This is a genomic window from Streptomyces sp. NPDC051662 (assembly GCF_040681655.1).
Lineage (GTDB): Bacteria > Actinomycetota > Actinomycetes > Streptomycetales > Streptomycetaceae > Streptomyces.
The window spans coordinates 1-57,671 of the sequence record NZ_JBFAZD010000041.1 but is presented as its reverse complement, the minus strand read 5'-3'; the positions used below and the strand labels follow the sequence as shown (position 1 = coordinate 57,671).

The following is a 57,671-nucleotide window of genomic DNA, read 5'->3' as shown; positions in this document are numbered from 1 at the left end:
CGTACGCCGGTCTGCTGCTCGACTGGTCCTGTGCCGAGGAGGGCGAGGACCGCGAAGTGCGCAGCGGTCTGTTCCCCGACACCGAGACCTACGTCAGCGGCACCAAGACGATCGTCACCTACGAGATCGACGGCCGCTCCGGCAGCGCCGCGCTCGACGCCGGCCATCCGTCCTTCTCGATGGGGCAGTCGTGGTACGAGCGGTTCTGGGAGTTCTTCCGCCTGGGCGCCGAGCATCTGCTGGGCGGGATCGACCACATCCTGTTCCTGCTCGCGCTCATCGCCGGGTCACGGCGGCTGCGCGAGATCGTGCTCGCGGCCACCAGTTTCACCCTGGCGCACTCGGTGACGTTCATGCTCGCCGCCCTCGGTCTGGTCGATGTGCCGTCGAGGGTCGTGGAGCCCGTCATCGCGCTGTCGATCGCCGTGGTGGCCGGCTGGTACCTCTGGCGGATCGGGCGGCGCGGCGGCCACGCCACCGACCTCGACGTCGGCCTCGGCCTCGACGGGACGGCGGGGCGCGGTCACTTCGGCCTGGACCGCGCGGGCTGGACGCGGCTCGTGGTCGTGTTCTGCTTCGGCCTCGTGCACGGCCTGGGCTTCGCGGGCGCGCTGGGGATCGACGAGGCGTTCTCGTGGACCCTGCTGTGGTCGCTGCTGGTCTTCAACGTCGGTATCGAGGCGGTGCAGTTGGCGATCATCGCCGCGGTCTTCCCGCTGCTGACCGTACTGCGGCGCCGTGCGCCGACGGCCGGCCTCTGGGCGACCGGCGCGATCTCCGCGGGTGTGTGCGTCATGGGGCTGGTGTGGTTCACACAACGGCTGTTCGGGGTGTGAGACCGGCGCGTGTCCCCGAGAAAGTCCAATGTTCAACCTGGACGAGGGTCGCATTCGCATCCGGTTCACCAACGACCGGGAACTTATGGATTCCGAACACATCCACCAATGTGGGTAAAAGGAACGCAAAATAATGATACTCAGACCTTCTGCGCAGGCTTCCGGGCCTGCGCGACGCCGCGTGGCCACTGGCGCCGCGGCGGCGATCCTGGGCCTGGCCGTGGCCTTCGGCGGCGGCATGACGTCCCCCGCCGGCGCCGCTGAGCCCACCACGCTCACCGGCATCATCCTCGGTGTGGGCGCCAACGAGTCCCAGCGCACGGTGACCTGGTACTCCTCGGCCGACACCGCACAGAAGCTCCAGGTCGCCCCGACCGCGGAGCTCGTCGACGGCGGCTTCCCGGCCGGCGCCGCCACCTTCGACGCCATCGGCGGCGCGAACATCGCCACCAGCGGTGGCTTCAACCGCCACGCCACGATCACCGGCCTGAAGGAGCACACGCAGTACTCCTACCGCGTCGGCACCGAGGGCAACTGGTCCTCGGCGTACTCCTTCAAGACGCAGGACTTCGAGGGCGAGTACGACTTCCTGTTCTACGGCGACCCGCAGATCGGCTCGTCGGGCGATCTGGCGAAGGACCAGGCCGGCTGGCAGGACACCGTGGACGTCTCTCTCGCGGCCAACCCGAACGCCGAACTCCTGGTGTCGGGCGGTGACCAGGTCGAGAGCGCCAACAACGAGTCGCAGTGGAACTCCTTCCTGGCACCCGACAAGCTGCGCCAGTACCCGTGGGCCGCCACCATCGGCAACCACGACGTCGGCGGCAAGGCCTACGAGCAGCACTTCTCCACCCCGAACACGGACCGCTCGGGCCCGCTGTACTCCAACGGCAACCCGGCGTCCAACACCTCGGGCGGTGACTACTGGTATATCTACAAGGATGTGCTGTTCATCGACCTCAACAGCAACAGCTACTCCACCGCCCAGGGCGGTGGCGGCGACGCGGCACACCTCGCCTACGTGACCGACGTCATCAACAAGCACGGCGCCGAGGCCAAGTGGAAGGTGCTCACCTACCACCACGCGATCTACTCGCCGGCCGACCACGCCCAGGACTCCGACAACAAGGTCCGTCGCGTCGACTTCCCGACCACCTTCTCCAAGCTCGGTGTCGACCTGGTCCTCCAGGGCCACGACCACAGCTACTCCCGCAGCTACCTGATCAAGAACGGCGAGAAGGCGAACCCGGCCGAGCAGCCCGGCGCCTCCGACGTGTACGCCGGTCCCGGCGGTGTCCTCTACGTGACGGGGAACTCCGCCTCGGGCTCGAAGTACTACGACATCACCAAGCCGGACAACAGCGGCACGAGCGGTGCGGGCAACGGTGCGGACCCGCTGAACCCGGACAGCTACTGGTACAACTCGGTCCAGAACCAGGAGCACGTCCGCACCTACGTCAAGGTTCAGGTGCGCAACGACAAGCTCGTCGTCGAGAACGTGCGCAGCGGCACCTGCGCGGCTCCGAACGCCGCGGTGGAGCGGGGCAACTGGTGCAACAACACCGCTGAGGGCCAGCCGGTCGGCTCGCTCGTCGACAAGGTCACGGTCCACCCGTACCACGGCGACGGCCAGGACCTTCAGGTCAACGTGCCGAACGCCGCTCCGGGCGAGTTCGGCTGGACGATCGACGGCTACAACGGCCTGGTGGACCTCGGCACCGCCAAGGAGACCAGCGGCACCCACTTCGAGGCGAACGGCAAGATCAACCCGATCGTCGTCTCGGACAGCCGCCGTTCGCTCGCTCCCTGGTCGATCTCGGCCAACGTGAGCGACTTCAAGGACGCCACCAAGACGTTCTCCGGCTCCTACCTCGGCTGGACGCCGCGTGTGCTCGTGAACGGCGCGGGCTCCAAGGCGGGGACGAAGGTTGCCTCCGGCTACGACGACCAGGGCAAGGGTCTGTCGGTCTCGCGCGGCCTCGGTTCGGCCGAGCAGGGCCACGCACGGGGTACGGCCAAGCTGGGCGCCGATCTGGCGCTGAAGATCCCGGACAGCGTCGAGAAGGGTGGCTACCGCGCCACTCTCACGATCACCGCGCTGAGCAGCTGAGCAGCTGCCCCGTGCGGCTGATCCGAGCTGCTGATCCAAGCAGCTGATCTGACCCGTTCCACCGGCGGGGCAGGCGCCTTCGGGTGATCTGCCCCGCCTCCCGTGCCAGGAGAACCCCGACATGCTCACGCCCGTATCGCGCCGGAAGACCGGCGTCACCGCCCTCGTCCGTACCGTCGCCCGCCGTGCCGCCGCCCTGCCCCTGCTCATGGCCCTCGCGATCGCCGGCCTGTGTGCCGGGCCCGCTCAGGCGGCTGACGGCGACGTCACCTGGACGGTCAGGACGGCCGCGAACGGGTACGGCGACGACCGGTCCAGCTACAGCTACACCGTCAACCCCGGTGGCCAGGTCAAGGACGCCATGGTCGTCGCCAACCGCAGCAAGTCCCCGCTGGAACTCACGGTCTACGCCGCCGACGGCTTCACGACCGACACGGGCCAACTCGACCTGCTCACCCAGAACAAGAAGTCCGTCGGCATCGGCGCCTGGGCCCACGCCGGCCGCGGCAGTGTTGTGATCAAGCCAGGCAAGTCCGCCGAAGTCCCCTTCACGGTCAGCGTTCCGGGCAATGCCACACCCGGCGACTACGTGGGCGGCATACTCACCTCCCTGAAGCAGGCCGACGATGCCGAGGGCATCAACGTCGACCGGCGTCTCGGCATCAAGGTCAAACTGCGGGTCAGCGGCGAGCTCAAGCCGAAGCTCGCGATCGAGGACCTCCAGGTGGACTACTCGGGCTCGGCCAACCCGTTCGCCAAGGGCGACGCCACCGTCACCTACACGATCCACAACACGGGCAACGCCCTTCTGTCGTCCCGTCAGACGGTGTCGGTCTCGGGCCCGTTCGGTTGGCCCCGGACCGAAGCGGGGGATGTCGCCCCGCCGCCGGAGCTGCTTCCGGGCGAGAGCTGGAAGATGAAGGTGCCCGTTCACGACGTGGCACCCGGAGTCAGCCTGACCGCGACGGTGACCCTCACGCCCCTGCTCACCGACGCGTCGGGCTCCACCACCTCGCTCAAGCCCGTCGAGGCCACCGCGCACGGCTGGGCCGTCCCGTGGACGCTGTTGCTGCTGATCGTCGTACTGCTCGCGGCCGTCATCGGTACGTTCCTCCTCACCCGCCGCGCCCGCGCACGCCGCACGGCGCGTGAGGACGCCCGCGTACAGAACGCCGTCGAGCAGGCGCTCCGCGACAAGGAGGAGGGCCGGCAGAGCTGACCGGCGCTGGGCCGGGCCTCGGCGTCGCGCGAGGGTCAGGGCCGGTTCCGGCGAAGGCATCGTCGCGCCGCGCACGCACGTGAAAAGGGCGCCCCCCCCGGACAGGGGAGGCGCCCTTTCGTATGACGTGGCTGGATGAGGCCACGTCAGAAGGCCGTACGGGTTGTCAGGAGGCGGAGCCGGCCCTGCGGCGGCGGCCGACGTAGACCGCGACGGCGCCGAGGGCCAGCGCCGCGCCGGCCGCCCCGGCGAACCCCGGGAGGGCCGAGGGGGAACCGGTGCTGGCGAGGGAGCCGGTGCCGGCGGCGTCGCTGCCGGAGTTCACCGGGGTGGTGGAGGTGACGCCCTGCGCCTTGTTGTCCGGGGTTTCCGACGTGGTCTTGCCGGGCTTGGTCTCGTCGACCTTCTCGGGAACGCTGCCCGCGGCGAGGAGTTCGAACTCGTACTCGGTGGAGAGGTTGCCGCCACAGGACGCGTCGTCGTTGATGTAGTCACCGGAGACGAAGGCGAGGCCGACCCCGGCCGGGGCCTTCGCGTCGACCTTCAGGCGCAGCTTCACGTTCCCGTGGGCGCCGTCCTTCAGCGGACCGACGGAGCCGGTGCGGCTGCCCTCTCCCACGTTCTTCCAGGTCGGGGACGCGGTGGTCGACCACTGGAGGTGGAAGGCGTCGTCGATGACGTGGTAGCCGCTCTTGTCCGTCGCGTGGAAGTAGACGCGCGGGGAGACCTTGTCCAGCGCCTTGCCCGTGCCGTTGGTCACGCGGAGGGAGAAGTCGGTCGTCGAGCCCGCGACGATCTTGGACGGCAGGCCGGTGACGACCGTCCTGAGCTTGCTCTCGAAGACGCAGTCCGGCCCCTCGTCCCGGGCGTCGGCGAGCGCCTTGTCGGCGACCTTCTTCACCTTGAGGGCCGCTTTCATGGCTTCCTGGACCTTGGAGTACTCCCGAACGGCGGCGACGCGGGCGTCGTCGGAGACCCGGTAGGCCGTCGCGGCCTTCTCGTCGGCGGTGGCCTTGGCGTCCGCCGCGGAGAGGGCAGCGGTCTCGGCGTCGGCGACAGCCTGCTCCGCGGCTGCCTTCTCCGCGTCGGTGGCGGTCTCGGGCAGCGCGGCGAGTGCCGCCTTGGCGTCGACGAGCGCCTTGTCGGCGTTCGCCTTGGCGGTGGCGGCGTCGTCCGCCTCCTTCTCGGCGGCTTTCGCGGCGACCCTGAGGGGCGCGTCATCGGCGAGGGCGACTTCGAGGACGGCCCGCGCGGTCTTCTCCGCGGCAACGGCGTCGTCGTACGCCTTCTGTGCCTTCTCGGCGGCCTCCTCAAGTTCCTCGATGGAGGGCTTGTCCCGCTCGTCCTGCGACTGCGCCTGCGCCTGTGTCTGCGACGCGGCGGACGACGTGGCGTCGGCGAGCGCCGGAGTGACGGAGAGCAGGACGACGGGGGTGGTCACGGCGGCGACGACGGCCGTGGCGAGAATGCGGCGAATCTTCAACGGAGTCCTTCGCGGGTCCGAAAACCGGGTTCGGAAAGCAGGTTCAAGAAGCGGGTTCAAGAAGCGAGTCTGAGAAGCAGGTTTGAGAAGCAGGTTCGTAAAAGAGTTGAGGCAGCCGCTGCGGCAGCGTCCACGCAGGGCTTCGCCGGTGATCGTAAGACCGGAATCACGTATATCGGAAGCGTGTAAAGAACGTGACCGGTGGGGCACACCGCTCGCACACGGCGGGCAATCGCCTCATAAGGGGATAGTTGCCTTCCCCGTACGGGCCATTTTAGTGATCCATGTCATTTTATGGAGGCGCCCCTAGGGCCCAGAGACCCACCTCGGGGCCCGACTCGGCCTGTGCACCGCCTCGGAAGCGGAGAGAAGTGCCCTTCGGAGCCGTCAGGTTCGGGGTGTGACGACGGTGTCGGCTGTGCCGGGCCGGCCGTCCGACCCGGCACGGGTCGCTACGGCGAACAACCGGCGACCCTGAAGAGTTCGCAGGTCAACCCCCAAGTGAACAGCTGCCGGATCCGCCCCGACTGAGCCCTCAAGTGGGCCCGTGGACCCTGCGTATAGGCCCTGAAGCGTTCCTAGGCTGCTGCCGGTCGGGGGCAACGACGGCATGGGGTGGGGAGCACGGATGAAGGGCGGCCGTAGGTTTCGACGTCGGCATCGGCATCGGTACGAACGTGGTTGGAGCGACCGGCTGCGGCATGACCGGGGGCAGGGCGGGGCCGAGTACGCCGCGATGGTCGGGGTCGTCTCGCTCGTCATCGCGGCGATCGTCGGTCTGAGTGTGCCCGCCGACGAGGCGACCGGACTGAAGAGCGCGGTGTGCCGAATACTCCACCCGCTCAGCGGCGCCGAGGCCTGCTCCTCCGGCGACTACGCGGGCGACGGGAAGGGCGACGGAGGCGACGACGGGGGCGGAGGCGGCCCCGACGATCCCTTCGTACCCAACGGCGACCCGTTCGAGCCCGCACGGTGTCTGCTGTCCCAGGATCAGACCAAGGACACCGTCGTCATCCAGATCGTCTTCATCAAGATCAGCAGCTCGGAGACAGTCAAGCTCCAGCAGTGGTCCGACGGCACCGTCACCCTGGAACGGGTGAATGAGACCTCCGGCGGGGTCACGGCGAGCATCTCCGCGGGTATCCCCGGCCTGAAGGACTGGGGCGGCAGCGCCAAGTTGAGCGGCACCTTCCTGGCGGGCAGCGGCAGCGGCGGGCAGTGGCTCTTCAACGGGCACAAGAGCGACGATCCCCAGGCGGACCTGGCGGCCAACCTGAAGGACGCGCAGCAGTTCGCCGCGTATCTCAAGGCGAACGACGGCTGCAAATTCCAGAGCGGCTACAACCCCGGGGCGGCGATGGGAGCCTGCGCCCAGGACGCGGCCTCCAAGAAACCGGATCTCGAACCGGAGTTGGCGCCGGACGTCGACATCACCAAGACCTCCATCGAGGCGTCCGGTAACGCCAGCTTCGGCGGAAAGTTCAAGGGCAACGGCAAGGGCGGCAAGGACGCCGGAAAGAGCGACGGCCCCAAGGATCTCGGCAAGATCTCCGGCGAGGTGCTCAACGGCACGATGACCGAGGACGTCGTCGTCATGCGGTCCCACAGCGGTCCGAACGCCGGGAAGATCACCTTCATCTACACCTTCACCGTCAAGGGCTCGGCCGGCGCCGGCGGAGTCGCCACCGGCGAGCGGATGCAACAGGTCTCCGTCACCTACGACGCCGCGGCCTACGACCAGGAAGAAAAAGACGGCGCCTCGCACCACCCGGAGAAGCTGCTCATCACCACCAGCCAGGAAGCCGGGGACGGCACGGGCCTCAAGATAGAAGGAGGCGCCAACGCCGGTCCCGTGACGATCGACGTCGGTGGCGGCGGCGGATCCACGAAATCACAGATACACACCGAGTCGGCCGAAGTCATCCTCGACAACGACACCGACAGCACCACCGTCGAGGACTGGCTGCGCGGAAAGGGCAACCCCGCCAAGAACCCGCTGCCTTCCCCCTCCGACGCGGCCGAAGTACCCGACTCCGATGCCAGCGACCTCGAACGGCTCCTGCACGACAAGGGGAAGCTCAGCAGGCTCGACTACAACGCCAACACCGACTGGTGGAACGCCTCGCTCGGCATCGGCTTCGGTATCTCCGCCGGACAGATCTCCCTCGGCTTCAAGATCTTCGGCATCGAGATGACCCACGAGTCCAAGAACCAAACGATCACCGGCAATCCCACCTACGCCACCGGCCCCAAGAGCGGCGGCGCCCGGCCCTGGGTCGAATGGAAGAACTGCACTCAGACCAAGCCCATCCCCACGTAGACCGCCTCCGCGCCGAGCTCCCCCTTTGCACGGTGGGGTAGCTCGGCGCGGGCGCGGGGTTGGGCCGGTGTACGGGCGTCAGTTGGCGAACGGCACGGCGTCGGCCCGCTTGGCGTGCCAGTTAGTGGTGATGGGCTCGTCGACCAGAACGGTGCTGGGGAGCTTGAGGGAGACGGCGTTGGTCTCGTCGCCCGCGACAGCGATGATGAGCCGGCGGAACTCCTTGCCGTAGTCGGTGTTGGTGGACTTGGGGCTGATACCGGCGTAGGCGGCGGTGGAGCCGGAGAGCTTGATGGTGTCGGTGACGGCCTGCTCGGCGGGGGACGCCTGCGTGTCGGGGGCGGAGCCGAAGGCGGCGGAGGGGATGGTGCCCTCCAGGTAGCAGGTGATGCCGGGCTTGGCCTTGGCGGTGACGAGGTAGTAGCCGCCGGCCTGCGTCTCCTCGCGGACCTTGAAGGTCAGGTCGTTGGTTCCGCACGCCTGTCCCCACCCGTCCTTCTGAACGGCGTCGGCGGTGGATCCGCCGTTGTCGGCGAGGGCGGTGGCGGTGCCGGCGGCCGTGAGGGTCGCCGCGGCGATGGCGGTCAGGACGAGACGGGCGGTACGGGTGGCGAGGCGCGAAAGCATCGGGAGCTCCCTGTCGTGGAAGTGTGGTCGGCCAGCGGAACGCTTGGACGGCCACAGCTTGTGCCGCGATCCGTCCCGCCCGCCACAACAGGCCGTAACTACGGGACGCTGGAACGCTGGAACGGGCGCTGACCAGCACAGATATCAGCTGCCTGGGACGTGCGGCTGGGACACGGAAACGGTGGGGACACCACAAACGGCCGCCGGCGGATCGCCGGCGGCCGTGCGGGATTCTGTCGTGCGGGATTCTGTCGTGCGAGACGACCGTGCGGGACGATCGTGCGAGACGGCTGTGCGAGACGGCGCCGAGGAGCGCCGCGGAGGATCAGTCGCGCCCGAAGATCTTCCTGCTGGAGCCGAGGTGCAGGAAGACGGTCTCCCCCGTGGAGTTGTCGAGGCCGTCGTTGTCGGTCACGGCGTAGACCTCACCGTCACCGGCCACGGTCAGCCCCTCAAGCTTCTCCTGGGTCCAGCCATTCGTCGCGCGCAGATCGGGCAGCACATCGTGGGCGAGCTTCTTCGGCAGCACCGGCAGCTGACCCGACGGCGCCGCGGACTTCGGCAGGTCGACGGTGTAGACCCGCTTGATCTTGGCGGACGGGCCGTTCAGCTTGTCCCGCTCGATGACGGCGAGCTTGTCGCCGACCACGGTGATCTCGGAGAGGCCGATCCAGTCACCCGGGGTCGTGGTGGTGCCGAGCCGGTAGCCGTACCAGCTCCAGGTGCCGGCCGCGACGTCGTACCGGCCGAGCCGGACGACCCCGGCCGGGTCGGTCTTGACCTCACGCTGAAGCGTGGCCCAGACCACCTCGCGACCGTTGCGGTCGGTGGTCGCGGTGACTCCCTCGAAGCCCTGTCCCCCGAGCCCCGCGGCGAGATCCGCCGGCAGCGGAACGACCTGCTGGGTATACCCGGCGCTGTTGAGCCTGACCAGCTTGTTGCCCGCACCGGTCGCGCCTTCCACAGCGAGCCAGAAGCCGCCCTGCGGCCGGGCGTAGATGCCCTCCGCGTCGTAACCGACCGGCCGGCCGTCGGCCCCCTTGACGGTCAACGACCGGGTGATGACCGCCGGTTGCCGTGCCGCGTCGATGGTCAGAATCTCGGTCGTGGAGAACGCGGCGTCGGTGACGCTGTAGAGCTGGTGCGACTTCCCGGGTACGGCGGAGAGCGCGCCGAGCACGCCCCAGCCGATCGGCGCGCCGGTGGAGTCCGACGACGAGACGATGCTCGGGAACGCGGGGGCGCCCTTGCCCAGCCGGAAGACACTCACCGAGGAACGCACATTGACGGAGGCGTCGTCCTCTTCGCTGGAGACCGCGAGCAGACCGCGCGACGGGATCGGCAGCAGCCCCTCGGGGCCGTTGGTGGTGGCCAGCACCTGGCGGAAGACCGGGGCGGTCGGCCGGCTCAGGTCGTAGACGGCGACGAAGTTGCTCCGCTCCGAGCCGACGAAGGCATAGCGCACACCGTCGAACTCGGCGATCGCCAGGCCTTCCGGCTCGGTGCCCTTCTTCTCGGCCCGGCCCTCGTTGTGCAGCCCGTAGCGCACGGCGAGGGACTCGAAGCTGTTGCCCGCGTCCCAGACGACCTTGCCGGTCCGGCTGTCGAAGATCGACCAGCCCCGGGTGCCGCCGCGCCAGTCGCCCTCGTTGGCGGTCGCCAGATAGCGGTCGTCGATCCAGCCGACCGAGTCGGGCTCGCGCGGCACGTCAGTGATCGAGCCGGTCAGGTCGATCGCGCCGTCCTCGACGGTGTCGATGCCGTTGACCGACGCCGTACCGGCGCTGAAGGCCTTGGTGATCCTGCCCGTCGGCAGATCCAGTGTGACGATGCCGTTGTTCTCCTGCAGCGTCACCACGAGCTGGTTGCGGCGGTTGATGGAGACGTACTCCGGCTCCGGGTCGGTCGGCTCGGTGATCCCGGCGGCGACCAGGGCGGGCAGCGCCTTGCCGTTCGACTGGGTCAGCGGCACGGCACGGGTACGCCACTGCTTCGGCGAGTCACCCTTGAGGTCGACGATCCGCACGAAGCCGGCCGGCAGCTGGGGCAGGTCGCCCTCCTCACCGCCGGGCGGGGTCGCCTCCTCGTCGCGCTCGTTCTCGATCGCGACGGCGGCGTACCGCTTGTCCTTGCTGATCGCGATGGAGTCGGGCTGGCCGCCGAGGTCATGGCTCGCGACCCGTCGGCGGTCGCGCAGAGAGATGACATCGAGCCGACCGGACGGATGGGTGTAGTCGGCGCTGGTGTTCACCACCACCAGGACGTACTGGCCGACCACTGCCACCGAGGTCGGCTCGTCCTCGACGTTGCCGAGTTCGGCCAGCGACAGCGTTCCGAGCCCGCGCGGCTTGCCGGGGTCGCTGAGGTCGAGGAAGCCGATCCGGCGCGCCGCCGCGTCGGTGTGGACCAGGGTCCGGCCGTCCTCACTGGTCGCCGAGATCTCGGCGACGGTCGGGGAGGCCGGGTCCTCGCCGGCCGGCCGGTTCTGGAAGACCGGGTAGGTCGCGGTGCGGTCGAAGGCGACCGGCCGCCGCGACTCCTGGTGGGAATCCCGGTGCGACTCCTGGCGCGAATCCTGGTGTGCGCTCGCCGCGCCCGTCCCGACCAGCATGCCGGCGGCGACAGCTACGGCTATGAGCGCGGCGTAGGTTCTCTTAGGGGGCATCATCTCTCCGTTGCACGACAGTGATCGGGCAGGATCGTCCCACCTGCGGGCGAGCGTGGAACGGCATCCGGGTGAACAGCCAACGACGACCGGCCACGCCGCCGGTTCGGCGGGGCCGGGAAGGATCCTGTTCGCATCCGCGTTCCGCGAACGCGCTGTCTCACTGCCGGCTTGCCGTGTTGGTCCCGGTCCGTCCGGGGATCCGGGGCCCGCACCGCGTACCGGCCGGCTGTCGGCGAACAATCTTCGCGAGAGCAACACACAGACTTCGCACGGCCTCCCGCGGGTGCCGTTACGTTGTTGCCCGCTCGATCAAGAGTGCGAACTTGAACCGGCCGCCGGATTTCCTGGCGGCGCAGTCAGCACAGAAAGATCGCGGATGGACTACTGCTCCTCGTGCCGTCGGACCCTCAACGGGGCGCTGGTGTGCCCCGGGTGTGGCGCGTACGCACCGGACATCGCGCCTCCCGGCCACCGGCAGGGCGCCGCCGCACCCATGACCGTGACAGCGGCGGAGACATGGCGGACGCGGGAATTGGGGGTTTCGGCGGATCCGGCGGTTTCGGCGGATTCGGCGGATTCGGCGGATTCCTACGGAGCTCCTCACCCCGATGACGGGCCGGCGGCCCCCGATGCTCTCGGCGCCTCGCTCGCTCCCGGTGCCTCCGAGGACCCGACGGCGGACGCGACGGGCTCCGGGACGTCCTACGACTCCGAGCACGCCGCCCCCGCGACACAGGGCCGCGCCGCCCGGCGCCGCCAACTGGCGCGCTGGAAGAAGCAGCGGCGCCGGGCCGTGGTCGCGTCGACCGTCGCGCTCGTCGGGGGCGGTCTGACCCTCGCCGTGCTGCCGTCCCGGCCCTCGACCGGACACGACACCCAGGCCTCCGCGACACCGGAACCGAAGGCCACGGCCACGATCGGGACGGACGCCACCGAGACCGACTCGTCGTCCGTACGGCCGCGCACCCGCGATCCACGGGATTCCGGCGGCGCCGACTCGTCCGCGATCACCGCCCCACCGCGGCGGGCCACCACCGTGGTGGCCACGACCGCTACGAAGAACCCGCGGCCGACCGCCATCGCCGCCCGTCCGCCAGCGACGACGAGCACAAAGCCGCCGCGCACCACCGCCCCCGTGACGGCCGACGAACCGCCCGCCACGGCTCCCCCGGCCGCGGAGACGGCCACGCCGCCTCCTCCCCCGCCCCCGTCCACGCCCGCCGACAACTCCCAGGCGGACACGCCGCCTCCGGGCTCCGCGCCGACCACGACGCCACCGGACCGGCTCTGCCTGCTCGTCCTGTGCATCGGCTGACCGGCCGCGCCGGCTGACCGTACGCATGACCTGGGGGTCGCCCCCCCAGGGGGGTGGACCTTGCTCCACCCCCCTTTCGGGAGCAGGCCACATTCCCGTGGCATGCCTGACACGGACAAGCTGAGGACATGCCGGCGCACACGCGTCCGGCCCGTCCGGCCCGTCCGACCAGTCAGGTCGGTCAGTCAGTCCTGGAGGAGCTCCCGCATGTCCGACAACACCCTTGCCCCGGCTTCCGCTCCCGCCCGCCGCGGTGGCCCCCGGCGCAATGACCCCCGGCGCAGGGCGACCGCCCTGATCGCCCTCACGCTGGTCGCCGGACTGGGTCTGCCCGCCGCGTACAGCGCGGCCTACGCCGACGAGAGCACGGGGGCCGGGACGACGGTCGCGCGGCAGGACACACTGAAGGACACGCGGAAGGGCGTCCAGCGGATAGCCGACGGACTCGTGGCCGACGGCAAGCGTCCCGCCGCGCTCATCAGTACCCGGGAACGGGACGGCCGTACGCGTACGTACACCGCCGGCGTCGGCGACCTGGCGACCGGCGCTCCGGTCCCGGCCGACGGGCAGGTGCGTATCGCCAGTAACACCAAGACCTTCACCGCGGTCGTGGTGCTGCAACTCGTCGGCGAGGGAAAGATCGACCTCGACGCGCCGGTCGAGACCTATCTGCCGGACCTCCTGCGCGGCGAGGGCGTCGACGGCCGTCGGATCACCGTACGGCAGCTTCTCCAGCACACCAGCGGGCTGCCCGAGTACACCCAGATCGTGGCCGAGAACTACGGGGAGTTCCAGCACCGTTACGCCGAACCGCGCGAGCTGCTCGACCTCGCCCTCGAAGGCAAGGCGTCATTCCCCCCGGGCACCAAGTGGGAGTACAGCAACACGAATTACATCGTCGCGGGGCTCCTCGTCCAGAAGATCACCGGCCGTCCGCTCGCCGAGCAGATCAACAAGCGGGTCGTCGAACGGATCGGGCTCCGGCACACCTACTTCCCGGCGGCCGGTGACATGACGATCCGCGAGAAGCACCCCAAGGGCTACTACGCCGACAAGCCCGGCGCCCCGCTGCGCGACGTCACGGAACAGGACCCCTCCTGGGGCTGGGCGGCCGGGGCCATGATCTCCACCAACAGCGATGTCAACCGCTTCTTCACGGCCCTGCTCGACGGCCGTCTGCTCAAGCCGGCCCAGCTCAAGGAGATGCGCACCACCGTCCCGGCCGAAGGCGATCCAGTCCCCGGCACCCGCTACGGACTCGGCCTGATGAGCAGGCCACTGTCCTGCGGCGGCCTCTCCTGGGGCCACGGCGGCGACATCCCCGGCTACGAGACCCGCGGCGGCGTCACGGAGTCGGGCCGGTCGGTCAACATCGCCGTCACCGTCCTCCCCACGGACCTGGCCGGGGCGATGGAGATGGACAAGGCGGTGGACACGGCACTGTGCCGCTGAGCCCCCTCGGGGTGGCGCGAGCCGCCGCGGCCCCTCGGGCTCACTCGTCTAGCGCCCCGCGCCGCCGGGCGCGGGCGCGGAGCGCGTAGGTGACCAGGGCGCGGACCGGGGCCGGTGGGCGGCGTACCGTCAGGGCCGTGCGTAGCGGCCGGTCCAGGAGTGACGCGGCGACCGCCGGGGCCAGTGGGGCCAGCGGGGCCGGGAGTCGGGCCGCCAGTAGGCCCTTGCTGGTGGCGGCCCAGAGCTCGCGGCCCGCCTCCGTGGGGGCGAAGTGACGGGTCTCGTAGTCGCGCATCCAGCTCTCCACGGCGGCCAGGTCGCCGACCGGGTCGCCGCCGGGGAGCGGGGACTCCGGCAGGCCGAGGGCGTCCGCGAGGGCCAGGTGGAAGGCGTACGCCCCGTCCCGTTCCGCTTCGGTGGCGGGCCGGTGGCCATGGGCGTCGATGAACCGCAGCGGGCATACGGTGAAGCAGGCCAGTACGTAGTGCATCAGCTCGGGCGTGATGCCGGGGCGGTCATGGACCCGGCGCAGCCCCTCGACGACCCGCCGGCCCTCCGCGCTGTCCAGTCCCTGTCCGATCAGCGTGAACATGGCCACGCCGGTCGCCTTGGCCCGGCCGCGCGGCTCGTTCGTCATCCGGCCGGTGGCGGCCAGTACGTGGGCGATGTCCGGGATGCCGAAGGTGCGGACGAAGCCGAGGGTGAGTCCGACCCGGGACTCCTCCGGCATCGTCTCCAGGACGAGTCGCGCGTAGGCGCGGTACGCGCCGCGTGTGCCGGCGGTCATTCGGCCGCGGTGGCGACGGCAAGCGCCTCGCCGGTCAGGGGGGCGTACAGATAGCGGGCGACCCGTACCAAGTGCGCGCGCTCCTCGGCCGGTTCCGCGTCCAGGCCGGGCAGGGGGGCCTGTTCCTCGCGCGGGCGCGGCGGGGTCCCGGCGTTCAGCGCCTCGCCGGCGAAGCGCAGCGCGGCGGCGACGATCAGCGCCGCCCGGTCGCCGTCGTCGAGGCGGGCCCGCTCGGCGACGCCGGTGGCCGCGGTGATCACCGCCGGATCGACCCACGGCCGCAGCGTCAACTCCCCGTCGCGTATCTCCAGTCCACGCCTCGCGGTACGCCACTCCAGGTCCCGGAACGCCAGCCGCTCGGTCCAGGCCGACGGGGGCGCTTCCAGGGCCAGCCGCCGGTCCGCGCGGTACACCAGATCCCACAGCGGGCGCAGGGCCTGGTAGTCGTGGCGCCGGCGCGTCCAGGCGGCGACGGCCGGTCCGGCGAACCCGGCGGTGATCAGTACGGCTCCGAGCGCGGCGAACGCGGGGCCCACGGCGGTGCTCAGCCACTCCACGCCCTCGACCTCCGCGAAGGCCGCACCGATCGCGATGAGCTTGCACACCACATAGCCGCAGGCCACGACCCCGCCGACGGCGATCAGCCGGATGCCCCGGCGCAGCCACCCGTGCGGCAGCCCGGAGGCGTGCCCTGAGCACACCCGGCTGATGTCGATCAGCGCGAAGCCGAACAGCGCCTGGTAGATGACGAGGAACACCGCGATCCGCGGACTCGTCGCGAAGGTGGTGTCGAATGTGAGGGGCGTCTCCGGGCTGACCGCTCCCCCCGTGAAGAACAGGACGATCATCACCGGGACCAGCACCGCGAACACCGCGAGCCGCCGGCGCACCCAGCGCCAGGTGTCGGCGGTCGCCCCGTCCCACACCCGTGAGTTGGTGCGCTCCTTCGGCGGGGTCCACATCCGTGCCAGCACCACGGCGGCGGCGGAGAAGCCCGTGATGCCGAGATAGACGAGCAGAGTCGCCAGGTTGCCCCGCCCCGTGAGACGGTCGATCAGCCGGTAGAGCACCGGGGACGCCACCACGAACGCGGTCGCCGGGGCCGCGATGGTCACGGCGACGACAAGCAGACCGTGGGACGGATCCCGCCGCCACGCCCGGAACTTCAGTACGGCCACGACCCAGGCGACCGTGCCGATACCGAGGTAGACCGCGTTGAACGGCGCCTCGGACATGCCGGACGCGCCACCCTCAGACATGCTGTCCCTTGCGATGCTCCAGCGCGGGGGCGAGCTGGGACGTCGTCCCGGCGCCGGGCGCCAGCACGAGAATGCGCGTCAACTCGGCCCCCAGGATCTCCGCTTCCTCTTCCGCGGCACCATCGTAGTGCGAGCGGCCGAGGACCAGCCGGATCATGTCGGCGTCGATCGTGGGCAGTTCCACATGGGCCGGGTCCTCGTCGGCCGCCGGGGCCTCGGCCAGATGCCCGCAGAGGAGATGCGCGAGTTCATGGCAGATGATGTGGGCCTGATGCAGATGCGAGGTCTCCTGCTCGAAGTAGATCACGTCGGATTCCGCGCGGCGTTCGACGAACCCCGACGGCTCGTCCACCCGCATCCGCCGCGGAACGAGCCGTACGGGACGTCCTGACCGGTCGGCGACGGCGGCGCACAACTCCTCGACCGTGCTCAGCCGCGGCAGATCCAGCTCTCTGACCATGGCCCGCATCCGGCGGCGGGTACGTCCAAGATCTCGCACGATCTCCCCATCAGCCAGCCGCCAGTGCCCCAATGGCGTCTGCTGGTATTCGGTCACGCGTCGGGGCGGCCGTCGGGGCGGCCGTCGGGCAGTCCGACCGCCTTCCGTAGTTGTTCCACAACAGTGAGGGCCGCGTCCTGCATTTCCGGGGGCAGGCCGGCCGCCCGCATCGCGATACGTTCCACCCGGGCGTCGCGCAGCGCCTCGATCTTCCGCAGGTCCCGCTCGACGGCCTGGGCGGTGGCGGAGTCGCTGAAGTAGTCCAGCGGGATGCCGAAGAACCTGGCGATCTTCACCGCGTTCTCCAGGCTGGGCTTCTGCGTGCCCTTGCGGAGGTTGCCGATATAGGTGCCGCTCAGACCGGTCCCCTCGGCGATCTCCGAGTCGCGCCAGGGGCGGCCCAGATCCTTCGGGTAGATCACCGAGATGACACGCCGGAAGCGGGCCGCGAAGTCCAGAGGTTCCGCCGGCTCGGCACTGTTCCCGCTGTCCCCACTGTTGCCGGCGTCGTCAGTGTCGCCAGATCGCAGAGCCGACGCTTCTGAGCGTGGAGAATCGGTGGCCATGTGCCGGATCATAGAACTCTTCGGCCATCGGCGGGGATCACACCGTCGTACCGATTTACACGATCGTTGCGAATAAGCGGGTCAAAAGGCGCACCGTGTAGGGAATCACCGTCGACCAACCGCCATGTAATCAACAATAGTTGACTTCTGCTCGGCGCAGGTAGCAGGATCGACGACGCTGGCGCGTGCACGTCACGAGAGTCCCCACAGCGGGGCCTGGCACCGCGAGCGCTGGGCACCGCTGCCCCACGGGGGTGGGCAACAGTGCCCGGAGCCAGGTGCCAGGGCCTGTCCTGAGGCCCTCATGGCGCGCTCGCCACGGCTGTGGCCGGGCGAGGGCGGCCATGAGGGCCTGGGGAGCCGGACTGTGCGCGTCAGACCGCTGTACGGGCCGTGCGCCTGCGGGCCACGACCAACAGCGCGGCGCCCGCCGCGAGTACGCCCGCGCCCGCCAGGGCGATCGCCGGCGTACCGCCGCCACCGGTCTGGGCCAGGACGCCGGTGCCACCGCCCGTGGTGCCCGCGGCGCCTGTCGTGCCCGCGGTGGTGTGCGGCTGTGCGGTCGCGGTGGCCGTGGTCTGCGGCACGGGCTGGTTGCCGCCGGAACCGCCCGCCGAACCGCCGTCGTCGCCGCCGCCGTCCGTCACCCGCACGGTGAAGAACGCCTTGTTGTTCGCCTTGTTGGTGTCGAACGTCAACTCCGCGCCCCACTCGGACATATGGCGTACGACACCGCGGGTCGTCTCCGGCGCGTCCGCGCCGACCTTCAACACGAACGGCAGCGTCGCGACCTTGCCCACAGGGAACGGCGAGCCGATCCAGCAGAGGTAGGCGGGAGCATCGGGATCGGGGTCGACCGTGCCGTCACCCTTCCAGAGGCGGCAGCGCTCCGGCATCTTCACCACTGTCGTGCCCTTGGGGATCTCGACCAGCAGCGAGATCTGACCGTCGGTGGTGATGAGGTCGACGGAGGCGGGGCCGTCGTTGCGGATCTTCGCCGCCAGGGTGACGGTGTCGCCGGGATCGGCGGTGACGGTGTCCCCGGTGACATCGAGATCGGCGGTGTTGACCACGTTGACGATCCATCGCGACCGGTCCGTCAGGGACCCGCCGGGCGGAGCGCTGCCGTCCGGAACGAGCCCGAGCACGGGCCCGGAGCCGTCGCCGCTCTTCGCGTTCGTCGGCACGGAGGCGCCGAGGGGCGTCACTTGGTAGTCAAGGAACTCGAAGAGCGCCGTCTTCTTGACGTCAAAACCCACCGGCGTGGACAGCCGGTACCGCTTGCCCGGTTCAACGGGCGTACCGATCCGGCACACCGCCTCGGGCAGCTGCCGCCCGTTGCCCGACGGAGGGTCGGTGGTGCCGTACACACAGTTCGAGAACCGCTGGGCGAAGCCGAGTTCGTGCGAGGTGCCGAGCCGCAGTTCCACGCCCTGGGCCGTCAGCGACCCGGTGTTGGCGACGGTGATCGGGGCGTCGAGCGTGCTGCCGGGCACGGCGGTGTCCGTGTCGGGGAACCGGCTCACGACCAGCGCCACCGCGCCGACGGTGACCTTCACGGTGGTGCCGATGACGGTCGCGTTGGAGGACGTCGCGTAGACCCGGGCGGTGCCCGTCGTACCGAGCGCGGCGCCCGGCTTGGCCCTCATCTCGATGAGCCCGCCCTCGAAACCGTCCGGAGCGATGTCCCCGACAGGCCGCGCGCACACGTCGCCGGGACAGCCGGAGCCGAGGATATCGGTGAAGGCGGAGATACCGGACACGTCGATCTTGACGACCACGTCCTTGGCGGTGCCGCCATCGGGGTCGCCCGGGACGCCCCAACTGATCTGCGGCGGATCGCTCTCGGCGGGCTGCGGCAGACCGACCTCGTTCTGGGCGACATGGAACTTCAGGACGGGACGGTCCGCCTGGGCGACGGTCCCCGAGCGGTCCGACTGGGTGGCGGTCTTCGGACCGTCCGTCCCGGCGGCGGGCGTCGACGAACGCGACGGGTCCGCCTGGGCGGGGGTACCGACGAGCGCGGCCCCGAGGAGAACGACCGCGACGGCGGCCCGGGTGGCGGACCATCGGCGTCGGCTGGGTAGTGACATCTCACGGTTACCTTTCCGTTTACCGGACGTTGGCATCCAGATGTCCTGTGCGACAGGTGGGGTCCGTGAATGGTTGTGCGGAGGCAAACGCTCCGTTCATCGCGGGCGAGATCGGTGGCCCGATCCCCCCGGAACCTCAGATCGTCATGGCCTCCTGTATCCAGCGGTTGACCCGGTACGGCAGCCACCACTCCACCTCGCCCACCGCGAGGACGAGACGCTCCTCGCGGAAATCGGCGAGCGCGTCCGCCGGCACGGAGGCCGCGGGGGCGCCGTACGCCAGGTGCTCGATCGCCTCCTGGTAGTGCGGCTCGTCCACGGTGAATCGGCGGAGATCCCCCCAGCGGCGGTCGCGGATCTGGACGAAGCCCGGCCCCTGCCGCCAGAGGCACTTGCCGAGGTAGTGGCCGTTGCGCCAGGTCCGCAGCGCGTCGTCCGCCGCCGCCGGGTCCACCCCCTCGATCCGCCGCGGCGGCTGGAGATGGCTCAGGAGCCGGCCGATCTCCTCGGCGGCCGTCGGACCCCGGTCCGGATCAGGGCGCAGATCCCACTCGACCAGGACGGCACGGGCCGTCAGATCTCTGACAAGGCTGAGGGTACGTACGGCACGGGCCGCCCCCTCCGGCGTTCCGGTGTCCGTGAGATCCACGGCGCCGGACAGCCGGACGCGGCGCGCGCCCAGGTCCCACAGCCGGTCGCACTCCTCGGGAACGGGGCCGGTCAGCGCGATGTCGCCGAGGAACATCCCCGGCAGCGCGCAGGCGACGGGGTCGTAGTCACGCCAGACGGTGACGGACGGGGTGAGGGGGAGGGCGAGGGTGGAACCGGAGCTGGAGCTGGAACTCATCGGACTGGCCTCCTGGTGTGCCTGAACGAAGGGACGGATCAGACAACTGCTCAGACAACGGTCATATGCGGCTCGGCGGCTGCGGAGGCGGAAGCGGAGGCGGATACCGGGTCGGGTACGGGCGCCCCCGTTTCGGCCGCGTCCCCCTCCACCCGAGCCGCGTGCCTGTGCCGCATGAAGTCCAGCCGCAGCAGGTCCTCGTTCACCGCCGAAGGCGCGATATGCACGTACTGCCCGTTGTCGGTGAAGACCAGCCCGAGCTCCACCCAGCGATCGAGCAGTTCCCGCACCTCGTCCTCCTGGAGCGCCCCGCCCGGCACCCGGCCCGCCGCCTTGCGGGCGAGGGCCGACGGCGCGTGCGGCTGGTCCAGCAGCCGGAACGCGGCGATCTCGTACGGGTCGGTCAGCTCCATCGCCCGCCACTGGAACGCCCGGCGCTTGCTGACCAGGACGATACGGTCGCCCAGATCGGCCTGGGTGAGGCGCGCGTCGGCGTGGTGCTTGCGCCACGCGGCGAGCGCGGCGTTGAGCGCGGTGACCGTGGGTTTGCCGATGCCGCGCTCCGGCGCCTCGAAGACATAGGCGAGACCGTAGAGCTCCTCCTCCGGCAGGTCGTAGGTGAAGCGGTAGTGCGCCTCGGGACGCAGCCCGGAGAAGCCCAGTTCGGGCCGGTTGAAGTAGGGGCTGAACCGCTCGATGGCGATACGGGCGGAGAGGTCGACCGGCGGATTGAGGTGTTCCAGCGCCGGTAGCTGCGCGATGACCGGGTCGTAGTCCTCCGCGCTCTCCCCGGGGAAACCGTGCAGATAGTTCCAGGACACCGACAGGCCGGTCTCCGCGCCGTCGCGGAGCATACGTACGTTCTGGCAGCCGCTGACGCCCTTGTCCATCAGATCCAGCACTCGGCTGTTCAGGCTCTCGATCCCCGGCTGTACGTAGATCAGGCCCGCGTCGGAGAGCGTACGGAGCTGGGTGCGGCGCATATTGGCCTTGATCTCGATATGCAGCCGCAGGTCGTATCCGCTCTCGATGATCCGGGGCAGAACGGTGGAGAGGTAGCCCATGTCGAGGATGTTGTCGACCACGTACATGTCCAGCACACGGTGGCGGCGGGCGAGATCCATGATCTCGTCGTAGAAGGTGTCCGGGCTCTTGCTGCGGAACTGCATGAAGGAACCGTTGAGTCCGCAGAACGTGCAGTGGTGCTTCTCGCCCCACCAGCAGCCTCTGGCGCCCTCGACCACGAGTTTGGGCTCGACCCAGTTACGGGCCACGGAGGCGCCGAGGCGTTCGAAGTAGCCGCTGTAGTCGGGCGGCAGGATGGTCGCGGGCGGCAGCGGGCTGGTGGCCATGGGGTTGGCGGTGCTGACGCCGTCCGGGTCACGGTGGCACAGCCCTGCGACGGTGGAGAGGTCCGGGCGTTTCCCGTGTGCCTCGTGCTTCTCGCCGAGCGCGGCCAGCAGCCGCGGGAACGCGGCCTCGCCCTCGCCCCGTATCACGTAGTCCACGAACGGGAAGTTGCGATGGACCGTCGCGCCCTGCTCGCCGTCGCAGTTGGCGCCGCCGATGACGGTGACGATGTGCGGCGCCAGCAGCTTGACCTGACGGGCGGCCGCGAGCGCGGCGGTGTTCTGCTGGAAGGTGGAGGTGAAGCCGACGACATCGGGGGCCTCGTCGACGATCCGCCGGGCGATCTCCGACACGAATTCCGGTACTAACTGGTGTAGTTCACGGGTCATCCGCATCCGGGACGCGCCGAGCTTCCCCTTCATCGCGGCGGCGAACTCGTCGTCCCGCCAGGCGGGATCGTCGTACAGCGCGGAGGAGAAGACCCAGTCGCCGCAGCCCATGAAATAGGAGGCCAGGGCGTAGTACTCGTAGTCCTCGGCGGTGAACTCCATGCGCCGGGTGATCCAGTCGGTGAATTCGAGATTGGCGTGCAGGACTTCGGCACTGCCGTCCGGCACGTGCTCGTCCACACTCCGCTTGAGGATTCCCAGGGCCAGTGACGGAAGGTCGATGGGCGACCAGGGCATGTTGACCAGCAGTACGCGCATGTCGGTGCTCCTCGTGGGACGTACGGAGGTAGGTCGGTACGGGCAAACCGACCGCGGTCGTGCCCGGTCGTGGGCGGGACGACCGGCCGGCCCGGCATCGGTGGCCGCCGGGCCGGCCGGCGCGGATCAGGTCAGTCCTCTTCCGCGTCTTCCGCGTTGCGGAACGGAATGGTGACCGTGACGCCGACGCTCGGCTTCCGGTTCTCCTCGTCACCCTCAAGCGGGTCGTTGTGGATGATGTCCTTCTGCATGGGCGGTTCTCCTCTCGGTGTGTTCGGCGGTACCTGTCCCGGCCGCCGCCGCGGTACGGGCGCGGCCGGGATCCCCCCTCCGGTCGGCGGGGGGCGTCTTGGGGTCGCGGTACGGTCCGTGCGGCGCCCGCGGCGCCGGGGGCACGTGCGGTCCGCGCAGCTCGCGGTCGAGGAAGACCACGGCACGGCGCAGTACGGCGACGTGGTCACCGCCCTCGTATCCGTCGTGCCCGCTGTCGAGCCACATCGACTCGTGGCGCGCTCCGGCGGCGCGGAGGGCGGCGAGGTAGCCGCGTACCTGGCCGGGCGGGCACTTGGCGTCCCGGGTGGCGGCCACCACCAGCAGCGGCGCCCGTACGCGCGACGCGTACTGGATCGGCGAGCTGCGGGCGTACGCCTCGGGCACCTCGTCGGGTGTGCCCCCGTACAGGCGCTCGTCCAGGGCGCGCAGCGCGGAGGTGGTGGTGCGGTAGGCGGCGACGCCGTCGGCGACGGGCTTGACGGCGACGCCCGCCTGCCACAGTCCGGGGTGGGTACCGACGGCCAGCAGGGCGAGATAGCCGCCCCACGAGGTGCCCCAGAGTCCGACTGCGTCGGGGCGCGCCAGACCGCGGCCGATCAGATCGGCGCGGACCGCGACCAGGTCCTCGACCTGGGTGAGCCCCACGCCCGCGCCGAACGCCCGGCGCCAGCGCGGTCCGTAGCCGGTGGAGCCCCGGTAGTTGACGCGCGCGACGGCGAAGCCCGAGGCCACGAGCGAGTGCACGACGCCGTCGTAGGCGTCGCGGTCGTGGTCGGCGGGACCGCCGTGTACGAGGAAGACGACGGGCGGCGGCGTGCCCCGGCCCTCCGGGAGGCCAGGGCCCTCGGGAAGGCCAGGGCCCTCGGAGAGGCCAGGGCCCTCCGGCAGGCTGAGCCATGTGTGCACGGGACCGTCCGGGGTCGGTGTCCACAGGTCGCGGTGGTCACCCGGTACGCGCCCCGGCACGGTGCCGAGGGCCGGCAGCGCGGTACCGGCGGTGGAGTGCATACGCGGCGGATGCGCCGTATCCGTCCACAGGTAGTGCACATCGCCGCCGGCGCGCGGCGCCGCGTCCAGCAGGCTGCCGGGCGGCGTCGGCACGCGCGTGAGGGTGGCGGTGTCGAGCGCGGCCCGGTGCAGGGTGCTGCGGCCGTGGTGGTCCTCCCGGATCAGCACGAAGCGCCCCTCGCTCTCGCCCGCGCCCCCGCCCGCGCCCGCGGTCCCGCCCTCGCCCGCGCCCGCGCCCGCGGTCCCGGGATACCAGCGGGCGGTGATCTCACTGTCGAACGCACACCACCGGTACGTACGAATCCCGGTCTCCGGGCGCCAACTCGCCAGCAGATAGCGGTCGTCGTCCTCACGTACCAGCAGCAGTTCATCGCGTTCCGCGGTGGGCGCGAAGCCGAGCGACCAGAGTCTGCCGTGTTCCGCGGAGCCGGAGAGCACGGCGCGCGGTGTGCCATCCGCCGCGAGGACGGTCACGGCGTGCGCGGAATCGGCGGGGCCGCTGATCGCCAGCAGACCGGCCGTGGCGTTGATCCCGGACAGGGTGGCGTGCCGGTCGACGCGCGTCACCTCGCGTGCGGAACCGCCGCGTCGGCCCAGCCGGACGGTGGTCGTACGCCCGTCCCCCAGCCCCATGGCGACCGTCCCGTCGTCACTCACGGCCAGGCCGCGCGGGGTCCCCGGGGGCACGCCGGTCAGCCCGGGGAGGTCGGGTCCGCCGCGGAAGGGCTGGAACCGCCAACGGCCCACGCCGTGCGCGTCCTCGTCGAACCACCACACGTTCGCGTCCCGGTCGATCGTCCCGTGCAGGGTGCCCCGCGGCCGATCGGTGACCTGGCGGGCACGGCCGGTCGCGGCGTCCCACGCGAACACCTCGCACCGGCCGTCCGCGTCGGCGGTGAAGGCCATGAGCGCGGGATCGGCGGCGCAGACCTCGGGCAGGGCGGCGAGATAGACCTGATAGCGGGAGCCGGTCACGCGCCTCGCCCCCTCGTCGGTACGTCGCTCGCCGACACGTCTCCGGTGGGTACGTCGCTCGCAGACACGTCTCCCGTGGGTACGTCGCTCGCCGGTACGTCTCCCGTGGGTACGTCGCTCGCAGATACGTCTCTCGCCGGTACGTCGTCGCTCGCCGACACGCCCCGCGCCAGTACGCGCTTGGCGCCGAACGTCGTGTGGAGCGCCAGGACTGCCAGCACCCCGGCACACACGAGAGCGGGTACGGCGGCCCCCGCGTGGGCCGTCAGCAGCCCGGCCAGTGCGGGCGCCATGGCGGCGGCTCCGCCGGCGGCGGTGGCGAGCACGGAGCCGGCGCGCGCCTGGAGTTCGGGCGGTGTCCCGTGGATGGCGCGGGCCTGGAGGATCACGGTGGCGAGCGGCATGATCAGGCAGAACCCGCCGAACAGCGCACCGTACGTCCACGGTTCCCCGGCCGTCGCGAGCGCGGCGGCGAGCGGGATCATGAGCCAGGACACCGCCACGACCGCCCGTGAGGGGCTGAGCCGGCGCACGAGCCGGGGCGCGGCGAGCGAACCGGCGAGTCCGGCGGCGCCGGACAGTGCCAGGACCAGACCCATGGGCGTGCCGCCGTGGCCGCTCTCCTGCAAGGTGAAGACGGCGTCGTAGTACAGCGCGGCCAGTACGCCGTTGACGGCGGTGGTCCACACAAGTACCAGCCGCAGCAGGGGCGTTGACCTGACGAGCCGGAATCCGGCGCTCGCCTCGGCGGCCATCCCCGACCATCTGCCCCGTACGGAGCGACGCGCGGAAGGACTCCCCGGGGAATGCCCGGAGCGAGGCGCCGTGCCGTCCGCCCTGAGGTTCGAGCGCATGGCCCGGACGCATACGGCGGTGACGGCGTACGAGACGGCGTCCAGCACGAAGGGCAGCGCGCGGGAAGCCTGGTACAGCATGCCGCCCAGGGCGGGTCCGGCGACCAGGGCGCCCCGGTCGCCCGCCTCCAGCCCGGCCACGACACGCGGCAGGTTCTCGGGCGCGGAGATCAGGGCCACCGTGCCGCGGGCCGCCGCCTCGTAGCAGGCGGTGGCGGTACGTTCCACGAGCACGGCGACGAGCAGATGGACCAGCGAAGGCCGTCCTTCGGCGACGGCCAGGGCCACGGCCACGGAGCCCATCGCGAGCGCCGAGACCACCGCCGACCAGAACATCACCGGCTTTCGCGCGCCCCGGTCGGCCGGTACGGCGACGAGCGGGCCGAGCACCAGCCCGGTCGCCGTGGACACCCCCGCGACCAGCCCCACCACCGCGGGCGAGTAGCCGAGCCCGAGAAGCAGCAGCGGCAGGACGACGCCGGACGCCTGGCTGCCGAGGGAGTCAGCGGCGTTCGCACACCAGAAGAGCCGGACATCACGGGCCGTGGACCCGGTGTCCTTGGCGTGCGCGGTGTCCTTGTTCTGGACCGGAGTTACGCCCCGGACGCGCGAGCCGCCCGTTTCGGGGACAGAAGATCCCACGCGCAGCCCTCCCCGTTTCCGCCGTCGTCAGACTCGAAGTCACCTGCGAAGTAGCGCCGTACTCGACAAAGAAGCGCATAGAGAGATGCGCGGAAAACGTGCAGGAATTGAAACGCTCGGGAGCTTAACCAGGCCCCGATGTGAAGAACAAGGACGCCCGAACGAGGGCGGGTTCGATTTCGCACAGCCGCCTCGGGGGTGCGCCGGGACCTCCGTACAGCAGCATCGGGACGGTCGGTTCTTACCGCGCCCGGCGCCCGCGATCACCGCGTCCGGCGTAGCGGATTCGGATCGCGACGGCACGGCGCCCGGAGTTCCGGCTTCGCTTTGGCATTCGCGGTGCCGGAGGAATCGTCCGCACGGGTGGAGGCCCGTACAGATCGTCGACCGGATCACCCACGGCTGGACCGGACATAAGCCGGAATTCGCCGCTCCGCGCGGGGTACGGCGTCTGAACAGCGCGGGGATCGAGCCGGGAAGGCATCACACGGCCCGGACCACATGGCGCGGGGCGCCGCCCGGCCACGGCCGTCGGACACCACCCCGCACTGCCGTCACCCCGGCCACCGACGGCGCACGGAGCCTTCCCGGTGGTGAAGGCAGCCACCCCCCGTCAACGCGTCGCACGACGCGTATGAGCGCGTCGCGGCCGTACGGAAAGGCGCCCGGCGGACGCCCGCCGGCCCTCGCGATTCCGGAATCCCACCCCCCGGATCGAGGCCGGCCCGCGATACGCGCTCAACTTATTGGCCGGAAACGAACGCGATGCCCTGCGCGCGGCGTACGACCACGGCGCGACGCCTCGATCCTGCGAACCCCGGCATCGACCATGGATCGACGGATGGGGACGAAGGCGTCGACGGCGATGCTCGCCACCGTCACCGGCGGTGTCCTGTCGGGTCGTGCTCCAGCGCGATGGACGCGAACTCGCTGATCAGCGGGTCGCGTCGGCCGCTCGCCCAGGCCAGGCAGACCTGGTTGGGTGCGATGTCGGAGATCTCGACGTGGGTGACATCGGGGCGGGTGTAGTACGTCGCGGTCGACAGGGGCAGGACGACCACACCGCGTCCGGCCGCTACGTTCTCCAGCTTCTCCTCGACCGTCCGGATGGGCGGTGGTGTCGCTCGCCGACCCTCGGAGGGGGGCGCGCTGGAGAGTTCCGTGGCGATGTCGCGCCATTCGGGTACGGCGTCGGGGTCCTGCAACAGGTGCTCGCCCGCGAGGTCGTTGACGCTCAGGACGCCCTTGTCCGCGTAGGGGTGGTCCGCGGGGAGCACCGCCACCCGCGGCTCCGTCAGCAGGTTCCGCGTCCGCAGCCCGCGCCGGTCCAGCGGCATCCGTACGTAGCCGACGTCGACCCGGCCGTCGTGGATCACCTCGGTCTGATCGTCCCAGCCGGTTCTGACCACCTCGATCGAGAGATCCGGATGGCGGCGGGAGAGTTCCCGTACGGCGCCCGTGACGATCAGTCCGGGCATGAACCCGATCGCGAACGTCTCCGTACCCCCGGCCGCGCGGGCCAGTCGGCGGCGTACGGCCTCCGCCGCCGCCAGCAGCGGCACGGCGTCGGCCAGGAGCCGCCGGCCCGCGGAGGTCAGTTCGGTGGCGCGCTTGTCGCGTACCAGGAGCTGGACCTTCAGTTCGCTCTCCAGCGCCTTGATCTGCCGGGAGAGGACCGGCTGCGCGATGTGCAGCCTTTCGGCGGCCCGTCCGAAGTGCAGCTCTTCCGCCACCGCGACGAAGTACCGCAGCTTACGGAGGTCGAGATCGAGCGCCACGGGCTGCTCCTTCCGCGTCGTGCTCGGGGCCGTCGGTGTTCCGGGCGGCCGTAGGTGGTCAGCGGGTGGCCGGACGTGGTCAGCGGGCGGCCGGACCCTGGTCAGGCCGGGCGGCGGCCAGCTCCGTCAGCGGGTCCAGCCGTACGGGGTTCCAGCCCAGCTGCCCGCGTGCTCGGGCGCCCGTGAACTGCTGGTCCAGTGCGAAGGCCTCGGCGATCGGCCCCATCTCCTTCGTCGCCTCGTCAATGGTCAGCCGCCGGATCGCGCCCGGCCGCCCCATGGCCCGGCTGAGTGCCTCGGAGATCTGGAGCGCGGTGGGGTTCTGGTCGCTGACGCCCGCGTAGACGGATCCGGCGGGGGCCGCCAGCGCGAGCACGTACAGCTCGGCGAGGTCCTCGACATGCACCAGCGACCAGTGGTTGGAACCGTCCCCGACGACCGGGACAGCGCCCGCTTCCCGCCCGGGAGCCGCGTAGAACGTCTCGATCAGCCCGCCCGAGCGGCCGTACACCGGGCCCGGCATCACCACCACGGGCCGCTCGCCCGTGGCCGCCCGCGCGAGGACGCGCTTCTCGTTCTCCAGGCGCCAGGCCGTCAGCCTCGGCGGGTTCAGCGGCGCGTCCTCGTCGACGACCCCGGCGGTGTCGCCGTAGATCCATACCCCGCCGGTGTGCACATACGGGCGGGCTCCCGCGCCGTCCTGCATCGCCTCGGCGGCGGCGCGGTCGACCTCGGCGACGTCCGTACCGGCGTACTGGGCCAGATGCAGAACACCGTCCGCGGCGCGCGCCGCCTCGCGGAGCACGGCCACATCGGTCAGCTCGCCACGGACGGCGCTCGCGCCGAGACCGGTCACGACCCGGTCGGAGGCATCGCTGCGGACCAGCGCCGCGACCTCGATACCCCGCCGGACCAGCGCCTCGATGGTCGCCCGGCCTACGTAGCCGGAACCTCCCGTCATGAAGACCTTCATGATCGTTCCCTTCGTCGCCGGTGAGCTTCCTCGGTGATGGATTCGGTACTACCGACTCTGCTCGCGACGGGGACCGGCGGTCCAACACCTGATCCGCTTTCTGTCATACCCGGTGGATATAAGGGCAGGTCAGGTGGCTGCTGGTGGAGTGGGCCGATCGAGTGAACGGGTGAAGGAGTGAACGGGAGATCCGTAAGGTACGGGTGGACTCCTCACGTCAGTCCGCGCAGTAGGTGTCCCGCGCCGGTCGCCGTCCCGAGGTGAGGAACTCGGTGACCGTACGGTCGCCGCAGGCGTTGCCATTGCCCAGATAGACACTGTGCCCGCCGTGGTCGACCGTCACGAGCCTGGCGCGGTCGCCGAGGGCCTCGCGCATCTTCAGCGCGCCGGAGTACGGGGTGGACGGGTCCCGGAGGTTCTGGATCATCAGGATGTTGGAGGGGCCCTCGGCGGTGATGCGGGTGGGCTTCTCCGCCGGCGCGTCCTTCCAGAAGGAGCAGGCGAAGGCGTTCGCCGGCATCCCGGCCGTGAGCGGGTACCGGACGCGGTCGGCGGCCACGGCGCGCTCGTACGCGGGGACGGAACCCGGCCAGCGCACGTCGTTGCAGATGACCGCGGCCGTCACCGCCGCGTCCTCGTCCCGAAGCGGCTGCGCCAGGTCGGCGGGCAGGACCGGCTTTCCGGCCGGGTCGATGGCCGCCCGGACGATCCGCGCCAGTTGGGGAAAGGAAGCGTCGCTGTACAGGGCGTTCTGGAGCGCCTGCCGCAGTCGGTTGCCGGTCAGCGGGGTGCCCGGTGTGGTCGACTCCTTCGGTTCGCGGTCCAGCTTCGCCGCGAGCGCCAGGAACAACGGCCGTACGTCCTCGGCCCGTTCGGCCAGCCGAAGCCCCGGCTCTTCTTCCTCGCGGGCCGGATCCGCCGCCCAGGCCGCGAAGTCGGGGAACCGGTCGTCCGCGCCCACCGCCATGTTCGCCGCCCAGCCCCGCGCGACCCGGGCCGGGTCCGGGTCGCCGCTGCTGTCCAGCACCCAACGGTCCGTGTGCCGCGGGTACTTCTGTGCGTACACGGCGCCGACGTACGTCCCGTACGAGACACCCCAGGCGGACAGCTTCTCCTCGCCCAGCGCCTGTCGGAGGCGGTCGATGTCGCGCACCTCGTTCGCCGTGGTGAGGCTGCGCAGCACGGCGCCGCCGTTACGGGCACAGGCGTCGGCGATACGGCGGCTGCGGGCGACGCTCTCGGTGATATCACCGCCCGGCCCCGGCCAGGGACGCAGGTTCACCAGGTCCCGGTCCGCCGCGTCGAGGTCGCAGCTCGCCTTCGTACTGCTGCCGACCCCGCGCGGGTCGAAGCTGACGAGGTCGTACGCGCCGGCCATCTCCTTCCGCAGCGCGTCCCCCTTCTGCGCGAGCCGCAGCACCCCGGACCCACCGGGCCCGCCGGGGATGTACAGCAGCGCCCCGCGCCGCGCCTCGGGCCGCTCGCTGCGGATGCGGGACACGGCGAGGGTGAGCTGAGGGCCGTAGGGGTCGTCGTAGTCGAGCGGTACGGGCAGCTCGGCGCACTCCTGCGCGTGCGCGACGGGGGCGGGTTCGGTGGTCGGGGCGGGTTTGGCGGTCGGGGCCTGCTCGGCGGTCGGGGCCTGCTCGGCGCAGGGCCGCCAGTTGAGAGCGGGTACGCCGGTGGACGCTCGGGCGTGGACCTCCGGGGTGACGACGGCGGTCAGGGTCGTGGCGACGCCTGCGGCCGAGAGGGCGAGAACGAGGGCTCTGCGGGTGTAAGTCGTCATTCCACAAGGGTGGTTGAGCCGGGGTCCGCTGCCCATGCGGCAGGCATGACAACGCGGCTGGGGGTAGCCCCCGGACGGTACGACCAGAAACGCGACCGAGTCCGCGTCCACGACCGACCGCGACCGCAACCGACCGCGACCGCGTCCGCGTCCCGGTGCGAGTCAGCTGTCGGGGGCGGGCTGCCGAGGGGACGACTCCGCCTGCTCGGCTGTCCAGCTGCTGAGGAGCTGGAGGGACTGGTGGGTGGGTGAGCCGGGTTCGACGTTGTAGACGCACAGGGTCTGGTCACTGTCACCGGGCGGCTGGAGGGATTCGTACGAGAAGTAGAGGTCCCCGACCAGGGGATGGTGGTAGTGCTTCGCGCCGTGCGTACGGCGCAGGACGCGGTGGTCGTTCCACCAGGTGGTGAACTCCGGCGAGTGCACGGTGAGTTCACCGACGAGGTCGGCGAGCAGCCGGTCATGGGGGTAGCGGCCGGCTTCGAGACGGAGCGTGGCGACGGTTTCGGCGGCGATGCGCTCCCAGTCGCCGGTGCGTTCGCGGGCGAGGGGGTCCAGGAGGTAGTAGCGGGCGAGGTTGCGCTGCCGGACCGGCAGGGCGTCGAAATCGGTGAGGACGGCGCGCGCGAGACGGTTGGCGGCCAGCACGTCGGTGCGCCGGCCGAGGACGAAGGCGGGCACATGCTCCAGGGTCTGGAGCATCAGATACAGGCCGGGCCGTACGCGCTGCGGACGGGCGGGGGTACGCCGGGCGGCCGTGGGGCGGGCGAGGAGGTCGGTGAGGTGTTCACGCTCGGACGCGTCGAGCCGGAGGGCCTCGCAGAGCGCCTCGACGACCTCGGGTGAGGGATTGGTGGCGCGGCCCTGCTCCAGGCGCGTGTAGTACTCGGTGCTCACCCCGGCCAGCCGGGCGGCCTCCTCACGACGCAGACCCGGCACACGCCGCCCACGGGTGTCGCCGGTCAGCCCGGCCTGACCGGGGGTGACCCGGGCGCGCCGGCTGCGCAGGAAGTCGGCGATCTCGCGGCTTCGGTCCATGAACCCAGTGTGACCAGTCGGTGGGCGGGACGGGGCCGCTGTGGGTGGCCCTGCCGGTACCTGCCTTCGCAGGGCGCGCTACCGGGCTGCCGGAAAGGCGGTGCGGTGGTGTCCTGGAAGAGGAGAGGGCAATGGCCCGGAGAGTCCGCCGGCCCTCTGACCTCCCCGTTCCGTTCGATCCTGTCTGTTTCTGTCCGTTCCCGTTCCCGTTCCCGTTCCCACTCCCTGTTCTTGTTCCCCCTCACTCCTGAAAGGTGGCGCTCCATGTCCACCGAAACTAGGTTCACAGAACGCTCCGCCAAGCCCCTGAACGGTCGTATCGCGGTCATCACCGGTGCCTCCAGCGGCATCGGCGAGGCCTCCGCCGAGCACCTGGCCGCCCTGGGCGCCACCGTCGCGGTCCTGGCACGCCGTGCCGACCGTCTGGACGAACTGGTCGCCCGGATCGACAAGGACGGCGGCACGGCGCTGGCGATCGCCGTCGATGTGACCGACACCGCCGCGGTCCAGTCGGCCGCCGACCGGATCGAGGCCGAGTTGGGTGGCGCGGACCTGCTGTTCAACAACGCCGGCGTCATGCTTCCCGCCCCGATCGAGGAACGGCGTACCGATCAGTGGCAACAGCAGATCGACCTCAACATCACGGGTCTGATGAACGTCATCGGCGCGTTCGTCCCCCAGCTGGTGAAGGCCGCCGGCGAACGCGGTGTGGCCGACCTGATCAACACCGCCTCCATCGCGGCCCAGAACATCTTCCCCAATTTCGCCGTCTACTCGGGCACCAAGGCGTACGTCACCCACCTGTCCCGGCACCTACGGGTCGAACTCGGCCCGAAGAACGTCCGGGTCGCCGCGATCGAGCCCGGCATCGTCGGCACCGAACTACAGGACCACGTCACTGACGACGGCGCCCTGGACTGGCTGGCGGGCTCCAAGGAGACCATGGACTGGCTGACGGCACAGGACATCGCGCGGACCATCGGTTTCATCGCGACGCAGCCGCCCCGGGTCAACCTGCAACAGGTCACCATCATGCCCACCGGCCAGACCAGCTGACCTGCCCGTACCGAGGCTGACCTGCCCGTATGGGGGCCGGGCGCGCGCGGCGGACGCTTCGGGCGATCACCAGCGCACGGGGAGTGTACGCAGCCCCCGCAGCAGACTGGGTCGCCACTCGGGGGCGGCGGACGCGGCGTCGAGTGCGAGGTCGTCGAGTGCGAGGTCCGGGAAGCGCTCCAGCAGCGCGGGCAGCGCGACGGAGGCTTCGAGCCTGGCGAGCGGTGCGCCGAGACAGTGGTGGATGCCGTGACTGAAGGCGAGCTGAGCGCGGTTCGCGGCGGGATCACGGCGGATATCGAAGCGCTCGGGGTCCGCGAAACGCGCGGGATCGCGGTTGGCGGCGGCGAGGGAGAGAACGACGCGCTCGCCCCGCGGTATCGGCGTACCCGCCAGCGTGACGGGCTCGGCGGTGTAGCGGTACGCGGCGATCTGCGCCGGCGGCTCGTAACGCAGCGTCTCCTCGATCGCACCCTCCATCAGCCCAGGATCGGCACGCAGCGCGGCGAGTTGATCCGGGTGCCTGAGCAGCAGATGGACGGCGCTTGAGATGAGATTGACGGTCGTCTCATGCCCAGCGACAAGCAGCAGGAACGCCATGCCGAGGAGTTCATCGGGCGCGAGACGGTCGCCGTCCGGGTTGTCGGAGTCATGAGCCCGGACGAGGGCGTGCAGAAGGTCGGCGTCCTCCCCGGGGGCGAGACGGCGCTTCTCCTCGATGAGCCCGGTGAGATATTCGGTCATCGCGGCGGCACCGGCCATCGCGGCCTCGGCGTCGGTGACGGCGACGATCGCGCTCGACCAGCGGTGAAAGTCCTCGCGGTCGGCGGCGGGGACGCCGAGGAGTTCGCAGATGACGGTGATGGGCAGCGGAAAGGCGTACGCGTCGACAAGATCGCCCCCGCCGGCCGGCGCCATGACATCGAGAAGGTCGGCGGCAATGCGCTGAACACGCGGCCCCAGCTCCGCGATACGTCGGGCGGTGAACTGCCGTGAGACGAGCGCGCGGAGCCGGGTGTGATCGGGCGGGTCGACCTGGAGCATGTTGCGACCGATCGCGTAACCGCCGTCGCTGTCGAACTCGGAGGAATGCCGGATGTCATTGCACAACCGCGAGTCGCCGAGCCCGGCCCGAACGGCGTCGTACCCGAGCACCAGCCAGACCCCTTCACCCCCGGGCATCCGTACGCGACGGACGGGTCCTTCGGCGCGGAGGGCCTGATAGGCGGGGTAGGGATCGGCGAAGAAGTCGGGGGCGGCGGAGGCGAGTTCGGTGAGGTGGTCTGCACGCATGGTGACTCCCTGGACTAAGCGGGGACCCTTCCCCGCTTCCGCGCCCGAGCGTACCAAGAACCGGGGACAGCTCCACGCTTTGGGGTCGCCACCGCTGACTCGCCCGAGTCAACGCACCTTGATCCCCGCGGGCGCGGGGCTGGCCCTGCGGAAGTTCCGAGACGTCACCCAGGAGTGGCGCACCGAAGCTTGAGCAGAACGTTCGACAGTCGGCCCGAACCAACCCTCTCCGCGCGCTCGCACGCGCCTTCGACGTGCAGCTTGAGCCCGTTCCTCCGCTGAGTGCACCGGGGGTTACCCCTACCTGGAGCGGGCGGATGGCAGGATCGCCCTGGGCGACCGCATCCGGAAATGCTGGGCTCGGCATATGCCGCTGGTTTCCCAACGTTTCCGGAGGAGTTGGCTCGTGCGTGAGCAGACATGGCAATGGTTCCGTTCTTCCGGACGGCAGCGGAGTGGTCGACGCAGAGCCGTGATGGCCGCGGCTGCGGTGGCCGTGAGCGTCGTAACGTTGGGTGTCCTGGCGCCGCCCGCGGCGTTCGCTGCCGCCAGGCCGGACACCGTCCAGCAGGGCCTGAACGCATTGGTGCGCGCGGATGGCCTGCCCGCCGCGCTGGCGAGCGTCAAGGACCGGGAGGGCCGCGCCCGTACGTACACCGCAGGGGTGGGCGACCTGGCCACCGGGGCGAAGGTGCCCGACGACGGGCAGGTGCGGATCGGCAGCAACACCAAGACGTTCACCGCGGTGGTCGTGCTGCAACTGGTCGCTGAAGGGAAGATCGGCCTCAATGCCACGGTCGACACCTATCTGCCGGGCCTCGTCCGCGGACAGGACATCGACGGCCGCCGCATCACCGTGCGTCAGCTCCTCCAGCACACCAGCGGACTACCCGAGTACGAAGACCTCGTCGTCGACGGCATCCTTCAGCACCGGTACTTCGAACCTCGCGACCTTCTGGATATCGCGTTTCAGCGCAAGGCCGACTTCTCCCCCGGAACGAAATGGGCGTACAGCAACACGAACTACGTAGTGGCCGGCCTGATCGTCCAGAAGGTCACCGGCCGGCCCCTCGCCGAGGAGATGGACCGGCGCGTCATCAAGCGCATCGGGCTGCGCCACACGTACTTCCCCGCTCCCGGTGACATGACCATTCGGGAACCCCATCCCCAGGGCTACCACAGGGATTCAGCAGGCGCGCCTCCGCGCGACGTCACGGAGATTGACGCCTCCGCGGGCTGGGCGGCGGGGCAGATGATCTCCACCAACTCCGACCTCAACCGGTTCTTCACCGCGCTCCTGGCCGGCCGCCTCCTCCCGGCGGCCCAGCTCAGGCAGATGCGCACCACGGTCCCCATCGGGGACACCGGCGCCGGCTACGGACTGGGGCTCATGAGCAGGCCACTGTCGTGCGGCGGTGTCTACTGGGGCCACGGCGGCGACATCCCGGGATACGAGACCCGGGGCGGAGCCACCGACGACGGCCGCGCCGCGGGTGTCGCGGTGACCAGCATCCCGACCGACGGGGCGGCCACGAAGCATCTCGAAAGTGTCGTGGACGAGGCTCTGTGCCGCTGAACCGGGCGTCCTAGGAGAGTGGTTGGCGTACGGCAGCAACAGTCACGGTGCCGTGGAGAACATACGCGCTCGGCAGATCTCCAACAGGGCGATCGGCCCGGGGACGTCTGCACGATTGCCGTCGGCGGCGCGGGCGCCTCACCTCCCCGGCCGCCCGCCGCGCTTCGGCTCGCCTCAGGGAGCCGCGCCCGCGCGGACGGCAGGGCAACTACGGTGGTGCATGCACGTCAAGTTGACGGAGACGCCGACTCCGATACGCCGAGGAGGAGATGGGGTGCCGCCCCGGCAACGAACGAGGAGCCGTCTCGCCAGCGCAGAAGCGAGAGAACACCTATATGCCGGAGTTCGCAGAAGTAAGCAAAAACGGCCACTCAGCAGGGTAAAAGCCCAGGTCGACCCCTGTGGTCCCCGCACACGCGGGGTTGGTCCCTTCTCCGGCGTCCACTGGCCCTCGACAGCACCGTGGTCCCCGCACACGCGGGGTTGGTCCCTACCGACCGCACGGGCTCGGGAGGCGATAATCGTGGTCCCCGCACACGCGGGGTTGGTCCCTCGTCGCTGATCTGTGCAAGCGGTCGAGCAAGGCGGTCCCCGCACACGCGGGGTTGGTCCCGGCCTTGCCATGCGGTGGGTGAAGGACTACGAGTGGTCTCCGCACACGCGGGGTTGGTCCCTATCAGTTACAGGCCGACGCGCTGTCTCAGGCGTGGTCCCCGCGCATGCGGGGATGGATCCAAGGCAGCGGCGGAGGTAGTGAAGCCGGAAGTACCGCTCCCCGCACCCGCGGGGTTGGTTCCTGGCTCGCCGCGCTGGTCGTCCAACTGGCGCCGTGGTCCCCGCACACGCAGGGTTGGTCCCCGGGCGTCGAGGGTGTCGGGGTGCCACAGGTCGTGGTCTGCGCACGCGCGGGGTTGATCCCCCGAACGTTCTGAGCCGGACGCCGTACGGTCAGTGATCCCCGCGCACGCGGGGTTGGTCCAAGCTCGCCGAACTCCTCGGCTGAGACCATGAGTGGTCCCCACACACGTGGGGTTGGTCCCGGCGTGATAATCCACCACACGGTTACCAAGGGGTAGTCCCTGCACACGCGGGGGTGGTGTTCCCTGCGCGACATGTGGGGGTTCCGGATGGATCGGGTGGTCCCCGCACACGCGGGGTTGGTCCCAGCTCCCACAAGACGACGCCGATCATGCTCATGTGGTCCCCGCATACGCGGGGTTGGTCCCTACGGAGAGTTCCTGGCCTATGAGTCCGAGGCGTGGTCCCCCGCGCACGCGGGGTTGGTCCCGGCTCGACCCGCGGGGGCCGTGCCGTGATTCGGTGGTCCCTGCGCACGCGGGGTTGGTCCCAGCTTCACCTCGCGGAGCGTGCGCAGCTCGGCGTGATCCCCGCACACGCGGGGCCGGTCTCCCTCACAGACCAACTGGGCGAGGCAAGGCCGGATGATCCCCCCGAGACGCGGCTCGACCGGCGGCAAACGCCCGCCCACCCCCTCTGCCCGTCGCCGGACCAAAGGCAGGTAACCCAGCGAGACGCAGGTCACGTTCGGCCATGTCACATCGTGCCGAGTCCCGCCCGTCAGGTCGGTGTAGGCATCGACAACGACGGAGGAGTTCACCATGAGCGCCCGTTTGAACATGTTCGACAGCCCGATCGCCGGCAAGGTCTGGAAGCACATCATCTCGGCCGGCAAAGCGCTCGCCGATTCGTCACTCCCTGCCGCCACGCAGGAGCTGGTGAAGATCCGCGCGAGTCAGATCAATGGGTGCAGTGGCTGCCTCGACATGCACACCAAGGAAGCCGCCGCCGCGGGTGAGACCTCGGTGCGCCTCAATCTGATCGCGGCGTGGCGGGAGGCCACCGTCTTCACCGAGGCCGAGCGCGCGGCGTTGGAGTTGACGGAGCAGGGCACCCGTCTTGCCGACGCGGGCGGTGGAGTCACCGATGCGGCCTGGGCGAATGCCGCCAAGCATCACGATGAGGAGCAGCTCGCCGCTCTGGTGTCGCTCATCGCCGTCATCAACGCGTTCAACCGCGGGAACGTCATCATCCAGCAGCCCGCCGGCGACTACCGGCCCGGCCAGGCCGGATAACGACGGCTACCCGGCCCGCCGCCCGCGCCCCCGCACCCCGCACCCCGCGCCCCGCGCCCGCCCCAGGCCCGCAGGCCCCCTGGCCCCCGGTCCGGGAAGCCCCGGACCAGGAGCCAGGGACCGAGGACCGGCGGCTTCTACTCCCACTCCACCGTGAGCGTCGCCCCCGCCCCCGACCTGAGGAAGACATACGCCGTCGCCGCGGGCGCGGAAGCCAGGCGTAGGCGGGCCTGTGTGATGCCCGTCGGATTGACCGTCGTGAAGGCGGTGGACGACTTCGCTCCCGTGGTGAAGGCGCCGATCTCCGCAGCCTCGGCGGTCGTGGCGGCGGCCGACCAGTCGTCGGCGGCCGTCGCGCAGGTCGCGCCGAAGCAGCCGGTTCTGATGTCGACGACCAGGCGGTTGCCCGCCGCCCACGGGTCACCGGCGCCGCTCGCGCGCGTCACCGTCACGAACGCCCGCTTTACGCGCGCCCCGTCCGGGACGGACGAGGTGTCGAAGGAGAACAGGGCCCGGTTGTGGAGCCCGTCCGTGCCGCGGCCGACCGCGACCCCCAGGCTTCCTTCGAGCGTGCCGACGGCCGCGCCGGTTCCGGTGGCGGATGCCTTTACGTAGCCGTCGTCCGCGGCCAGGCTCGGCAGTACGACGGTGCCCGCACCGGGTTCCGGCCCAGGGCCGGGGCCCGGGGATCCGTCGCCCGCCAGGTCCCAGAACAGGCCGATCCGGTACGAGGCACACAGCCCGACGTCGAGGATGTACGCGCCCGCCGTGCCGCACTGCTCGGCGCCGGTACCCGGGTCGACCGGCTGGCCGTGGCCCATGCCGGTCAGCGAGTACGTCTCCACCACATCCCGTCCGGCGCCGTCGCGGTACACAGCGTGTGGATAACCGGCCACGGTGTCAGTGACGTCGGGCGTCGCGTCCGTACCGTGGACCGCGGTCCACTGCTCCACCGTCTCCGTCAGATTGGCCGGGACGACTGTCGTGTCCGTCGTCCCCTGCCAGACCGAGACCGTGGGCCGGGGTCCCGCGTAACCGGGGTACGCGGCACGGACCTTGTCGGCCCAGGCCGACGGCGACAGGTTGGTCCCTGGGTTCATGCAGCCGTACGCGCCGATCACGCTCGTCGCGCACGCGTACGGCAGTCCGGCCACCGGTGCTCCGGCGGCGAAGACGTCCGGGTAGGCGGCGAGCATGACGTTGGTCATCGCGGCCCCGGCGGACAGCCCCGTCGCGTAGACCCGGGCGGCGTCGCTGCCCAGATCGCTCTTCATCCGGTCGGTCATCTGCTTGACCGACAGCGCCTCGCCCGCGCCGCGCGCGATGTCACCGGATTCGAACCAGTTGAAGCAGGAGTTGAGGTTGTTGGCCGACTGCTGCTGGGGCAGCAGCAGCGCGAAGCCCCACTGGTCCGCCCACTTCGTCCAGCCGGTCTCCGTGTCGTACGCCGCCGCCGACTGCGTACAGCCGTGAATCGCCACGACGAGGGGCCGGCCGGCGGGCAGGCCGTCCGGGACGTAGCGGAACATCCGCAGATTGCCGGGGTTCGTACCGAAGCCCGTCACTTCGGTGAGCGCCGCCGCCGGTGCCTCGGCCCGGCCCTCGCCCCCCGACTCCGCCCCCGCATCGACCCGGCCCTCGACCCGCGCATCGACCCGTCCCTCAACCCCCGACTCCGCCCGCGCCTCGGAAACAAACCCCGAGCCGCCCACACCGAGCAGCGCGACCAGCAGCGCGACCAGCGCGGCGGGCAGCACGGCGAGCGGCGTCCCCGCCGTGGTCAGCCGTCGCGCCGGGCTCCTCGGCGGCGTGCCTCGTTTCGCCCCGCCCCGCAGGGCGGTTCGCTTCGTCCAGATGCTGTCCCACATCGCGGCTCCCCTCGTGTCCGTCTCCCTTGACGGTGTACGGACACTAGGGGCGCGCCCGGGCCGCGCAGGACGGCCCGGACCGCCATCAATCCCGTGGAGACGTGGGCTCCGGCCATATGGACAACGCCTGAGCGGAACCCGCCGTCGCCCGTCCCGGCCCCAGTCCCGGCCCCAGCTCCGGCCGCCGCCGGATCCCGAACTCCCGCCGCAGAGCCGAAAGCGCCGCGAGATAGCCGGACATGCCATGGACACTGGGCCCCGGCGGCGTCGACGCCGAGCAGAGATAGACCCCCGGCAGCGGGGTCCGATAGGGGTCGAGCCGTGGGGTGGGGCGCAGCAGCGACTGTTTGAGGGTCATCGCCCCGGCGCCGATGTCCCCGCCCACGTAGTTCGGGTTGTACGCCTCGTACGCCGCCGCCGGGATCCCGCGCTGGGCGACGATGGTGTCCGTGAACCCCGGCGCGTACTGCTCGATGCGCGCCCGCACCCTCTCCAGCGGATCGGTGTCATCGCCGTTCGGTACATGCGCGTACGCCCATACCGGCCGCTTGCCGGGCCTGGCGCGCCCCGGGTCGGTGGCCGCCGGGTCGACCAGCAGGACGAAGGGTTCGGACGTGGCGATGCCCCTGGCCGTCAGGGTCTCCTGGCGGAACATCTCCGCCTGCGTGCCGGCCAGATGGACCGTACCGGCCCTGCCGACCTCCGGGTTGGCCCACGGGATCGGTTCCGACACCAGGAAGTCGGCCTTCGCCGCCCCCGGCCCGTAGCGGAACGCGTCGAGCCGGCGCCGGTACCGCGCGGGCAGCCGGTCACCGGCGATCGCGGTGAAGCCTTTGGGGCTGGTGTCCAGGAACACCACCTTCGCATCGCCGAGTTCGCGCAGGTCCTTGATGGGGCGGCCGGTGTGGAACGTACCGCCGTGCGCGGTGATGTCGGCCGCCAGCGCCTCCGCGATACGGGCGCTCCCGCCGCGCGGCACCGGCCAGCCGGTGCCGTGCGCGAGATGGCCGAGCAGCAGGGCGACCCCGGCGGCGGCGAGGGTGGGCAGTCTGCCGATGGAGTGCGCGGCGACGCCCGTGAGCAGGGACTTCGCCCGCTCGCCCGCGAACCGCCCCGCGGCGAGCGGGGTTCCGTGCGCCAGCGCCCTGGTGGGCAGGAGCAGCGGGGCCAGCAGATCGCGCGGCAGCCCGCGCCCGCCGGAGAGGATCAGATCGACGATGCCCTCGCTATGGGTGAGCAGTGGCGCCATGAGCCGGCGCCAGCGCCGTCCGTCGGGGCCGAGGTGTTCGCAGGTGGCGTCGAGGTCGCGGTGGGCGAGCCCGGCGTCGCCGGCGTCGAGGGGGTGCGCGTAGCTGATCTCGGGGTGGAGGAGTTCGACCCCGCGCGCACCGAGGTCGAACTCGCGGAAGAAGCGCGAGGCCGCGGCCATCGGATGCACGGCGGAGCAGATGTCATGGACGACGTCGTCGTCGAAGAGGGGCTCGGTACGCAGCCCTCCGCCGATGGTGTCCCTGGCCTCGTAGAGCTCGACGGTGAGGCCGGCCCTCGCGAGCGTGACGGCGGCGGCCAGACCGTTGGGCCCGGTCCCGACGACGACGGCGTCCGCGGTCATGCGACAACCTCCCGGAGTATTCCCGCGCCCACGGCTGTCACGCCGCGACCTCCTGATGCCTGGACAGCCGCTGGTACAGATCATCCGTCGTGGTCAGTTCCGTATGCGTGCCGGTCGCCCGGACACCGCCCCGGTCGAGCACGATGATCTGCTCCGCCTGCGCGATCGTCGAGATCCGGTGGGCGATCGCGATCACCGCGCACGTCCCCGAGATGGCGGTGATGGTGTCCCGCAGCGCGTCCTCCGCCTCGCTGTCCAGATTGGCGGTGGCCTCGTCGAGCAGCACGATGTGCGGCCGTTGCAGCAACGTACGCGCGATCGCCAGCCGCTGCTTCTGTCCGCCGGACAATCCGGCGCCGCGCTCGCCGAGTTCGGTCTCCAGGCCCTCGGGCAGAGCCCTGACCACCTCGCCGAGATGGGCCATGCGCAGCGCGTCCGCGATGTCCGTCTCACTCGCGTCGGGCGTGGCGTAGGTGAGGTTCTCGCGGATGGTGCCCCGCATCAGGCTGTGGTCCTGCTCGACATAGCCGATCTGGCCGCGGATCTGCTCAAGCGGCATGGTCGCCGTATCCGTACCGCCCATCCGGACCGTGCCCGAGTCGGGCCCGTAGAAGCGTTCGATCAGCTGGAAGATGGTGGTCTTGCCCGCTCCCGAGGGGCCGACGATCGCGGTGAGGCCCTTGTCGGGGACGGTGAAGGACACCTCGTCGAGGACGGGTTCCTCGCTGCCGGGGTACGTGAACGAGACGTGGTCGAAGGCGATCGCGTGGCCCCGGGTGGCGACGTGCGCGGCGTCGGGGTCGAGTTCCTCCTGCTCGATGCCGGCCAGTTCGCCGATCCGGTCCAGGGCCGCGCGGCCCTGCTGGAACTGGGCGATCGACATGAACAGCATCACCAGCGGCGACACCAGATAGAAGAGGTACATGATGAACGAGGTCAGGTCCGCGGGCGGCATCGCGCCGGTCGCCACCCGGGCCATCCCCCAGGCGATGACCGCGGTCAGGGCGACCTGCGTACCGACGTTCATGGCGGGCGTGAGCATCGCGGACAGCGCCGAGACGCGGACCCCGGAGCGGCGCGCCTTCCGCGCGAAGCCGGTGATGCGCTCGGTCTCGCGGTTCTCGGCGCGGGACGCCTTGACGGTGCTCATCGCGCCGAGCACCCGCATCAGCGCGGAGCCGAAGTCACTGGTGTCCTCGCGGTTGATGACCGCCACCTTCCGCACCCGGCGGGCCAGCAGCAGCGACACGACGCTGGCGAGCCCCAGGCACAGCAGGGTCACGGCGAGGAGCAGCGGATCGATCCAGATCATCAGACCGATGCCGCCCAGGACCATGAATCCGCTGGTGACGATCTGCGCGAGGGCCTGCGCCATGCAGATGCGCGCCAGCGAGGTGTCGGTGACCATACGGGTGAAGACGTCGCCCTGTTCCCAGCGCGCGAACGCGGCGGTACGGGAGCGCAGCAGCCGCGCGGTCAGCACATGGCGGATGTCGAAGACGATGTTCTCGCCCGCCCGGCCGATCGCGTAGGCGTGGGTGGCGGCGAGTGCCGCGTCCGCCACGAACAGCGCCGCCGCCAGCAGGATCGGTACGGTCAGTGAGCGGTCACCGCCGACGGCCTTGATCATCTCGCCGATGGCCAGCGGCTGTGCCAGCGTGGCGGCGGATCCCAGGAGTCCCAGGACGGTGCCCACCAGCAGGAGTACGCGGTGCCCGCGGGCCATCCCCCAGACGTTCACGCCGCGGCCTTGCCGTAGACCGAGACGAACATCGGCGACTGCTCGCTGTAGGGCTCCTCGTCCCAGCCCGCGAACCGCTGTTCGGGCTCAAGACCGGCGTCGCGCGCGTACGCGTCGACCTCGTCCGGGGTGGTGAGACGGGACGCCTCGGAGCCGACGCGGGTGGTCCCGTCCGACTCGTACCAGATGTGCGAGCAGAGCCAGAGCGAGCCCTCGGGCAGCAGTGTGGAGTGGGTCTGGAGTCCGGTGCCCGGTTCCGGATATGGCGTGAAATAGGTGTCGCGGCTGCGCCCTTCGTGGAGCGCGAGGATGGCGGGCTTGTTGTGTGTCTCGATGACGAGCCGGCCGCCGGGCCGCAGCAGATCGGCGGCCCGCTGTACGGCCAGCCGCTGGTCCTCGGGGGTGAGCAGCATGGAGAGCGTTCCGCAGACGCAGTACACGAGGCCGTACCGCTCGTCGGAGGTGTACGTACGGATGTCCCCGTGGACCGGCTCGACCTCGGCGGCGCCGGGCTCGGCCCGCAGCGTGGCCAGCATCTCCTCGGAGGAGTCCACCCCGGTCACCCGGCCGACATGCCCGGACAGGGGTACGGCGATACGGCCGGTGCCGACGCCGAACTCCAGGGTGCCGGTGGACTGATCGGGGTGGAGGCCGGCCATCTTCTTGGCGACCCCGGCCGCGGCGCCGTCCTTCGGGAACAGCCGGTCGTACCAGCCGTCGAACTGGCGACCGTACCCGATGTCAGCTATCTCGTTCACTGGTGACTCCTCTTCCTGTTCCTGTGCAGTTCCAGGCCGGCGGCGAGGACAAGGGCCGTGCCGATCCCGACGGCGAACGGATAGTTGATGACGCCGCCGATCGCCAGGAACACCAGGACGGCGACGGCGGCGAGGGCGCAGAGAATGACCGGGGTCTTGTTCATGCGGGAACTCCTCGGGTACTGCGGGTGCCGCCCCTCGTGGGGGGAGGGGCGGCAGTCGGTGGGGGCTACCTCTTGAGAACACCGATCGCGATGGCCGCGGCGATCGCGGCACCGATCGCAACGATGACGTACGCACCAACACTCATGCCTTGACCGCTTTCTTGACGTCTGATTTCACTGGCGTGTCCCTGTGGGGGTCCAACGGGGTGTACGGCGACACGAACACGACCTCGGGGTCGTGACTCGCGTCGTACCCGGTGGCACGGGCCAGCGCGAACTGGAATCCCGTGACCAGCCGGGCCTCCTCCTGCTCGTGGATCGTGGCCCGCAGATACTCGGTGAGCGTCCGGTAGGCGGAGGTCCGCACGATGACGGGGAACCCCTTGTCGATCACATGGAGGATCTCACTGCAGATGTCGAAGATCGCTTTTTCCGGCCGCCGCGTGGGAAACCAGACGATCTGGCGCATCTTGCGGCCGGCGATGACATCGACGCCCTTCCAGGCGGACGTCTCGCCGTCCGTGCCGCGCGTGCGGTAGAGGAAGTGGTAGTCGTGCATGGCCGGAGTCGGGGCGAAGAACCGCCAGTTGGGCAGCAGCGAGAAGGTGTCCTTCAGCTGGAGCCGGTTGAACAGCTGGTTCGGGTGCTGGGTCGCGACGGTGCTGACCAGCATCACGGCCCCGGCGATGCGCCAGCCGGCGCCGGGTCCGGTGAACAGGCTCTTGCCGATCTCTCTCGGTGATGTGCTCACTTGGCCGCCCCCTCGTGCTCGTCCGTGGTCGCGTCGGTCCGCAGTCCGGCGTCGCAGAACGCCACGATGCGCTCGGTCACCTGATGGGCGAAGCGGCTCTGCGTCAGCACCGTGTCGTGGTCGGCGCCCTCGATCACCACCACCTCCGTCCGCCGGCCCTCGCCGCGGTGCGCCCCGGCCAGCTCGTTGTGCATCAGCAGCTGGTCGGGGTCCCGGTCGACGGTCTGCTGCGCGGAGAGCACAAGACCGTGGGTCTCCAGCGGTTCCAGCTCACCCTCGAAAGCCCGGAAGTCCGCCTCCACCGCCGCCCATTCACGCCGTCCGGCGTTCCACATCCGTACGTCCGTGTACTGCGCGAACGCCTTCTTGCGGTACGCCTCGGGCAGCGCGTCCACCCAGATGGGACGCGACATCAGGATCCCGGTGCCCGCGCGCAGGAACCACACCATCTGGGTCAGGGACTCGCTCAGCCGCTTCGCGGTGTCGCTCTGCTGCTTGGAACGGTTCAGCTCGTCGGGGTGGGAGGAGTCGAGATAGACGACGCCGTGCACCCGATCCCCGAGCTGGAGGGCGGCGCGGCGGGCGAGTTCACCGCCGAGGGAGTGGCCGACGAGTATGACCCGGCGCCGCGGTGAGACGGTGCCCACGAGGTCGACCAGGTCGTCGACGGACTCGGCCAGGGTGTAGGGCGCGTCGGTCCCTCGGCGGCTGCCGGCGTATCCGGCGCGGGCGTAGGTGACGACGCCGTACCCGGTCTCCTTGGCCAGCTTCTCCGTGACCCAGGAGAAGTGCTCGGAGGTGGCGACCATTCCGGCGGCGAACACCATCACGGGCTTGTCGGCGTCGCCCTGCGACATGATCTCGTACTGGAGCTCGTTGCCGTTGCGGGTGGTGAGGGTGCGGGTGGTGTGCCAGCCCTCCAGCGTACGGAGGCGGCGCTGTACGGCGACCACACCGGCCACCGCGGCGGCGCCGGCCAGCAGGCTCGCGGCCGTCAGCGGTGCGCGGTTGTCCCGGCCCTCGACGGCGGGGTGGCGGCGGTGGGTCGCGGTGTACGCCACCATCGGGTGCATGGCCACGAAGGAGGACACGAACCGCCCCAGGCCCATCAGGAACCCGTTGGTGACATGGAACGCGGCGGCGCTGGCGATCATCGGGCGGGCCAGCCGGCCGCCGGCGAGATAGACGAGGGGGAAGAGGCACTCCAGCGCCAGCACGCTGTGGGTGAGATAGCGCGAGAGCCGCGGATGGTCCTGTTTCCACCGGAACATCGGCTCATGGCCGTAGGTCCTGGTCCGCATGATCCCGCCGAGCGCGGACGCGTCCCGCCAGGGCTCCCCGAGCAGCTTCACCCAGCCGGACACCGCGTACGACAGGCTGGACTGGAGCGCGACGTACCAGATCAGCGCGTCCTTGGCCGCGGGCGACTCCACCAGCCGGGCCGCGCCCGTGGCGGTCTGCACCAGAATGGCCACCTGGTCCGAACCATCGGTGCCGTAGCGGTGGCGCGGATAGAGCAGCGCGGACGTCGTACCGAGGAAGAGGCTGCCCGCGCCGCGCCAGCGCGAGGAGCCCGGCAGCAGCATGCCCGCGCTGACAGCGGCGCGGGCGACATGGAGGGCGGTCGTCGTGCGCCGTCCGCTGACGGCGCCCAGCGCCTTCCGTACGAGTGGTGTCGAGGCGGCCTGGACATCCTTGACGATGTCCCAGTCATTGAGCCCGCCCTTGCGCAATTCCTTGCGCTGGGAGAGGTATTCGATCGACGAGGTCAGCGTGGTGACCGCGGCCAGCCGTTCTGACATGGCCACCGCCCCGTCCCGGGACACCGGCACAGGACCGAAGACTGCCGAAGCGATCCTTCGTGCGAATCTCACAGGGTTCCTTTCAAAACCGCCCTGGGGACGGCTCCCGTAGAGTGGATAGGGTTCTGCCGGGCCAGAACGCATCTCTGGCCCGGCAGAATTGCATTCAGGTACTGCCTGTGACTAGAGCTGCGTGGCCGGGGCCGAACCGCCGCCGCGACCGAGCTCAAAGGCGCCGATGACGGCGGAAGAGACCGCCACGCCGCCCAGGAACGCACCCGGGGTGGCCAGCACCGGGGTGGCGTCGGGGAATACCTTTCCCTCCGCCGGAATGTCCATCTCGTTCACTGCCTCGATGATGTTGTTCATGCTTTTCCTCCTACCAACAGTTCGATTTCGTGAATGAATGAGCCGCTTTCGCGCAGGTGATGTGAAACCACCGGCGGGAATGTTTAGCCGACAGCCTTGCCGAGCGCGTACGCGCCACCGACGAGGGTCGCGCCACCGACGAACGCGCCGACGACCTTGGCGCCACCGATGGCGGCGAGGGCGGCGGCCGGGGTCGCCAGAACCGGGCTCTGCTCCGAGTTGGACTCACCCTGGTCGATGGCGCCGAGGTCCAGCTTCTCGTTGAAGTACGAGACGATCTCCACCATGAAGTGCTCCGCTTTCTGCTATGTGTTGGATGCATCAGTTCACGTACTGGATGCACGTGCGAGATGCATGCACTGAAATTCGGCCACAAATAAGGCCGATACCGGTCATTCGGTGGCTCTCAGTGCGTTATACGCGGGTAAACCTCCGCGCCGGCAGCGGCGATCCCCCGTGCTGTGCGGTTGGATGAAAGCACCCGCGCCAACAAGGCCAGTATGACGTAGGTCACAGTGGCATTCGGAAGGGGATCATCCGTCTTCTGACATGTGTCACAAGTCGATATGACGTCCGTCATCAGAGGCCATGACAGTTCTCATCGGCGTGACCGTCATTCATCGGGGACGATTTCGCCCATGGATGCCAATGGAGCAGAAAATGTGATCGAGGTCACAGACCTTTGGCGGCGATACGGGCCCGATGACAAGCGTGGCTTCGCCGCCGTTCGGGGCGTCAACTTCACTGTCCCCAAGGGCGAAATCTTCGCTCTGCTCGGGACAAATGGCGCAGGAAAGACCTCTACGGTCGAACTGCTCGAAGGTCTCGCCCGCCCCACCGGTGGCAGCATTCGTCTTTTCGGCGCGCACGATCCCTTTTCCGACCGAAAGCACACCCGGCCACGCACGGGTGTCATGCTCCAGCACGGCGGATTCGCCACCGACCTCACGGTCGACGAAACGGTCCGTATGTGGGCGTCCGTCACCACCGATCCGCGCCCCGTCGCGGAGGCCACCGAGATGGTGGGGCTCGGGCATCGCGGCGATGTCACCGTCAAGAGCCTGTCGGGCGGCGAGAAGCGGCGGCTCGATCTCGCCATGGCCACGCTCGGCCGGCCCGATCTCCTCTTCCTCGACGAACCGACGACCGGAATGGACCCCGAGGGACGTCATGACACCTGGCGGATCATCGAGCGGCTCAATGACGACGGCGCCACCATCGTCCTGACCACGCACTACCTGGAAGAGGCCGAAGGACTCGCCGACCAGCTGGCCATCATGCACCAGGGCGAGATCGCGGCATCCGGAACGGTGCCCGAGATCGTCGCCGCCCACCCCTCCACCCTCACCTTCCGCCTCCCGCCGGGCCTCGGCACCGACGACCTCCCCTCGACGGACGAGCTGCGGGCCACCGTCGCCGCCGACAAGGACGGCCGGATGGAGCTGTCCACCGACGACTTGCAGCACACCACGACCGAAGTCCTGTTCTGGGCCCGCCACAAGGGCATCGACCTGAAGGAACTCGACGCCAGCTCCGCCTCCTTGGAGGAGGCGTTCCTACGCGTCGCCCGGACCGCCACGAGGGGCACCGAATGAGTACCGCCGTCGCACACCTCACCGCGCTGAGCCGGGTCGAGCTGAGCCTCTTCGCCCGGAGCAAGACCAATCTGGTCAACGTGCTCGTCATCCCCGTACTGATCACCATGGGCACGACCACCTTCATGGACCAGTACGACCTGGCGGGCGCCGGTCTCGCCATGGGCCAGGTCATGATCTCCACCTCCGCGGGCATCGTCCTTGTCATGGCCCTGTACGCACCGCTCACCGGCATCTACGTACTGCGCCGCGAGGACCACCTCCTCAAGCGGCTGCGCACCGGCGAGGTCCACGACACCGTCATCCTGGCCAGCCCGGCCGTCCCCATGATCGTGGTCGCCGTCGTCCAGTTCGCCCTGATCGCCGGGGCCGTCACGGTCATCGCCGGTCTCGGCGCGCCCGCCGCCCCGCAGCTGGTGCTCCTCGGCATCCTGCTCGGCGCCCTCCTGACCACCGCGGCCGCCGCGCTCACCACCGCCGTGGCACGCACCGCGGAGAGCGCCCAGGGGGTCAGCACGATGGGCTTCCTCTTCCTCCTGCTGACCTCAGGCACCCTTATCCCCATGGGTGTTCTGCCGGACATCTTCGGGGACGTCCTCGACTACTTCCCGCTCACCCCCGCCATCAGCCTGGTCCAGTCAGGCTGGACCGGCGAGGATGCGGGCTTGGGCGCCACGCTCATCAGGGTCGCCACGCTCGTCGCCTGGACCGCTCTGGCGACCTGGGGTGTACGGCGCTGGTTCCGGTGGGAGCCCAGAGACTGACCGCATGACCAACGGGGAAGAGGAAGCGAAATGGGGACCTCGCCGCACCAGACCAATGTGCACAAGGCCACGGTCTACACACGTTGGATGCTCTGTTCGATGCCGTGGTTCCTGCTCGCTTCCCTCCTCTGGCCGTTACTCGCCCAACTCCAGCGTGGCGGCACCCCCAGCTCGGCCGTGGGCCTGGCCGCCGCGCTCACGACCGTCCAGGGCATCGGCGCGACCACGGCCGTGGCCTACGGCATGGGACGACAGATCCTCCCGGTACCGCTGCTGCTCGGGATCGCCGCGCTCACCGCGCTCCAACTCGCCCTGATGCCCTACCTGTACGACTCGGGATGGCTGACCGGAACGCAGTCGATCGCCACGCTGTCGGTCGTCCTGGCGCTGCCGCTCGCCTTCGCCCTGTCGCCCACGGCCAATCTGCGCCTCTACGCGAGCGCCGCGCTCGCCGAGACCGTCGCCGCCGCGACCGTGAGTCTCTATCTCGACCCCCGGATGACCCTGCCCGTGCTGGCCGTCACCGCGACGGGATGGGCGGTCATCGGCCTTCTCATGCACTCCTCCGTCTGGTTCCTGGCCGTCATGTGGCAGCTGGACGCGGCCCGGGAGTCACAGGCCCGGCTGGTCGTGGCGGAGGAGCGGCTCCGGTTCGCCCGCGATCTGCACGATGTGATCGGGCGGAACCTGTCCGTCATCGCGCTCAAGGGCGAACTGGCCGCCCGGCTCACCCAGCATCCCAAGGCGCAGGCGGAGATGGTCGAAGTGCAGCGCCTCGCGCGCGAACTGCACAAGGAGATCAGGGACGTCGTACGGAACTACCGCAGCACCGACCTGGAAGCCGAACTCGACGGCGCCCGCGCGGTGCTGGAAGCGGCGGGCGCGACCTGCGTCATCCATCACGCCCCGCCGGCGGGCGGCTTCGGGGAGAAGACCCAGATCGCGCTGGGATGGGCCGTCAGGGAGGCCGTCACCAACGTACTGCGGCACTCCCAGGCCACCCACTGCACCATCACCGTGGACCGCCGCGACGGCGTGGGAACCCAGCTCAAGGTGACCAATGACGGTGCCACGTCCGGCGACGGTACCGGCCAGGGAACCGGTCTGGACGGGCTGACGCAGCGGCTCGCGCCCCTCGGCGGCGACCTCTGCCACGGTTACGGGCCGAAGAACACCTACCGCCTCACTGTGCACATACCGAACGGGGAATCGTAATGATCCGGGTCCTCCTCGCCGATGACGAACATCTCATCCGCGGCGCGCTGGCCGCACTGCTGACCTTCGAGCCCGACCTGGAGGTCGTCGCCGAAGCCTCGACCGGCCCCGAGGCCGTGGCCATGGCCCGCCACCACAAACCCGATGTCGCCGTTCTCGACCTCCAGATGCCGGGCAAGGACGGCATCACCGTCGCGGAGGATCTCAACCGCAGTCTGCCCGGCTGTCAGACGCTGATCGTCACGAGCCACGGCCTGCCCGGCCATCTCAAACGCGCGCTGGCCTCCGGGGTCCAGGGTTTCGTCTCCAAGACCGTGTCCGCGCAGGAACTCGCCTCGATCATCCGCAGCGTGCACGGCGGCAGCCGCTACATCGACTCCACCCTGGCCGCGGACGCCATCAGCGCGGGTGACTCGCCGCTGACCTCGCGGGAGGCCGATCTGCTCACGCTGGCCGCGGACGGCGCGCCGATCGAGGACATAGCGGAACGGGCGGCGCTGGCGCAGGGGACCGTACGCAACTACCTGTCGGCGGTGACCACCAAGCTGGGGGTGGAGAACCGGCACGCGGCGGCGTATCTGGCGCAGCGGCGCGGCTGGATCTGAGCGAGCGGTACGGGCCGACCCGCCCGCCCCCGTACGCCGGTTCCGGCCGGCGTACGGGGGCGGGGGTGCGCCCAGGGCGTGTCTTCGAAGTCCCGCCTGTCCGGCCGACCCTAGCTGGCGCCCATCACCGCCCCGATCGCCGTCGAGGTGACCATCACCGTGAGCGCGGTCTGCGCCGCGTCGACGATGCTCCGTACGGCGGGCGACGCCCACTGGCCCTGGGCGATCTCCGCCATCCGCGACTCGATCGCGCGCGCGTCGCCCTTCGCGAACGCCAGCTTGTGCAGCTTCGCGCCATGGAGCAGGGCCACCAGCCCCGCCGTACGGTCGTCGGGGGCCTCGCCCCGGAGCACCACCTCGTCGAGCCGCTCCCGTACCGCCGCCTCGGCCGACCCGTCCGCCTCCGGATAGCGGCGCACGGGGAAGAGCCCGAGCACCTTCTTGGTCTCCTTGCGGACCAGCCCCTTCTCCACCAGACCGTCCGTCGCGCCGGACACCGCCGGCTTCTTCAGGTGGTGCAGCCAGTCCTTGACCTTGCCCGGCTTGTCGTGACCGACGATGTCGGCGAGCGCGGCGTCGAGGCCGGGCACACCGAGCGGCGCGGGATCGCGGACGGTGACCACGTCATCGGTCACCTCTATCCGCCCGGCCAGCGCGAGATCCAGGAGGGACGCCGCGGCGATCGCCCAGGAGACCTTCTCCGGCTCCTTCTCGTAGCCCCATTTGTCGTCCAGCGCAAGCAGTAAGAGCTCTTCGCCCAGCGTGGTTTCCATATCTGTTGCCTCTCCGGGTGCCGTGGGGGGTAAACACCCTCAGCGTACGGTGCGGCTCACTTGTCGCTCCGGCCCGGCCGACTCCGTCAGCGATACACCGACCGTCGGGGTATTGGACGCCTTCACGAGGTAGTGCGGGCGGCGCTTCACCTCGTAATAGATGCGCCCGATGTATTCGCCGACGATCCCGATCATCGATATCTGCGCCCCGGCCAGTGCGGTGATGACCACCAGCAGCGTCGCGTATCCCGGGGTGTCGACGCCCCGCGTCAGAACTCCCCCCACGATCCACACGGCGTAGATGGCGGCGATCACCATCAGAGTGACACCGAGATGGACGGCGGCGCGCAAGGGCTTGTTGTTGAAGGAAAGCAGGCCGTCCAGACCGTAGTTGACGAGTTTGCCGAAGCTCCATTTACTGGTGCCTTCCTCACGTACGGCGTTCTCGTAATTGAACGTCGTGCTGGGAAAGCCCACCCATGCGAAGAGGCCCTTGGAGAAACGGTTGTACTCGGTAAGGGCCGTGACGGAGTCCGCCGCCCGGCGCGAGAGCAGCCGGAAATCCCCCACTCCGTCCACGATCTCCACATCCATGAAGCGGTTGATGAGCCAGTAGTAGGCCCGCGCGGTGAGGGTCCTGCTGAACCGGTCCCCCTTTCGCGTGCGCCGGGCGATGACCTGGTCGAATCCGTCGCGGTGCAGTTCCACCATGCGCGGAATGAGCTCCGGCGGGTGCTGGAGGTCCGCGTCCATGATGATGAGCGCGTCACCGGCGGCGTGTTCCAGCCCGGCGAGCATCGCGGCTTCCTTGCCGAAGTTACGGCTGAAGGAGACATAGCGGACGCGCGGGTCCTGGTCGGCGAGCCGGCTGAGATGGAGCAGTGTCGCGTCACTGCTGCCGTCATCCACGAAGACGAATTCGAACAACACGTCGGCGTCGGAGCCGTGGTCGAGCGCGGAGGTCTCTTGGGTGACGCGCTCGTGGAAACGGTCGATCACCGCTTCCTCGTTGTAGCACGGGACGACGATGGAGATCAGCATGACGCTTCCTGACGGGTCTTTCGCCGCGACGACCGTGCGAGCCGGCCGCTGTGGACGAGGAGGACAATGAGGACGACGAGGGAGGCTCCTCCCACCAGTGCGCCGATACGCAGGCCCGGGGGCCGGAAGTCACAGCGGACGGTGGTCGGGGCCGAGGAATCGGCGAGTGGTACGGCGACGAGGCCGAGGTACGAGTCAGCGGGCCGCGGCGCGGAGTCGCCCGCGGCACACCGCCAGCCGGCGATACGCGGCACGGCGAGCACCGCGAACCCCTTGGCGTGCGCGGGGAGTTCGGCGGTCACGGAGTGGCCGGAGACGCGGACGTCGGTGGCTCCGGTGGCCTGGAGACGGTGCGTGGCCTCGCGCAGCCGGCCGGTGTCCAGACAGCCGAGAGCGCCGTCCGGGACCGTGCCGCCCTTGTCGGGGCTGAGTTCGATCGTGACGCGCCCGGAGGACGTGACGGTGCCGAGCGGCTGCATCGCGGCGATCTTGGTGACAGGGCGGGGCCCGAGATGGGGCTCGTGATGACGGTCGGGATGGGCGTCGGGATGGAGGTCGTCCCGGGGGTCGGCCTGGAACCGGCCCACGGTCGCGGGGGCCGCGTCCACCAGGCGCGCGGTACCCGAGTAGTTCGGCGCCCACAGCTGCGGCTCACTGCCCGTCGGACAGGACGCGGTGATCCGGGCGGCGACACCGCGGCGCGTCGTCACGGGCTGGATCCTGGGCACCGTATAGACCCGGGCGCCGAGCAGCTTCTCCTGGTTGCGGAAGGCCGAGGCACCGAACTCCGGTACGGGACCCGCGGGCCGGACCGTGACCAGCGACGGCACCTCGCGGCGCGCGACCACCGGCGCGCCGCCCCCCTGGGGATTCCACCTCTGGTGCGGGTCGGGAGGGGAACTCACCCGGGCACCCACGGAGAAGAGAACGTCCGTGACCGGGTTGTCCAGGCTCTGCACCGACCGTCCCCGCGACGTCCAGCCGCCGCCGAGCGCCGTGAGCGTACGGCTGAGCACGTCGGAGGTCATGCTGCTGTAGTACTGAGCGCCCTGGCCGCCGACGAGCAACGGGTCGTTCGCGACGGTCTGTTCACGGCCCGGCTCGGTGCGGTCGCGCGGCCAGTCGTCCGCCCGCACGATGGCGTCGCGCTGAGCGCTCTGGCGCTCGCCCCAGGGCGCGTAGTCGTCCGCGTGGGCCAGCCTCAGCCTGTCGGCGACGGCCGTGGTCCCCGCGGACTGGCCCATCTGGACGGCGATCAGCAGGACGGCGCAGCAGGCCACCACCCGTGGACGGGACCGACGGGCGGCCATGACCATCAGCGTGACGACGGCCGTGGCGGCGCCCACCAGTGCGAGCGGGATCGTCCACCGGTACATCAGCGCGCTGAAGCTCGCACCGGCCACGACGAGCACCAGCACTCCGCTCGCGGCAGGCACGGGAAGCCGGCCGGCGATCCCGTGGGAGAACGACCACCACGCGGCGATCACCAGCAGCCCGCACAGAACGAACGCCTGGCGGTAGGCGCTCCCGTTGGGGGTGCTGAACGCGTTCCAGAACAGATGGGTGGGGCCCCACTGGAACGACACCGTCACCGCCACCACGAGCAGCGTCAGCACCAGGCGCGCCCGTCGCGGCACCGCCGAGTTGAACGGCAGGGTGAGGGCGAGCAGCAGCGCCGCGGTGTTCACGTACAGGGCCGGGCTCCCGAAGCCCCACGTGCCGGGCAGCAGCCGGGCGAGCACATCGGTCCACGGGACCGCCGAGAACACGGTGTCCCGGCCCGGGTACGCGTGCAGCGTCCCGAAGTAGATGACGAGCACCACCGGCGCGGCGAGACCCATACCCAGCGCGCTGGTCAGGGCGGCCCGCCGCAGCGCCACGAGACGCTCCCTGACAGGGTGCGAGTCGATCAACAGCCGGGCGAGGAGCAGGAGTCCGGCACCGAGCGTGGCCATGTAGGCGGTGTAGAAGTTAGCAATCCACACGACCGCGACCACCAGCGCACCGAGCACCGGGCGACGGCCGGCCAACGCCCACTCACCCACCAGGCAGAGCAGCGGGAAGGCGATCAGACCGTCCAGCCACATCGGGTTGTACGCGGCGTCCGCCACGGCCCACCCGCACAGGGCGTACGAACCGCCGAGCGCCCCCGCGACCCACCAGCTCCCGGGACGCAGCCGGAGCAGCAGCCAGGCCATCACGGCACCGGCCGCGGCCAGTTTCGCGACGGTGATCACATAGACCGCGAGATCGATCTCGTCCCGCGGAAAGAGCGCGACCAGCGGGGCGAAGGGGCTCGTGAGATACGTACCGAGATCGGGCAGCAGGCTGGAGCCGAAGCCGGAGCGCCAGTTGACGAACAGATCGCCGTCCGCCCTGCCGTGCAGCAGGTCCCACAGATAGGCGTGGTACGGGACGTACTGGTTGCCCAGATCGTTGACGCTGCGGGTGCGGGGGCCGAACGGAAAGACACGCGCGAGCGCGTCACCGGCGCACAGTGCCGTGGCGGTGATCAGGGCGGCGAGACATGCGGCGCGGCCGATAGGTTTCACACTGAGAGCTGTCCCCGGAACGCCCCGCGTTGCCGTGATGTAGAGCACATTTCTACGTCAACACCGCGCCCGCGCGGCCACGCGTCCGGGAGTCCGCGGCCGATCCGCTGTCGAAATTCCCTGACGAGGGGTCATAATGGACGCGTAGCCCTTCGCGCATCCCCCGTCGCGAAGGGCTACGCCTATTCCCCGCGGCCGGATTGGCCTGCGAGGCAAGGGAATTCGCCGTCAGCGAGTCGCATGGGCAGGGGACTCCCCTCGTGGCCCCCTGCCCATGTTTTTTCGAGTTAACAGTGACGTAAAGTGGTTGTGCAAGCGTGTTCTGACCCTGGGGGCGTCCTCATCGGGGCCGGTCACAGTACGAGCCCGCTGACCGAACCGGGGGCCGGTATGGACAACGATGTCGACCCCGTCAACCCTGTGGCCATCGGGGACGGTGGCGGCGGCTGTGACGGCTGTGACGGCGACGGTGGCCGCGAAGAGCGGGTGCCGGAACCGCGAACGTTGCGACAGAAGGTCGAATACATGGTGGAGAAGACCTTCCCGGGCCAGAAGATCTCGGGCCGGGTCTTCGCGGACCTGGTCAAGGAGCGCGGCGGCTCCCTTTCCCACAGCTACTTCTCCAACATCCTCGCCGGGAAGGTAACCCGGCCGTCGGAAGAGATCCTTCGGGCTCTCGGGCTGGGTTTCGGCGTGGACTGGCGTTTCTTCAAGGAAAAGTCCGAGGTCGTCGATGACGTCGTGGCCGGACTCCGGTTTCTCGCGAAGTGCCGCACGGGAGAGATCGGCGGAATCACGGCGCGCGGTCAACGGGACGACGAGCTGTCCCCGGAACTGCTGCGATTCGCGCTGTCGCTGCTGGAGGACACGAGGGCCGGACGGAGAGGGAGCCGTGGGGGTACGGGTGACGGGGGTACGGACGCGGAGGCGGACCCGGAATCGAACCGGGAATCGGACCGGGAATCGGACCGGGAATCGCGGTAAGGGCGTGCGCACCACCACCGGGACGGACCGCGCCGTCACCACGGCCGGCACCGTCACCGACATCTTCCAGCCCCGCAATGTCCTGCTGATCGGCATGCTCGCCCTCGGCCTCGCCGCCGCAGGGGACTGGACCGGTCTGCCCTGGGGCCTGCTCGCCGCCGCGTGCGCCGGGCTGATACCCGCCGGCTACATCGAATGGGAACGCAAGCGGGGCAGGTGGGGCGACCGCCATGTTGTCGACCGTACGAAACGCGCGCCGATCTTCTTCGTCATCCTCGGCTCGATCGGCACGGGCTCCGTCATCATGCTGCTCGGCAACGCCCCGACGGGCATCCTCATCACGATGCTCGCCCTCTGGGCGATGACGGTGCTGCTCCTGGCCGTGAACACCGTATGGAAGATCTCGGTCGACTCGGCGGTCGCCTCGTCCGTCGTGACACTGCTCGCCGTGGTCCACCACCCCTGGTGGCTGCTCGGGTACGCCATGACGACGGCGGTGTGCTGGTCCCGCGTAGCTCTCAACTACCACACCCCCGCCCAGACAATCGCCGGAGCGACACTGGGAGCGGCGACGGCGACGGCGTTTCTGCTGACGTGAGGACCGAGGGATAGGGGCGGAGGCGTCCCCGGGAAAGCACCGCTGTGTCGGCTGTGCCGGCTGTGCCGGGGGCCGGTTGCCGACGGCAGGTGGGTGAGCCCTGCGGGGCGCGCGGGAGTGGAGTGGGGCGGCCCGGCACCGGCAAAGCGGCTGACGGCATGTGGGAAGCCGGGATTCATGCCCCGCTGGTGGCGGTTGGTGGTCGGGCGCGGGTGAGGACCGAGGGGTATCCGGGGTGGCCCGGAGGGTTTGATGGCGGGTGGGGGCCGCCCCTCAGGCTTCAGTTTCGCGGCTCCGGGTCGGGCGTCAAGGGCGCTCCTACGTCGCGTCGGCAAGCCGATGGGCTGCGCCCACCCTTGACACCCAACCCTCCACCGCAAGTGCAGCTTTGAGGGGGGGCGGCCCGGGGGAGGGGTCCCCGGAGGGGATCCGTAGATGGGGACGTCCATTGCCGACCTCGGGCCGGTGGGTGGGGGCGCGGCAGTGGAGTGGGGCGGCCCGGCACCGGCTCAGCGAGCTGGCATGAGTGGGGTGTTGGGACTCATGCCCCGCTGGTGACAGTCCATTGACGGGTGCACCTGTCAGCCGAGGCGGACGGACCTGCCACCCACCCCCTATGTCCCAGTTTGGCGGGCCATTCCGGGGCCCTCGGGCGGGTGATGCGTCCTGGGTTCGGTTAAGTCGTCCCCACGACACATCACCGCCTTGGACCGGCCCACTCGGCGCCTCCTGAGTCACACCCATCCCACCACCCACACAGCCTCACCAGCGGGGCATGAATCCCGGCCCCTTCCCGACGGTCAGTCGCTTTGCCGGGGCCGGGCCGCCCCACTCCACTGCCGCGCAGACCACCCACCGGCCCGAGGCCGGGAACGAACCCTCCGCACATGGGTGCTTCCCCGGGGACCCCTCCCCCCGGGCCGCCCCCCTCAAAGCTGCACTTGCGGTGGAGGGTTGGGTGTCCAGGGTGAAGCGAAGCGCAATCGGCGCAGC

Annotated in this window: 44 protein-coding genes and 1 CRISPR repeat array (1 of these 45 running past the window's edge); of the genes, 15 read left to right on the top strand and 29 right to left on the bottom strand. The window is 70.2% G+C overall.

Annotated features, from left to right (window positions below):
- From AB0M67_RS38555 to AB0M67_RS38545, 3 genes are all read left to right on the top strand, one after another.
- Positions 1 to 836, top strand: partial view of a HupE/UreJ family protein gene (locus AB0M67_RS38555; protein WP_365752501.1) — the 3' portion only. The gene continues 394 nt to the left of window position 1, outside the view; the window shows 836 of its 1,230 coding nt (coding positions 395–1,230); its start codon lies off the left edge, out of view; it ends in the stop codon at positions 834 to 836.
- 133 nt (positions 837 to 969) lie between these two features.
- Entirely contained in the window at positions 970 to 2,946 is a 1,977-nt protein-coding gene (locus tag AB0M67_RS38550) for a metallophosphoesterase family protein (RefSeq protein ID WP_365752499.1), read from the top strand.
- A gap of 121 nt (positions 2,947 to 3,067) precedes the next feature.
- Positions 3,068 to 4,165: a DUF916 domain-containing protein gene (locus tag AB0M67_RS38545; RefSeq protein WP_365752497.1), complete on the top strand. Its 1,098-nt coding sequence runs from the start codon at positions 3,068 to 3,070 to the stop codon at positions 4,163 to 4,165.
- Positions 4,166 to 4,331: 166 nt separating this feature from the next.
- Here the strand turns inward: AB0M67_RS38545 and AB0M67_RS38540 are convergent, their stop codons facing one another.
- Positions 4,332 to 5,648: a peptidase gene (locus AB0M67_RS38540; RefSeq protein WP_365752495.1), complete on the bottom strand. Its 1,317-nt coding sequence runs from the start codon at positions 5,646 to 5,648 to the stop codon at positions 4,332 to 4,334.
- 628 nt (positions 5,649 to 6,276) lie between these two features.
- Here AB0M67_RS38540 and AB0M67_RS38535 point away from each other — a divergent pair.
- The gene (locus AB0M67_RS38535; RefSeq protein WP_365752493.1) at positions 6,277 to 7,968 is read left to right on the top strand and encodes a hypothetical protein; all 1,692 of its coding nucleotides are present in this window, start codon (positions 6,277 to 6,279) and stop codon (positions 7,966 to 7,968) included.
- Between the two features lie 78 nt (positions 7,969 to 8,046).
- Here the strand turns inward: AB0M67_RS38535 and AB0M67_RS38530 are convergent, their stop codons facing one another.
- Both AB0M67_RS38530 and AB0M67_RS38525 read right to left on the bottom strand, forming a co-directional pair.
- Positions 8,047 to 8,595: a DUF4232 domain-containing protein gene (locus tag AB0M67_RS38530; protein WP_365752491.1), complete on the bottom strand. Its 549-nt coding sequence runs from the start codon at positions 8,593 to 8,595 to the stop codon at positions 8,047 to 8,049.
- 325 nt (positions 8,596 to 8,920) lie between these two features.
- Positions 8,921 to 11,260, bottom strand: a complete 2,340-nt coding sequence (locus AB0M67_RS38525) for an esterase-like activity of phytase family protein (protein ID WP_365752489.1) — start codon at positions 11,258 to 11,260, stop codon at positions 8,921 to 8,923.
- A gap of 496 nt (positions 11,261 to 11,756) precedes the next feature.
- Between AB0M67_RS38525 and AB0M67_RS38520 the strand changes: the two genes are divergently transcribed.
- Together AB0M67_RS38520 and AB0M67_RS38515 are read left to right on the top strand one after the other, a co-directional pair.
- Positions 11,757 to 12,578 carry a hypothetical protein gene (locus AB0M67_RS38520; protein ID WP_365752487.1) on the top strand — a complete coding sequence of 274 codons (822 nt, stop codon included), beginning with the start codon at positions 11,757 to 11,759 and terminating at the stop codon, positions 12,576 to 12,578.
- A 207-nt stretch (positions 12,579 to 12,785) separates the two neighbouring features.
- Complete coding sequence (locus tag AB0M67_RS38515; protein ID WP_365752485.1) at positions 12,786 to 14,030, top strand: serine hydrolase domain-containing protein; 1,245 nt, start codon at positions 12,786 to 12,788, stop codon at positions 14,028 to 14,030.
- A gap of 40 nt (positions 14,031 to 14,070) precedes the next feature.
- Here AB0M67_RS38515 and AB0M67_RS38510 read toward each other — a convergent pair whose 3' ends face one another.
- The 13 genes from AB0M67_RS38510 to AB0M67_RS38450 all read right to left on the bottom strand — a co-directional run bounded on the left by AB0M67_RS38510 (position 14,071) and on the right by AB0M67_RS38450 (position 31,468).
- Complete coding sequence (locus AB0M67_RS38510) at positions 14,071 to 14,817, bottom strand: oxygenase MpaB family protein (RefSeq protein ID WP_365752481.1); 747 nt, start codon at positions 14,815 to 14,817, stop codon at positions 14,071 to 14,073.
- A complete protein-coding gene (locus tag AB0M67_RS38505; RefSeq protein ID WP_365752479.1) occupies positions 14,814 to 16,076 on the bottom strand; it encodes an MAB_1171c family putative transporter in 1,263 nt (420 codons plus the stop codon). Before AB0M67_RS38505 ends, AB0M67_RS38510 begins: the two co-directional genes overlap by 4 nt.
- On the bottom strand, positions 16,069 to 16,575 hold the full coding sequence (locus tag AB0M67_RS38500) for a hypothetical protein (RefSeq protein WP_365752477.1): 507 nt from the start codon (positions 16,573 to 16,575) through the stop codon (positions 16,069 to 16,071). The genes AB0M67_RS38505 and AB0M67_RS38500 overlap by 8 nt, the downstream gene beginning before the upstream one ends.
- A gap of 53 nt (positions 16,576 to 16,628) precedes the next feature.
- The gene (locus AB0M67_RS38495) at positions 16,629 to 17,141 is read right to left on the bottom strand and encodes a helix-turn-helix transcriptional regulator (RefSeq protein WP_365752475.1); all 513 of its coding nucleotides are present in this window, start codon (positions 17,139 to 17,141) and stop codon (positions 16,629 to 16,631) included.
- A gap of 374 nt (positions 17,142 to 17,515) precedes the next feature.
- The gene (locus AB0M67_RS38490) at positions 17,516 to 19,234 is read right to left on the bottom strand and encodes an LPXTG cell wall anchor domain-containing protein (RefSeq protein WP_365752472.1); all 1,719 of its coding nucleotides are present in this window, start codon (positions 19,232 to 19,234) and stop codon (positions 17,516 to 17,518) included.
- 136 nt (positions 19,235 to 19,370) lie between these two features.
- Entirely contained in the window at positions 19,371 to 20,081 is a 711-nt protein-coding gene (locus AB0M67_RS38485; RefSeq protein WP_365752470.1) for a DUF5825 family protein, read from the bottom strand.
- 50 nt (positions 20,082 to 20,131) lie between these two features.
- Entirely contained in the window at positions 20,132 to 22,138 is a 2,007-nt protein-coding gene (locus tag AB0M67_RS38480) for a RiPP maturation radical SAM C-methyltransferase (RefSeq protein ID WP_365752468.1), read from the bottom strand.
- A gap of 216 nt (positions 22,139 to 22,354) precedes the next feature.
- On the bottom strand, positions 22,355 to 24,394 hold the full coding sequence (locus AB0M67_RS38475; protein ID WP_365752466.1) for an alpha/beta fold hydrolase: 2,040 nt from the start codon (positions 24,392 to 24,394) through the stop codon (positions 22,355 to 22,357).
- A complete protein-coding gene (locus tag AB0M67_RS38470) occupies positions 24,391 to 25,890 on the bottom strand; it encodes an MFS transporter (RefSeq protein WP_365752464.1) in 1,500 nt (499 codons plus the stop codon). Before AB0M67_RS38470 ends, AB0M67_RS38475 begins: the two co-directional genes overlap by 4 nt.
- Positions 25,891 to 26,768: 878 nt before the next feature.
- Complete coding sequence (locus tag AB0M67_RS38465; protein ID WP_365752462.1) at positions 26,769 to 27,668, bottom strand: LysR substrate-binding domain-containing protein; 900 nt, start codon at positions 27,666 to 27,668, stop codon at positions 26,769 to 26,771.
- Positions 27,669 to 27,747: 79 nt separating this feature from the next.
- Positions 27,748 to 28,641, bottom strand: coding sequence for an NAD-dependent epimerase/dehydratase family protein (locus tag AB0M67_RS38460; protein WP_365752460.1), 894 nt, complete (start codon positions 28,639 to 28,641; stop codon positions 27,748 to 27,750).
- Between the two features lie 217 nt (positions 28,642 to 28,858).
- On the bottom strand, positions 28,859 to 30,430 hold the full coding sequence (locus AB0M67_RS38455; RefSeq protein WP_365752458.1) for an alpha/beta hydrolase: 1,572 nt from the start codon (positions 30,428 to 30,430) through the stop codon (positions 28,859 to 28,861).
- A 162-nt stretch (positions 30,431 to 30,592) separates the two neighbouring features.
- On the bottom strand, positions 30,593 to 31,468 hold the full coding sequence (locus AB0M67_RS38450) for a helix-turn-helix transcriptional regulator (protein ID WP_365752456.1): 876 nt from the start codon (positions 31,466 to 31,468) through the stop codon (positions 30,593 to 30,595).
- 264 nt (positions 31,469 to 31,732) lie between these two features.
- Here AB0M67_RS38450 and AB0M67_RS38445 point away from each other — a divergent pair, with 264 nt between their 5' ends.
- Positions 31,733 to 32,524, top strand: a complete 792-nt coding sequence (locus AB0M67_RS38445; protein ID WP_365752454.1) for an SDR family oxidoreductase — start codon at positions 31,733 to 31,735, stop codon at positions 32,522 to 32,524.
- Positions 32,525 to 32,590: 66 nt separating this feature from the next.
- Here AB0M67_RS38445 and AB0M67_RS38440 read toward each other — a convergent pair whose 3' ends face one another.
- Positions 32,591 to 33,817, bottom strand: coding sequence for a cytochrome P450 (locus tag AB0M67_RS38440; RefSeq protein WP_365752451.1), 1,227 nt, complete (start codon positions 33,815 to 33,817; stop codon positions 32,591 to 32,593).
- 406 nt (positions 33,818 to 34,223) lie between these two features.
- On the opposite strand from AB0M67_RS38440, the gene AB0M67_RS38435 reads away from it, so the two are divergent.
- On the top strand, positions 34,224 to 35,393 hold the full coding sequence (locus tag AB0M67_RS38435; protein ID WP_365752449.1) for a serine hydrolase domain-containing protein: 1,170 nt from the start codon (positions 34,224 to 34,226) through the stop codon (positions 35,391 to 35,393).
- A gap of 401 nt (positions 35,394 to 35,794) precedes the next feature.
- Positions 35,795 to 36,803: a CRISPR direct-repeat array (repeat unit 30 nt; unit sequence GTGGTCCCCGCACACGCGGGGTTGGTCCCT).
- Between the two features lie 209 nt (positions 36,804 to 37,012).
- Positions 37,013 to 37,486: a carboxymuconolactone decarboxylase family protein gene (locus AB0M67_RS38430; protein ID WP_365752447.1), complete on the top strand. Its 474-nt coding sequence runs from the start codon at positions 37,013 to 37,015 to the stop codon at positions 37,484 to 37,486.
- A gap of 137 nt (positions 37,487 to 37,623) precedes the next feature.
- Here the strand turns inward: AB0M67_RS38430 and AB0M67_RS38425 are convergent, their stop codons facing one another.
- The 9 genes from AB0M67_RS38425 to AB0M67_RS38385 form a co-directional block, all read right to left on the bottom strand.
- A complete protein-coding gene (locus tag AB0M67_RS38425) occupies positions 37,624 to 39,354 on the bottom strand; it encodes a PHB depolymerase family esterase (RefSeq protein WP_365752445.1) in 1,731 nt (576 codons plus the stop codon).
- 85 nt (positions 39,355 to 39,439) lie between these two features.
- The gene (locus AB0M67_RS38420; RefSeq protein WP_365752443.1) at positions 39,440 to 40,966 is read right to left on the bottom strand and encodes an NAD(P)/FAD-dependent oxidoreductase; all 1,527 of its coding nucleotides are present in this window, start codon (positions 40,964 to 40,966) and stop codon (positions 39,440 to 39,442) included.
- Positions 40,967 to 41,003: 37 nt separating this feature from the next.
- Positions 41,004 to 42,692, bottom strand: coding sequence for an ABC transporter ATP-binding protein (locus AB0M67_RS38415; protein ID WP_365752441.1), 1,689 nt, complete (start codon positions 42,690 to 42,692; stop codon positions 41,004 to 41,006).
- 11 nt (positions 42,693 to 42,703) lie between these two features.
- Positions 42,704 to 43,465: a class I SAM-dependent methyltransferase gene (locus AB0M67_RS38410; protein ID WP_365752439.1), complete on the bottom strand. Its 762-nt coding sequence runs from the start codon at positions 43,463 to 43,465 to the stop codon at positions 42,704 to 42,706.
- On the bottom strand, positions 43,462 to 43,629 hold the full coding sequence (locus AB0M67_RS38405; protein ID WP_365752436.1) for a hypothetical protein: 168 nt from the start codon (positions 43,627 to 43,629) through the stop codon (positions 43,462 to 43,464). The genes AB0M67_RS38410 and AB0M67_RS38405 overlap by 4 nt, the downstream gene beginning before the upstream one ends.
- Positions 43,630 to 43,771: 142 nt before the next feature.
- Positions 43,772 to 44,380: a hypothetical protein gene (locus AB0M67_RS38400; protein ID WP_365752434.1), complete on the bottom strand. Its 609-nt coding sequence runs from the start codon at positions 44,378 to 44,380 to the stop codon at positions 43,772 to 43,774.
- Positions 44,377 to 46,182 carry an alpha/beta fold hydrolase gene (locus tag AB0M67_RS38395; protein WP_365752432.1) on the bottom strand — a complete coding sequence of 602 codons (1,806 nt, stop codon included), beginning with the start codon at positions 46,180 to 46,182 and terminating at the stop codon, positions 44,377 to 44,379. The genes AB0M67_RS38400 and AB0M67_RS38395 overlap by 4 nt, the downstream gene beginning before the upstream one ends.
- A gap of 183 nt (positions 46,183 to 46,365) precedes the next feature.
- Positions 46,366 to 46,551, bottom strand: coding sequence for a hypothetical protein (locus AB0M67_RS38390; RefSeq protein WP_030350807.1), 186 nt, complete (start codon positions 46,549 to 46,551; stop codon positions 46,366 to 46,368).
- Positions 46,552 to 46,634: 83 nt separating this feature from the next.
- On the bottom strand, positions 46,635 to 46,838 hold the full coding sequence (locus AB0M67_RS38385) for a hypothetical protein (protein WP_030350808.1): 204 nt from the start codon (positions 46,836 to 46,838) through the stop codon (positions 46,635 to 46,637).
- Positions 46,839 to 47,189: 351 nt separating this feature from the next.
- Here AB0M67_RS38385 and AB0M67_RS38380 point away from each other — a divergent pair, with 351 nt between their 5' ends.
- Genes AB0M67_RS38380 through AB0M67_RS38365 form a run of 4 tightly spaced genes read left to right on the top strand, consistent with a single transcriptional unit; the run spans position 47,190 to position 50,730 of the window.
- Positions 47,190 to 48,146, top strand: a complete 957-nt coding sequence (locus AB0M67_RS38380; protein WP_365752429.1) for an ABC transporter ATP-binding protein — start codon at positions 47,190 to 47,192, stop codon at positions 48,144 to 48,146.
- Positions 48,143 to 48,910 (top strand): ABC transporter permease, encoded by a 768-nt coding sequence (locus AB0M67_RS38375; protein ID WP_365752427.1) that lies wholly within the window; start codon positions 48,143 to 48,145, stop codon positions 48,908 to 48,910. Before AB0M67_RS38380 ends, AB0M67_RS38375 begins: the two co-directional genes overlap by 4 nt.
- A gap of 30 nt (positions 48,911 to 48,940) precedes the next feature.
- Positions 48,941 to 50,125: a histidine kinase gene (locus tag AB0M67_RS38370; protein ID WP_365752425.1), complete on the top strand. Its 1,185-nt coding sequence runs from the start codon at positions 48,941 to 48,943 to the stop codon at positions 50,123 to 50,125.
- A complete protein-coding gene (locus tag AB0M67_RS38365) occupies positions 50,125 to 50,730 on the top strand; it encodes a response regulator transcription factor (protein WP_365752423.1) in 606 nt (201 codons plus the stop codon). The genes AB0M67_RS38370 and AB0M67_RS38365 overlap by 1 nt, the downstream gene beginning before the upstream one ends.
- A gap of 110 nt (positions 50,731 to 50,840) precedes the next feature.
- Here AB0M67_RS38365 and AB0M67_RS38360 read toward each other — a convergent pair whose 3' ends face one another.
- From AB0M67_RS38360 to AB0M67_RS38350, 3 genes are read right to left on the bottom strand one after another with little or no spacing between them, the layout of a single operon-like run.
- Entirely contained in the window at positions 50,841 to 51,503 is a 663-nt protein-coding gene (locus tag AB0M67_RS38360) for a GPP34 family phosphoprotein (protein ID WP_365752421.1), read from the bottom strand.
- Between the two features lie 39 nt (positions 51,504 to 51,542).
- Positions 51,543 to 52,544, bottom strand: coding sequence for a glycosyltransferase family 2 protein (locus tag AB0M67_RS38355; RefSeq protein WP_365752419.1), 1,002 nt, complete (start codon positions 52,542 to 52,544; stop codon positions 51,543 to 51,545).
- Positions 52,538 to 55,096, bottom strand: a complete 2,559-nt coding sequence (locus AB0M67_RS38350; protein WP_365752417.1) for a YfhO family protein — start codon at positions 55,094 to 55,096, stop codon at positions 52,538 to 52,540. Before AB0M67_RS38350 ends, AB0M67_RS38355 begins: the two co-directional genes overlap by 7 nt.
- Positions 55,097 to 55,486: 390 nt before the next feature.
- Between AB0M67_RS38350 and AB0M67_RS38345 the strand changes: the two genes are divergently transcribed.
- Both AB0M67_RS38345 and AB0M67_RS38340 read left to right on the top strand, forming a co-directional pair.
- Positions 55,487 to 56,080, top strand: a complete 594-nt coding sequence (locus AB0M67_RS38345) for a hypothetical protein (protein WP_365752415.1) — start codon at positions 55,487 to 55,489, stop codon at positions 56,078 to 56,080.
- A gap of 4 nt (positions 56,081 to 56,084) precedes the next feature.
- A complete protein-coding gene (locus AB0M67_RS38340; RefSeq protein WP_365752413.1) occupies positions 56,085 to 56,678 on the top strand; it encodes a hypothetical protein in 594 nt (197 codons plus the stop codon).
- Positions 56,679 to 57,671 lie beyond the last annotated feature (993 nt).

What these genes read in the sequence shown, in the direction of transcription:
- AB0M67_RS38550 (WP_365752499.1), top strand. Translation starts at nt 970, where the DNA reads ATGATACTCAGACCTTCTGCGCAGGCTTCCGGGCCTGCGCGACGCCGC.
- AB0M67_RS38545 (WP_365752497.1), top strand. Translation starts at nt 3,068, where the DNA reads ATGCTCACGCCCGTATCGCGCCGGAAGACCGGCGTCACCGCCCTCGTC.
- AB0M67_RS38535 (WP_365752493.1), top strand. Translation starts at nt 6,277, where the DNA reads ATGAAGGGCGGCCGTAGGTTTCGACGTCGGCATCGGCATCGGTACGAA.
- AB0M67_RS38530 (WP_365752491.1), bottom strand. Translation starts at nt 8,595, where the DNA reads ATGCTTTCGCGCCTCGCCACCCGTACCGCCCGTCTCGTCCTGACCGCC.
- AB0M67_RS38525 (WP_365752489.1), bottom strand. Translation starts at nt 11,260, where the DNA reads ATGCCCCCTAAGAGAACCTACGCCGCGCTCATAGCCGTAGCTGTCGCC.
- AB0M67_RS38520 (WP_365752487.1), top strand. Translation starts at nt 11,757, where the DNA reads ATGACCGTGACAGCGGCGGAGACATGGCGGACGCGGGAATTGGGGGTT.
- AB0M67_RS38515 (WP_365752485.1), top strand. Translation starts at nt 12,786, where the DNA reads ATGTCCGACAACACCCTTGCCCCGGCTTCCGCTCCCGCCCGCCGCGGT.
- AB0M67_RS38510 (WP_365752481.1), bottom strand. Translation starts at nt 14,817, where the DNA reads ATGACCGCCGGCACACGCGGCGCGTACCGCGCCTACGCGCGACTCGTC.
- AB0M67_RS38505 (WP_365752479.1), bottom strand. Translation starts at nt 16,076, where the DNA reads ATGTCTGAGGGTGGCGCGTCCGGCATGTCCGAGGCGCCGTTCAACGCG.
- AB0M67_RS38495 (WP_365752475.1), bottom strand. Translation starts at nt 17,141, where the DNA reads ATGGCCACCGATTCTCCACGCTCAGAAGCGTCGGCTCTGCGATCTGGC.
- AB0M67_RS38490 (WP_365752472.1), bottom strand. Translation starts at nt 19,234, where the DNA reads ATGTCACTACCCAGCCGACGCCGATGGTCCGCCACCCGGGCCGCCGTC.
- AB0M67_RS38485 (WP_365752470.1), bottom strand. Translation starts at nt 20,081, where the DNA reads ATGAGTTCCAGCTCCAGCTCCGGTTCCACCCTCGCCCTCCCCCTCACC.
- AB0M67_RS38480 (WP_365752468.1), bottom strand. Translation starts at nt 22,138, where the DNA reads ATGCGCGTACTGCTGGTCAACATGCCCTGGTCGCCCATCGACCTTCCG.
- AB0M67_RS38460 (WP_365752460.1), bottom strand. Translation starts at nt 28,641, where the DNA reads ATGAAGGTCTTCATGACGGGAGGTTCCGGCTACGTAGGCCGGGCGACC.
- AB0M67_RS38455 (WP_365752458.1), bottom strand. Translation starts at nt 30,430, where the DNA reads ATGACGACTTACACCCGCAGAGCCCTCGTTCTCGCCCTCTCGGCCGCA.
- AB0M67_RS38450 (WP_365752456.1), bottom strand. Translation starts at nt 31,468, where the DNA reads ATGGACCGAAGCCGCGAGATCGCCGACTTCCTGCGCAGCCGGCGCGCC.
- AB0M67_RS38445 (WP_365752454.1), top strand. Translation starts at nt 31,733, where the DNA reads ATGTCCACCGAAACTAGGTTCACAGAACGCTCCGCCAAGCCCCTGAAC.
- AB0M67_RS38440 (WP_365752451.1), bottom strand. Translation starts at nt 33,817, where the DNA reads ATGCGTGCAGACCACCTCACCGAACTCGCCTCCGCCGCCCCCGACTTC.
- AB0M67_RS38430 (WP_365752447.1), top strand. Translation starts at nt 37,013, where the DNA reads ATGAGCGCCCGTTTGAACATGTTCGACAGCCCGATCGCCGGCAAGGTC.
- AB0M67_RS38425 (WP_365752445.1), bottom strand. Translation starts at nt 39,354, where the DNA reads ATGTGGGACAGCATCTGGACGAAGCGAACCGCCCTGCGGGGCGGGGCG.
- AB0M67_RS38420 (WP_365752443.1), bottom strand. Translation starts at nt 40,966, where the DNA reads ATGACCGCGGACGCCGTCGTCGTCGGGACCGGGCCCAACGGTCTGGCC.
- AB0M67_RS38415 (WP_365752441.1), bottom strand. Translation starts at nt 42,692, where the DNA reads ATGGCCCGCGGGCACCGCGTACTCCTGCTGGTGGGCACCGTCCTGGGA.
- AB0M67_RS38405 (WP_365752436.1), bottom strand. Translation starts at nt 43,629, where the DNA reads ATGAACAAGACCCCGGTCATTCTCTGCGCCCTCGCCGCCGTCGCCGTC.
- AB0M67_RS38395 (WP_365752432.1), bottom strand. Translation starts at nt 46,182, where the DNA reads ATGTCAGAACGGCTGGCCGCGGTCACCACGCTGACCTCGTCGATCGAA.
- AB0M67_RS38390 (WP_030350807.1), bottom strand. Translation starts at nt 46,551, where the DNA reads ATGAACAACATCATCGAGGCAGTGAACGAGATGGACATTCCGGCGGAG.
- AB0M67_RS38385 (WP_030350808.1), bottom strand. Translation starts at nt 46,838, where the DNA reads ATGGTGGAGATCGTCTCGTACTTCAACGAGAAGCTGGACCTCGGCGCC.
- AB0M67_RS38380 (WP_365752429.1), top strand. Translation starts at nt 47,190, where the DNA reads ATGGATGCCAATGGAGCAGAAAATGTGATCGAGGTCACAGACCTTTGG.
- AB0M67_RS38375 (WP_365752427.1), top strand. Translation starts at nt 48,143, where the DNA reads ATGAGTACCGCCGTCGCACACCTCACCGCGCTGAGCCGGGTCGAGCTG.
- AB0M67_RS38370 (WP_365752425.1), top strand. Translation starts at nt 48,941, where the DNA reads ATGGGGACCTCGCCGCACCAGACCAATGTGCACAAGGCCACGGTCTAC.
- AB0M67_RS38365 (WP_365752423.1), top strand. Translation starts at nt 50,125, where the DNA reads ATGATCCGGGTCCTCCTCGCCGATGACGAACATCTCATCCGCGGCGCG.
- AB0M67_RS38360 (WP_365752421.1), bottom strand. Translation starts at nt 51,503, where the DNA reads ATGGAAACCACGCTGGGCGAAGAGCTCTTACTGCTTGCGCTGGACGAC.
- AB0M67_RS38355 (WP_365752419.1), bottom strand. Translation starts at nt 52,544, where the DNA reads ATGCTGATCTCCATCGTCGTCCCGTGCTACAACGAGGAAGCGGTGATC.
- AB0M67_RS38345 (WP_365752415.1), top strand. Translation starts at nt 55,487, where the DNA reads ATGGACAACGATGTCGACCCCGTCAACCCTGTGGCCATCGGGGACGGT.